Raw genomic sequence first — 57,671 nt, 5'->3', positions numbered from 1 at the left:
CCAAATAAATATATGTTGTTATTATTTGGGCCTGGTACCTTGGTAATTAAGCCGTAATCCGTATGGTGTCCATTTGGATCGCCATAAGGACGGTAAACTGTTTCGGTTCCTTCAGGGTTCTCACGATAAACAATGCTTTGGTCTTGGATACGATATAATAATTTGGAACTTTTTAAATAGTCCTTGAATAGTCCAAATGTTTTCATCATCCCTACGACCATAAAGTTGTTATCCGGGAGTTCTTTGGGGTTAAAGCGTCCCATATTTCGAATCGTAAAATCACTTTGGTTGTACGAAAATATTTCACTTAAATCTTTGATCCAAAGGGCGCTGTTGTATATAAGAAGACTGTAGCCTAATGGTTCATATTTTAAATTGGTTCGGGTGGGCTCAAGGGCAAATTGATCGTATTCCTCCATGGAATTTATGAACGGATCCCTTATTATTTTTTGAGTACCTTTTGTGGTATCCTCCTCTTGGAATATGAAAAGGTCTCCTAGGATTACCATTAGTGGTTTTTTATCCCCCAATAGGTCCTTCCATAGGCCGTCTTTGTTTATGGGCCTGGTGTTGTAGTTGGTGGGATACAAGAAGGCATTATAGGCCAAGGAAAGAATTAATAATAGGGATAGTGTAATCGTAAATTTTCTGCTGAAAAAATTGGAATCCTTTTTTTTAACTAATTTCTTTTCAACAAATCTTACCTCGTAACTTCCTTTTGGGATTTGAACGATTATCTTATCATGTTTTCCTTCTATAGAATAGTAAGTCCCTAGCTTTTTGCGAAGGTTATATATATAAACCCTTACCAAAGTGCTCTGCGATGGGTCAAAGTCCGTTTTTCCCAGTATTTCAGATGCAATTGTGGTTTCTTTTGGAATGTTCTTTTGTAAGGTACTGTTGACTAAATATTGCAGTAAGTTGGAATAGGTGTTGGAGTAGCCAAAGGATTTGCTGGCAATTATTTTGGTAATAATTTGGCTGTATTTATGGTTATTTTTCATTAGATATTACCAAAGTTTAAATATAATCAATATTTATTAACAGTTAACGAAACAGTTTATTTGGGTATTAACAGTTAAAAACCTTGTGTATATTTGAATTGGTCAGGTATAAGGGGTAAATTAAAACGTAATTTAATTAAAGGGCCTATAGGTGTTCCTTTGTTTGTTTAATTATTAAAATATATGTTCAAAAAAATAGCTTATTATTTTATTTAGAGTGGTCTTGGCTAGAATACATTGGGATAAACAATTATGATTTAAATCCATGAAGCATTATATAATATATTTTATTGTCGGTCTGGCACTCTTATTTAATAGCTGTGGTTGGAACGCCCCTGCTGAAGTAGAAGTGGCGCTGAAGCAAACTCCAGATGTAATAGACTTTAACTATCACGTTAAACCAATTCTTTCCGATAAATGTTTTGCATGTCATGGTCCGGATACGAATAATCAGAAATCAGACTTACGATTGGATCTCGCTGAAAGTGCACTTTCAGCTCATGGGGAATCCGAGACATTGGCCATTATTCCTGGAAGGCCCGGGGCAAGTAATTTAATTAAACGTATTCTATCAGAGAATCCCTCTGAGAAAATGCCGCCACCGGAATCTAATTTGTCCTTGAGCATAAAGGAAATTGCGATCCTTGCCAAATGGATAGAACAGGGAGCGGAATATAAACCCCATTGGTCTTTTATTAAACCTAAAAAAGAGAAACTACCTCAGATAGGTAAGACTGAATGGGTAAATAATGGAATAGATTATTTTGTTTATAATAAACTTCAAATGGAAAAATTGAAGCCATCCGTAATGGCTTCCAAAGAGACTTTGATCAGACGATTGAGCTTTGATTTAACAGGCCTTCCTCCCGGGCTGGAAGAGATAAGTAATTTTGTGTCGGATACTTCAGCTAATGCTTATGAAAATTTGGTGGATAGGCTTTTGCAAAGCCCGGCTTATGGAGAGCGAATGGCCGCAGACTGGATGGACGTAGCGCGTTATTCTGAAAGTGATGGGTATTTGGATGATAAACATAGGGATTTTAGTGCTTATCGGGATTGGGTGATCAAGGCCTTCAACAATAATATGAGCTATAAAGAATTTGCCACCTTGCAACTGGCGGGAGATCTTATGCCTAATCCAACCAAAGAAAGTGTTTTGGCAACTACCTTTAATAGATTGCACAAGAAAAATTCTGAAGCAGGAATTATTTTTGAGGAATTTAGAGTGGAATATGTTGCCGATAGGGTGCTAAGTGTAGGCAAGGCCTTTATGGGACTCAGTATGGAATGCGCAAAATGCCATGATCATAAATACGATCCCATAAGTCAGAAAAATTATTATGAGATGTCAGCATTCTTCAATAGCACCAATGAATTTGGTTCTGCTGTCTATGGACCTGGTCAAGTTGCGGGACCATCACTTCTTTTGACTGATGAGGAATCGGATAAGGTATTGGCATTTGTAGATAGTAATATTAATAAAGCGGAGGCACAACTAAAATCTTTGAATAGTTTGGTACCTAAGGATTTTGAAAGGTGGTCGTTAAACCCAGCTATAATAAGAAAATCCGTAGAGAAGGGTTATTCAAGTAGTCTTAGTGCTTATTATCCTTTTGATTCGTTTGTGGAAAAGGGCAATAAGAAATATGTCAGTCCCAATAAGGTTGTTAATTCCCAAGCTGCGGTGATTAATGAACCTGTTATAAAGAAAGGAGACAAGAACAATGGTGTTTTCTTAAATGATTTTACTTCCATAAGCTTACCGACGAAAATGGGTTGGTTTGACCAAACGGATCCTTTTACGGTTTCGCTGAGCGTTTATCCAGACACTCAGTATGATGACGCTGCCTTGTTTTACCATTGTGAAGACTTGCGATTAGGGCTTAAAGGATATTCCATGTTCTTAGAAAACAACAGACCTAAATTTATTATGGCATTCTCTTGGCCAACAAATGCAATTCAGATCAAGGCCAAGCAGGATATACCGGAAAAAGAATGGACAAATATTGCTGTTACCTATGATGGTTTAGGAAAAGGAAGTGGACTTCATATGTATTTAAATGGGAAGGAAATCGCCGTAGAAATTGAAATAGACCATCTTTATAAGTCCATTTTGTTCCAGCCCGATTTGCATACCTATGGTTTTAATGGTTTTGGAATGGGAATTAGGAATCATATGAAGACTTTCATAAAGGGAGGGATTGATGAACTTAAGATTCACAATACTGAATTGTCGGCATTGGAGGTCGGCTATAGTTATGATTCAATTCTTCCTGAAGAAATTATTAAGAACACTACGGGCTCTAAGCATCGAGCCCAATTATTATCACATTTTATGATGCGGGAAAGCCATGAGCTCAATAGCGTAAAGGAGCGTATTCGGGAATTGAACAGAGAGAAGAATCAAATTTTAGATACTATTCAGGAAATTATGGTCATGGGTGATTTACCGAAACCACGACCCACTTACATTTTGGAAAGAGGAGTATATGATGCTCAAGGTGAAGAAGTGTTTCCGGATGTGCCGGAAGCGGTACTTCCTTTTGGTGACAACCTTCCTAGAAATAGGCTGGGACTTGCAACATGGTTATTTGATAAGAATAATCCGCTAACTGCCAGAGTCTTTGTGAATAGGTTATGGCAGATGCATTTTGGTTCAGGTTTGGTGCCGTCTTCCGATGATTTTGGAAATCAGGGCAATTTGCCGTCCCATCCTAAATTGTTAGATTGGTTGGCGATTGAATTTGTTGCATCGGGCTGGGATATAAAGGCAATGAACAAATTGATAGTAATGTCCGCTACTTATCAGCAAAGTTCCATGTTAACCCCCAAACTTGAAGAAAGGGATAAGGAAAATATGCTGTTGGCAAGGGGACCAAGTTTTCGCATGACAGCCGAAATGATTAGAGACAATGCGCTGACCATAAGTGGTCTATTGTCGTCTAAGATTGGAGGTCCAAGTGTCTACCCCTATCAGCCAGATGGGCTTTGGGATGAAATTAGTAATAAGTCCTGGCGCTATAAATACTTACAAGAACCAGGTGAAGGCCTCTATAGGAGGAGTTTGTATACCATTTGGAAAAGAACGTCGGCTCCGCCGTCCATGATGATTTTTGACGTGGGGGAAAGAGGGGTCTGTACGGTAAAGCGCAGACAGACCAGTACTCCATTGCAGGCCTTGGTGCTTCTGAATGACCCCCAATTTCTGGAAGCCTCCCGAGTGGTGGCCGAAAACTTGATTTCGGATTATGGAGGAGATGTGGACCTTCAATTGCAAAAGGCATACGTGTTATGTACTGGCAGAAATCCAAATAGAACAGAATTGGGAGTCTTAACTAAATTTCATAATGAGGAATTGGAGCGATTTTCCGGGGCTTCCGAGGATGCCTTAGCTTATGTTAGTATAGGAAGTTCTAAGGTTAAGGCTGGTTTGGATCCGGTTAGACTGGCTGCCTTGGCAACCGTTGTAAACAGCGTGATGAATACATTTGAAGGATATACGATCAGATAATAAGGCATATGGAAGATTTTAAAAAACACATGGAGTTTATGGATACCCGTAGGGGATTTTTGAAAAAATCGGCCTTAGGATTTGGTTCTATTGCCCTGAGCAGTTTGTTGGGCCCTACTTCATCCCTTTATGGGAATGATTTGTTGGGTGGAGCCCCACATAACAATTTGGGAGGTGTTTTAGGGACTACCCATTTTCCGGCAAAGGCCAAAAGGGTAATCTATCTTTTTCAAAGTGGCGGACCTTCACAATTGGAAACCTTTGATTATAAACCGGAATTGGCAAAATGGCACGGAAAGGAAATACCCCCATCGGTTCAGGGAACCCAACGAAATTCTGGTATGGTATCCAGTCAATCTACGTTCCCATTGGTTAAGTCTATTTACGATTTTCAACAATATGGGCAATCAGGTGCCTGGGTTAGTGAGATTTTTCCTTATACGGCCCAAGTGGTGGATGATTTGTGTATCATTAACTCCATGCGTACCGATGCCATTAACCATGAACCTGCAGTAATGTTTATGCAAACTGGTAGTCAGCAAAGTGGGCGCCCCTCCATAGGTTCTTGGCTTAGTTATGGACTGGCTAGTGATAATAAAAACTTACCCAATTTTGTAGTATTATTGTCTAAAGGAGGCGGAGCCCAGCCCTTAAGTTCGGCGGCATGGGGCAATGGTTTTTTACCATCACATCATCAAGGAGTGCAATTTAGGTCGGGCAAGGATCCTGTGCTTTATTTGAACAACCCCCATGGAGTCCATGATGAAGATCGAAGACGGGCTTTGAATTATATATCGGAGCTAAATGGTCATCAATATGATATTTGGAAGGATACCGAGATACAATCAAAAATTAATCAATACGAAATGGCGTACAAGATGCAAAATTCTGTACCAGAGGCTGTGGATACTAAAGAGGAGCCAGACCATATCTATAAATTATATGGGGACGATGCCAGAATACCAGGCACTTACGCGGCCAATTGTTTGCAAGCCAGGCGGTTGGCAGAAAGGGATGTAAAATTTATTCAGTTGTATCATATGGGCTGGGATCAACACGGTGGTCTACCTGATGGTATAAAGAAGCAGGCTCTAGGTACCGACCAAGCGACCGCTGGCCTGATCAAAGATCTTAAACAACGAGGTTTGTTGGAAGATACACTTGTGGTATGGGGAGGTGAATTTGGACGAACTAGTTTTTCACAAGGTAGGCTAACAGCCAATAACTATGGTAGGGATCATCATCCGGGTTGCTTCACTATGTGGATGGCCGGGGCAGGGGTAAAGGCCGGAATGGTTTATGGGAAAACGGATGAATTTAGTTATAACGTAATAGAAAATGAAGTGCATGTACACGATTTTCAGGCTACACTTCTACATTTGTTGGGTATGGATCATGAGAAACTCACCTTTAAACACCAAGGTAGACGCTATAGATTAACCGACGTTCATGGACATGTAGTTAAGGACATCCTTTCCTAATTGGTTGCTACAATGGCAAGTGTAAAATTTGTCTGGGCAACCACATGGGGCGGTAGAATTATGTTGGCTGCTGCTAAGACCTGTTAACCAAATACTCTGGATAAGATTAATATTGGCGAAGTTGCTTCCTGGATTGGTTAAAGTGAATTTTGATTGGTCCCTTAATTATTTTGAAAGTGATAGGGATATGCCCAGTGTATTACAAATAGATTTTGCTTTATAAATAAAGAAATCCAACCCATTTTAATAGGTTGGATTTAGCAGTAAATAGGAGTAATTACAAAAGGTGTTAAACCCTAGGTAAATCTCCTTCCCCTTTTAGGGGTAAATATGATGTTCCCATTAGATAGGTATCTGCATGGTATGCGGCTTGTCTACCTTCAGAAATGGCCCAAACTATTAAGGATTGTCCTCTTCTTTGGTCTCCGGCAGCAAAAATACCTGGTACATTGGTTTTATAATCTGCTTCACTAGCTTTAATATTGGTACGGGAATCTGCCTCAAGGCCCAATTGCTCAGCGATAGTCATTTCGGATCCTGTAAAGCCCATTGCCAATAGTGCTAATTCGCATGGCCATTCTTTTTCCGTATTCGGAACTTCCTTAAGAGTAGGGCGTTGTCCAGGTACGGTTATCCACTCTACTTCCGAAGTAATAAGTCCTTTTAGATTCCCATTTTTATCGCCGATAAATTTTTTGGTGGAAATGCTGAAGAATCTCTCAACTCCTTCTTTGTGGGAAGAACTTGTTCTGAGGCGCATGGGCCAAAATGGCCAAGGTTGGTCTTCAGGTCTGCCTACCGGAGGTTTTCCTAAAATTTCGAAATTGGTTACAGAAGTAGCTCCGTGTCTGATGGAAGTTCCAATACAGTCAGATCCGGTATCTCCCCCTCCAATAACCACAACGTGTTTCCCAGTGGCCTTAATTTCTTCGCCTAGATCTTTTATGCCATCTACACGCTTATTATTCTGTTTTAAGAAATCCATGGCTTGTGTAACTCCTTTAAGGTCGGACCCTTCTATGGGTAATCCTCTTCGAACGGTAGCTCCTCCGGTAAGAACAATGGCATCAAACTGATCCTTAAGTTCTGTAGCTGAAATATCCATACCCACATTAACACCGGTCTTAATTATAATACCTTCTTCGACCAATACTTTTACCCTTCTATCAATGATACTCTTTTCCATCTTAAAATCTGGAATACCATAGCGTAGAAGACCTCCAACTTTTTCATCCCTTTCATAAAGCGTAACCAAATGTCCGGCTCTATTTAATTGTTGGGCTGCTGCCAGACCTGCAGGTCCCGATCCAATAACAGCAACAGTTTTCCCAGTTCGGTTGGCAGGGGGTTCTGCAACGACCCATCCTTTGTTGAAAGCTGTTTCAACAATATTTTTTTCAATGTTCTCTATACTTACCGGGTCTTCATTAATACCTAAAACACAAGCCTCTTCACAAGGTGCCGGGCATAATCTTCCAGTGAATTCCGGGAAATTATTAGTGGAGTGTAATATCTTTGCGGCCTTTTCCCATTTCCCAAGGTAAACTGCATCATTGAAATCAGGGATTAAATTTCCCAAAGGACACCCACTATGACAAAATGGAATACCACAGTCCATACATCTCGCACCTTGATCCTTAAGCTCCTTTTCTTTCATCGGAATTGTAAATTCCTTGTAATTCTGAACTCTTTTATCTACTGGAGCGTACTCCTCTACTTTTCTATCGAATTCCAAAAATCCTGTAATCTTTCCCATATTTCGATTATATCGTTTCTAATTTTTCTTTTTCTAAACGTATCAGTGCCTGCTTGTATTCCTCAGGGAAAATCTTGATGAATTTTGGTAAATAATCTTCCCAATTCTCCAATATCCTCTGGGCAATTGGACTAAGTGTGGCATTGTAATGATTTTCTATAAGCCCTTTTAATTCTGCAATATCATTATCATCCTCTACCTTTAAAAGATTTAAAGATTCTGTATTGCAATTTTTTGTGAAGGTATTTTTCTCATCAAAGATATAGGCAATACCACCACTCATTCCAGCTCCAAAGTTTCTGCCTACTTCACCAAGGATAATGGCGATACCTCCGGTCATGTACTCACAACCATGATCTCCAATACCTTCTACGACAGCCTTTGCTCCGGAATTTCTTACGCAAAAACGCTCACCAGCTTTTCCATTAATATAGGCTTCACCCGAAGTTGCTCCATATAGTGTAACGTTTCCTGTAATTACGTTTTCCTCTGGTTTTAAGGTGGATTTATAAGGTACCTTTATAATTAGTTTAGCTCCGGATAAGCCCTTACCTAAATAATCGTTGGTATTTCCATTGACGATCATGGTAAGGCCTTTTGTTGCAAAAGCCCCAAAACTTTGTCCGGCAGAACCCGTGAAGTTTAGCTTCAAGGTGTTTTCAGGGAGTCCTTCTGCTCCGTAGATTTTGGAAATTTCGTTACTTGTAATAGCTCCAACGGCTCTATCTGTATTATGGATTGGGAAATCCAATGAAATTTTTTCTTTTCTAAATAGGGAAGGATGGGCTTTTTCTATAATTTCAAACTCAATGGATTTGTCAATATCGTGTTGTTGTTTTTGGGTATTATAGAATTTGGTCCCCTTGGGCACATCTACCTGATATAAAATTGGTGTTAGGTCTATACCGGCGGCCTTGTAATGTTCCAAAGCTTTTTTACGGTCCAATTTTTGTACTTGTCCAACCATTTCTTCAATGGTTCTAAAGCCTAATTGTGCCATTATTTCCCGAAGCTCCTCGGCTACAAAGTACATATAGTTGACAACGTGCTCTGGCTTGCCTTCAAATTTCTTACGCAATTCAGGATTTTGTGTTGCAATTCCGACAGGACAGGTATTTAGATGACAAACACGCATCATAATACATCCTGAGGCTACCAATGGTGCTGTAGCAAATCCAAATTCTTCGGCGCCCAATAAACAGGCTATTGCTACATCCCTTCCAGTTTTTAGCTGACCGTCACATTCCAGAACTACCCTGTTCCTTAGATCGTTCAATACTAAGGTTTGTTGTGCCTCGGCGATTCCTAATTCCCATGGGAGTCCAGCGTGCTTTAATGAGGTTAAGGGAGATGCTCCTGTACCACCATCATGGCCTGAAATTAAAATAACATCTGCCTTGGCTTTGGAAACACCTGCTGCTACGGTGCCAACACCTACTTCAGAAACCAATTTCACATTGATTCTTGCCTTACGGTTCGCAGATTTTAAATCGAATATTAATTGCGATAAATCCTCAATAGAATATATATCATGATGTGGCGGGGGTGAAATTAAACCCACATACGGCGTAGAACTTCTGGTTTTTGCAATGGAAGGATTTACTTTTGGTCCAGGTAATTGGCCTCCTTCACCAGGTTTTGCACCTTGTGCCATTTTGATCTGGATTTCTTTGGCATTGGTCAAATAATTGGAGGTTACCCCAAATCTTCCGGAAGCAACTTGCTTTATGGCACTGTTTTTCCAGTCCCCAGTTTGATTCTTATAAAAACGATCGGCATCCTCACCACCTTCGCCGGAATTACTCTTCCCGCCAATTCTATTCATGGCTATAGCCAAATTTTCATGTGCTTCCTTACTGATGGAGCCATAGGACATGGCGCCAGTTTTAAAGCGTTTTACTATTTCTGTCCATGGTTCAACTTCCTCCAACGGAATAGGGTCGTAATTGGAGAATTCGAACAACCCACGAATAGTCATCAGATCCTTGGTTTGTTCATTTACCATTTGGGCAAATTCCTTATAGGATTCTGGTTCGTTGTTTCGAACTGCTTTTTGAAGTTTGGCAATACTTAATGGATTGAAAAGGTGTTTTTCTCCATCCCTTCTCCAACGATATTGTCCGCCAATTTCTAAATCTAAATTGGCAGCAATTTCTTTATCCAAATATGCTTTACCATGACGTTTTGCAATTTCTTTCTCTATTTCATAAAGTCCAATCCCCTGTATCCTAGTTGGAGTGTTAGGGAAGTATTTGTCTACTACCTTGGTATTGATTCCAATACATTCGAATAATTGGGAACCTCGGTATGAGTTGAGGGTAGAAATTCCAATTTTGTTCATTACCTTGAGAACACCCTTGCCAACAGCTTTATTGTAGTTGTTGATGGCTTCTTCAAAAGTGTATTCGGTAATATCGTGTTCTTTAATTTGCTCTGCAATTATTTCGTTTACCAAATAAGGGTTTATTGCACTTGCCCCGAAGCCAAATAATAAAGCAAAATGATGTACTTCTCTTGGCTCGGCAGATTCAATAATAACGCTCAATTTGGAACGTTTCCCCAATCGTTGTAACCCGCTGTTAACAAATGAACAGGCCAAAACAGCAGGAATAGGCGCTTTTTCCTTACTTACATTTCTATCTGATAGTATAATAATATTTGCGCCATCATCAATAGCCTGTTCTGCTTGGTTTAATATAGATTCCAATGCATCTTCCAGACCGTTGTGTCCTTTTTCTATATCATAAAGCATGGAAATGGAAACTACTTTGTAGTCCGGGCTGGAATCATAATTTTTTATCTTATCCAAATCCTCTTTGGATATGACGGGATTTTGAATCTTCAATTTTCTACAGTGAAGTTCGGAGAATTCAAAAATATTTTGATCGCTACCTAGGGTTAAGCTGATATCTGTAATAAGTTCTTCGCGGATACCATCCAAGGGAGGATTGGTAACTTGTGCGAATAATTGCTTAAAATAATTGTAAATTAATTGTGGGCGTTCGGAAAGAACAGCTATTGGCGTATCGGATCCCATAGATCCAAGTGGCTCTTTTGCCGTTTTTCCCATGGGAAGAATAATAGTGTTTATATCTTCTAGGGTATATCCAAATATGGCCTTTCTTTTTTGTACAGAAGCTTCGTTTAAGAAGAGTGGGCAATCATTATAAGGAATGTCCTTAAGGTGGACCAAATTTTTGTCCAACCATTTTTTATAGGGATACTTTAGCGCAATTTTTTCTTTAATTTCCTCATCGTTAATAATACGGCCCTCTTCCATGTTTACCAAGAACATTTTTCCCGGTTCCAATCGTCCGTGCAATTCAATGTTTTCTGGTTCAAGATCCACAACCCCAACTTCTGAGGACATAATAACATAACCGTCTTTAGTTACCGAATATCTTGATGGGCGTAAACCGTTTCTGTCCAATACAGCACCAATGTAGTTTCCGTCGGTGAAAGGTATGGAGGCAGGTCCGTCCCAAGGTTCCATTAAACAAGAGTGATATTCATAGAAGGCTTTTTTGGCTTCGGACATTTCATTGTTTTTCTCCCAAGCTTCAGGTACCAGTACCATCATTACCTCTGGTAACGACCTTCCTGTCATTAACAATAGTTCTACAACCATATCCATGGTGGCCGAATCCGACTTTCCAGGTAATATGATCGGGATGATATTTTTTATTTCATCCCCAAACCAATCGCTCTTCATTAACTCTTCCCTAGAGAGCATTCTTGATACGTTGCCTCTAAGGGTATTTATTTCCCCATTGTGGCACATATAGCGGAATGGCTGGGCCAAATCCCAAGTTGGGAAAGTGTTGGTGGAAAATCTTTGATGAACCAGGGCTAAACGGGTTACTACCCTTGGGTCCATAAGGTCTTTGTAGTATAAACTGATATCTTCTGGCATAAGGAGCCCTTTGAAGATGATGATTTTGGTTGAAAGACTTGGAACATAGAAAAATTTGCTTTCGGATAGTTTAGAAGCATTGATGGTATGTTCTGTAACCTTCCTAGCTATGAACAATTTTAAATTAAAGTGGAAGAAGTCCTGTTCGTCGTTTTCCCGTGCTACAAATAATTGTTTCAGGAATGGTTCGGTTTCCGCTGCTATTCTTCCTGGAATGGATCTATTGACAGGAACATCTCTCCATCCTAATAATTTTAAACCTTGTTTTTTAATATTGGATTCGAAAACCTCAATGCAGTAGTCCCTTTGGTTTTCTTTTTGGGGTAAAAACACATTTCCTACGGCGTAACTGCCAGGTTGGGGAAGCTCAAAGCTGCACACGTCTTGGAAAAAGTCGTGTGGGATATCTATAAGAATCCCTGCACCATCACCGGTTTTACCATCGGAACTTACTGCTCCCCTGTGCTCTAATTTTTCTAATATTTCTAGAGCCTTATGAATAATATCATTCGACTTTTTTCCTTTAAGACTACAAATAAATCCTGCGCCACAGTTATCATGTTCAAATTCCGGTAGGTACAATCCTTGTTTTCTCAGCTTCATAAATTATCATATTTATTCAAAAATATCAAAATATTTGCATTTAATGCAGTGCAATGTCAAATAGTGTGTAAGAAATTCAACGTTTATAATTCAACGTTAAAAAAAATGCATATTCTGATATTTGAGCCTATTAAATTGGGATTTCCTCAATATTAAGGTTTTAATACTGATGTTTTTCCTATTAATAGGGGGTTAATAATGTAAATTAGGTTTTTTTTACCAAACACCCTATTAAGTGAAGGGGGTCTTGTTATATTATTTAAATTTATTTGGTTATTACCCCTTAAAAAACAGGGGATACTATGGTTATTTTTTTAAAATACTTCTTGAAATTACTATTTTTTGTATTTCAGATGTGCCTTCATAAATCTGCGTTATTTTGGCATCCCGCATCATTCTTTCCACATGGTAGTCCTTTACAAAGCCATTGCCACCGTGAATTTGTACTGCCTCTATGGTGGTGTCCATGGCTACCTGGGAGGCATAGAGCTTGGCCATAGCACTCGATAGATCATAGTTATTTCCTTGGTCCTTATCCCAGGCAGCTTTGTATACCAAATGCCTTGCCGCTTCAATTTGGACGTGCATATCCGCTAGTTTAAAGGCGATGGCCTGGTGATTGCTGATCTCGGTACCAAAGGCTTTTCGTTCTTTAGAGTATTTAAGGGCCAGTTCATAAGCGCCTGCGGCAATACCTAATGCCTGTGCCGCTATTCCTATTCGTCCTCCAGCGAGTGTTTTCATGGCAAATTTAAATCCAAATCCATCTTCGCCAATTCTATTTTCTTTCGGGACCTTAACATCGTTAAAGATTAGGGAGTGGGTGTCGCTGCCTCGTATGCCCAGTTTATTTTCTTTGGGGCCAATCTCAAAACCAGGGGCGTTTTTTTCTACTATTAATGCGTTTATTCCCTTGTGTCCTTTTGAAATATCCGTTTGTGCAATCACTAAATAGATGTCGGCGGAGTTTCCATTGGTAATCCAGTTTTTGGTTCCGTTTAAGATGTAATGATCGCCCTTGTCCAGAGCTGTTGTTTTTTGGGAAGTGGCATCGCTACCTGCCTCTGGTTCGGATAGACAAAATGCCCCTAGACTCTGTCCAGTAGATAATCGGCTTAAATATTTTTCTTTTTGCTCTTCGTTGCCAAAAGTTTCCAGCCCCCAACATACCAAAGAATTGTTGACAGATACAATTACGGAAGCTGAGGCATCAATTTTGGAAAGTTCTTCCATAACAAGTACATATGAAATAGTGTCCAAACCACTTCCCCCGTATTTAGGGTCCACCATCATTCCCAAGAAACCTAATTCCGCCATTTGTTTTACCTGTTCGCCAGGGAATTTTTGGGCATCGTCTCTTTCTATAACTCCGGGCAGTAATTCATTTTGAGCAAAATCCCTTGCCGCCTGCTGTATCATTATCTGTTCTTCCGAAAGCGTAAAATCCATGTGTTTTAATAAAATAGTGAGAATATTACAAATATACGAGTATACGATGGAATAATAATGGAGAATAAAAACATTAAAACCTAATCTATATTTTTATATTTGTTCGGTTGAATACTTTTTTATCTGTATAGGAACTTAACAATTATGAGACAACATTAGTTACGGTGGTAATATATACCCAAGGATTTGAAAAGTCCGGATTAATACTAGTGGATTCTAATAGTTTAATTGTAAAGTATAATGAAAGAGTTGTTAAAAATATATGAAAACAAAGCCCCTGAAATTGTTTTTAACTGGAAAGATCCAGAGACAGAAGCAGAAGGGTGGACAGTTATTAATTCACTGCGTGGTGGGGCTGCAGGTGGCGGTACTCGAATGAGGGAAGGATTGGATTTAAACGAGGTCCTGTCTTTGGCAAAAACAATGGAGGTAAAGTTTACGGTTTCTGGGCCTCCAATTGGAGGGGCAAAATCCGGTATTAATTTTGACCCTAACGACCCAAGGAAATTGGGGGTGCTTAAAAGATGGTACCATGCCGTGGCACCTTTGTTAAAAAGTTATTACGGTACTGGAGGGGATTTAAATGTTGATGAGATCCATGAAGTAATCCCCATAACGGAGGACGCTGGGGTCTGGCATCCTCAGGAGGGTGTTTTTAATGGTCATTTTAAACCAACAGAAGCGGATAAAATAAATAGGATAGGCCAATTGCGATTGGGTGTGATCAAGGTCTTGGAGAGTAGTCAATATTCACCACAATTATCACGTAAGTTTACCGTAGCTGATATGATAACCGGTTATGGAGTTGCGGAAGCGGTGAAACATTTTTATGACATCCACGGTGGTAAGATAGAAGGAAAAAGGGCTATTGTGCAAGGGTTTGGTAATGTAGGTTCCGCAGCGGCATTCTATTTGTCCCAAATGGGAGCAAAGGTGGTGGGGATTATTGATAGGGCTGGTGGAGTGATTAATGAAAAGGGATATTCGGTCGAGGAAATTCGGTCATTTTTTTTGAATAAAAAGGGGAATACTCTTTTTGCGGACAATATTATGCCATTTTCTGAAATCAATGAAAGAATTTGGAATTTGCCGGCAGAGATTTTTGTTCCCTGTGCCGCTTCCAGATTGGTAACCAAAGATCAGATATCACGAATGATCAATACTGGCTTGGAGGTTATAAGTTGTGGAGCCAATGTGCCCTTTGCGGATAAGGAAATATTTTTTGGTTCTATTATGGAATATACGGACGAGAGGGTAAGTTTAATTCCCGATTTTATTTCCAATTGTGGCATGGCCAGAGTTTTTGCCTATTTTATGGAAGGTCGGGTGGCTATGGATGACGAACTTATTTTTAATGATACCTCGAATACCATTAGAAGCGCAATTTTAAATATATTTAACCAAAATAATTCAAAAGTCAATCTCAGTAAAACCGGATTTGAGATTGCATTAAAACAATTAATTTAACTTAACCATTAATAGTATGGAGACCATTATTATTATTTTATTCGTTGCCGGTTACTTGGCAATAACCCTGGAGCACAACCTTAAGATAGATAAATTAATCCCCGCATTGGCTATGATGGCTCTTTTATGGGCAGTTATAGCTTTGGCTCATATGCCGGTTTTTGAGGTTAATGCTGAGCTCAGGGAGTTGGAGCCTACGCATATAGATGAAATTTTATTACATCATCTTGGTAAAACTGCAGAAATATTGGTGTTCCTTCTGGGGGCGATGACTATTGTGGAAATAATAGATTATTTTGATGGTTTTGCCACGATTAAAGGATTTATAAAAACGAAGAGTAAAAGGAAATTACTTTGGTTGTTCGCTATTTTGGCATTTATATTGTCTGCGATTATTGATAATCTTACCGCAACAATTGTATTGATTACAATTCTGCAAAAGGTAATTAAGGTTAGGGAAACCAGACTTTGGTTTGCAGGTATGATAATCATTGCGGCCAATGCGGGAGGTGCCTGGTCACCAATTGGTGATGTTACTACTACCATGTTGTGGATTGCCAATAAAGTCTCTGCAGCACAATTAATAGAACATGTACTTGTACCTTCCATTATATGCATGGTAGTGCCAACTTTTATTGCCAGCAGGTATAAGGCATTTTCGGGAAATATAGAAAGTGATCTGGAAGAAATTGAGCCCAGTAAAACTAAATATGGGGCTACAATGCTTTATTTGGGATTAGGGTCTATTATTTTTGTTCCCTTTTTTAAGACAATAACCCATTTGCCTCCATACGTAGGGATGATGCTTTCTTTGGCATTGGTAGCTACATTTGCAGAAATTTATAGTAGTTCTAAATTCAGTATTTCCAATATAGATGGTGAAAGTGAGGCAGAAGCACATCACAGTCCGGTGCACAAATCGCTTTCCAAAATTGAATTACCCAGTATTCTTTTTTTCTTGGGCATTTTAATGGCGGTAGCAGCTTTGGAATCTCTGGGCATGCTGTTCCATTTTGCAGGAACTTTGGATGAGGTAATGCCTATGTTGGGAACCGAGTCTGGGGGAGAATTGGTATCGGATTTGGTGGTCCTTTTCCTTGGTGTTGGTTCTGCTGTGATAGATAATGTGCCGCTGGTAGCGGCTAGTATTGGAATGTTCTCCGTAGGAATGGATGATCCAGTTTGGCATTTCATAGCTTATTCGGCAGGAACAGGAGGAAGTATGTTGATAATTGGTTCTGCAGCTGGTGTTGTAGCCATGGGAATGGAAAAAATAGATTTCTTTTGGTATTTCAAGAAAATAGCATGGTTGGCTTTCCTAGGATTTGCTGCAGGTGCCATTGGATTTATTTTAATTAGAAATTTAGTGTTAAACGCATAATTTAATAGACAAAAGACCGTTATTAAGGCAACTTAAATAAAGATATATATATGTTATTGATACAAGACCTTGCTCAAGAGGCAGGATTAGAGGGAGTTGTGTCTGAGGAAAAGACACTTTCTGTTATAGATTTAATAGTAAATGGCGGTACAGGGAGTATCTTGATTATTAGTGTTTTGTTTGTAATGCTATTTGTGGCATTGTATATTTATTTTGAACGCATTTTTGCTATAAAAGCAGCTTCTAAAATAGATAGCAATTTTATGAACCAGATACGGGATCACATTACCAATGGAAAATTGGAGGCGGCCAAAATATTGTGTGCACAAACAGATTCACCAGTGGCCAGGTTAACAGAAAAGGGAATATCCAGAATAGGAAAACCTTTGGACGATATTAATACAGCTATTGAAAATGCGGGTACCCTTGAAGTTTATAAATTGGAAAAAAATGTTAGTGTTCTGGCTACTGTGGCGGGAGCAGCACCAATGATCGGATTTTTAGGAACAGTAATTGGTATGATTTTGGCATTCCATCAAATGGCATCCAGTGGCGGGCAAGCAGAAATGGGTTCCTTGGCCTCAGGTATTTATACGGCCATGACCACGACTGTAGCTGGGCTTATCGTAGGTATTATTGCTTATATAGGTTATAATCATTTGGTGAACAGAACGGATAAGGTGGTTCATAAAATGGAGGCAAATGCGGTAGAATTTTTAGATTTATTGAACGAACCTCTTTAGAACATAACAAATGAAACTAAAAGGTAGAAATAAAGTTAGTCCAGATTTTAGCATGTCCTCCATGACGGACATAGTATTCTTATTGCTTATTTTCTTTATGCTGACTGCTAATTCGCCCAATGCGTTGGATCTGTTGTTGCCCAAAGCAAAAGGTAAATCTACCAATACCCAAAACGTATCGGTAAGCATTAATAAGAATTTGGAATATTTTGTAAACAGCGAGAAGATTAACGGACAATATATAGAAATTGAATTAAAAAAGGCACTAAAAGGACAAGAGAAGCCTACTATTATTCTTAGGGCAGAAGAGAGCGTTGCCATAAAAGAGGCAGTAAACGTTATGGATATTGCCAATAGAAATAATTATAAGGTTATTTTGGCAGTGCGACCAAATTAATGTCATTACTTAACACGAGACACGAGAAAAAATCTTTTACACTTACCACAATTCTGCTAAGTGTGCTATTGCTATTGCTTTTTTACATTGGACTCACTTATTTAGATCCTCCAATAGAAAATGGCATTTCTGTCAATTTTGGTACAACCGATTTTGGTAGTGGTAGGGTGCAGCCTAAAGAAAAAATTAAATCAGAACCCCTTAATACCCCTATCAAAGAGCCAAAGGTTCAAGAGGAGAAGGTGGAAGAAGTGGTAGAAGAGGTGCCTGAGGAAAAGGTAGCTAAGGAGAAACCTGCCGAAAAATTACTTACCCAGGAAAGTGAGGAATCCATAAAAATAAAGCAACAGCAAGAAGTCAAGCGCAAGGCAGATGAGGCCGTCAAAAAGGCACAGGCCGAAGCGGAACGGGTTGCTCGCGAGAAGAAGGAAGCTGAAGAAAAGGTTCGTAAGGAACAACAGGCAAAAAAGAATAAGCTCGATGAGTTGATCGGGGGTATTAATAAGTCCGAAGGAACGGCTTCTGGTGGCGAGGGCGATGATAATAAGGCAGGAGATAAGGGTCAGCCGGACGGAGACCCCTATGCAACCAGTTATTACGGTAGTCCTGGGTCTGGTAGTGGTACTGGTACTGGAGGTTATGGACTTAATGGACGATCCTTGGTGAACAAAGGGAAGGTTCAGCAGGAATGTAATGAAGAAGGAAGGGTAGTTGTTAAAATTATAGTGGACCGAAATGGAAAGGTGATTAGTGCTGAACCTGGGCAAAAAGGATCTACCAATACGCATCCCTGCCTAATGGAACCCGCAAAGAAAACGGCTTTTATGCACCAATGGAATTTGGATTCCAATGCTCCTAGCCAACAAGTTGGTTTTGTAGTAGTGAATTTTAAATTGGGCGAATAAATTTTTTCTACAATGCCCTAGATTTATTTCCTAAACTAATTTTTACGTTTTTCAATTGCTATTAAAGTGCAGTGATGGTATTGTTTCAACACTTTGTTCTAACTTCAACAGACAATAATAAATGACCTATCAGGAAACTTTGGAATGGATGTTTGCACAACTACCCATGTACCAACAAAAGGGAATTTCTGCATTTAAGGGTAAATTGGATAATATACTTGCTCTGTCGGCCTATTTGGGCCATCCTGAACGAAAATTTAAAAGTATACATGTGGCGGGGACCAACGGCAAAGGTTCCAGTAGTCATATGCTGGCTTCTATTTTACAGGAAGCTGGGTATAAGGTAGGATTGTATACCTCACCCCATTTAAAGGATTTTAGAGAGCGGATCAGAATTAATGGTAAGCCTGTAAGTAAAAAATTTGTTGTTGATTTTATTAGGGAAAACAACCTTTTTTTAAAAGCCCATGACCTTTCGTTTTTTGAAATGACTGTTGGAATGGCGTTTCAATACTTTGAAAAAGATAAAATAGATATTGCCATTGTTGAAGTCGGGCTTGGTGGACGTTTGGATTCAACCAATATAATTACTCCCGAGGTCTCGTTGATTACAAATATAGGCTACGATCATGTAGAATTGTTGGGGGATACCATAGCCAAAATAGCTTACGAAAAGGCTGGAATAATTAAGCCTGGGGTACCCGTGGTGATAAGTGAACTTCAAGAAGAGACTGCAGTTGTTTTTACTACTGTGGCCAACGAAAGAAGGGCGAAAATAATTTTTGCAGGCGAAGTAATTCCAGGAAACTTTAAAACTTCTTTGTTGGGGAGTTACCAGAACAAAAATGTTAAGGGGGTGGTGGCTAGTATTAAGGAATTAAAAGGTTTTAATATTAGTGAAAAACATATTTCCGATGGCTTAATGAAGGTTTCAGAAAATACGGGATTGTTGGGTAGATGGCAATTTCTGGGCAAGAATCCAACAGTTGTTTGTGATACGGCCCACAATACAGAAGGATTGACCATTGTAGTAGATCAAATTAAGGAACAGGAATTTACGGATCTACATTTGGTAATTGGATTTGTTAAGGACAAGAATTTGGAGCAGATTTTACCCCTTTTTCCTAAAAAAGCCCATTATTATTTTTGCAAACCTAATATTCAAAGAGGTTTGGATGAGGTTGTGCTTAAAACTCGGGCAATGGAATATGGCTTGAACGGATTGGCTTATTCATCTGTAAATGAAGCGCTTAAATCGGCATTAAGTGTTGCTAAAAGTACTGATTTTGTGTTTGTAGGAGGGAGTACTTTTGTTGTAGCAGAAATTGTCTAAATTTTTCTATTTTTTCCTTTGGGAAAATTAAAAACTATACTATATTTGCACTCGCTTCTGGAGAAATCAAGAATCGAATTTACATACTGATTAATGGGGCTCTTAGCTCAGCTGGTTCAGAGCACCTGCCTTACAAGCAGGGGGTCACTGGTTCGAACCCAGTAGGGCCCACGGTAACAAAGACAAGGCTTCCAAGAAATTGGGAGCCTTTTTTGTTTTTGAGCTTATAAACTATTTATAAACAATTTTATAGGATCAGGATCAATTGTTGTGTTTATGCAAATATTGTTGTCAATCTATAAAGGAAGAATTCTACATTTTTCACGGCCTCTTTTAATTTTTTTGCGGCATTTAGTAACAAATTTAAAGCTGCATCGGTATAGGGTTCGTTATCAAGTTTCTGGTATTCATAATAGTTTAAAGAATATATCATCAACTCTGCAGAGTTAAGTCCACCAAGTTTTTGATTGATACCTTCATTAATATATTTATAATAATCTAATGTTGAGGTCCAGCTTATGCCTCCAACGATGTCTATTTTCTTCATATCTAGTTTATTCTAATTGATAAAAATTATCAGCGCCAATATATCTGTTTACATTAAATCCTTCTGCATATCGGGCGTTTATGGGTCGACCATAAATACTATTCATGCTTAGTATCTGGTCTTGCAAACCTATTATAGAATTAGGATTCATATCTTTTGGTAATACAAATTGTGATTTATAAGCTTTGATGGATTGTAACTTCATCTCTATATGCTCACTTATGTCAATGACAAAGTCCGGTGCTATAAACTGATCTTGAATATAATGATAGACAACCTTAGGTCGCCATTTCGATTGGTTCTTGCCAAAATCTTGCGTTTTTATTTTTTTTAAACCAGATAGAAAAGAAGCATCTGCAACTAACTTTGCTGCGGCGGCATGATCTGGATGGTTGTCATATAAAGCATTTGCTAAAACAATATCTGGTTGATATCGCCGAATAGCCTCAATTAATAACAGCCGGTTTTCTTCATTGTTTGCAATGGCACCATCTTTTATTCCAAGCTGTTCTCTTATGGAGATCCCTAATATTTTGGATGCCTCATTGGATTCTGTCAACCTTATTTCTGCACCGCCATAGCTTCCTAATTCTCCTGCAGTTAAATCAATGATTGCTACCTTTCTTCCCGTTGCTATGTGCTTCAATAAAGTTCCTGAAGCCGCACATTCTACATCGTCTGGGTGTGCTCCAAAAGCTAATATATCTACCTTTTTAAGATTCATCTTTATATTTTTTAAAAATAGTTGAAGCTATATGTCCACCAAAACCAAATGTATTATTCAAAGCATATTTCACCTCTTTCTTTTCAGAATTTTGTAATGTGAGATTGAATTTTCCAACAAAATCTGGTTCTATTTCTTTTGTATTTATTGTAGGTGGTATTAAACTGTCTTGTATTGTTTTTATACAAATAATAGCTTCTATTGCTCCAGCTGCACCTAATAGATGTCCTGTCATTGATTTAGTTGCACTTATACTTAACTCTTTTCTTGTACCGAAAACACGCTCAACTGCTTTTAATTCACTTTCATCTCCCATGGCTGTAGAAGTAGCATGGGCGTTTACATAATCAATTTCATCAGGACCTATATTTGCATCTTCTAATGCGTCAAGCATCCCTAAATAGGCGCCTTCACCATCAGGATGTGTCCCCGTTAAATGATAGGCATCACCTGCCATACCGGTACCAACTACTTCTGCAATAATAGTAGCACCTCTATTTATGGCAGACTCTAGGCTCTCAAGGACTAAAGCTCCAGCACCTTCTCCCATAACAAACCCATCTCTGTTCACATCAAATGGACGGGAGGCTAATTGTGGGTTTTCATTAAATGTAGAAAGTGCTCTAGAGGCATTAAAACCTCCCATTCCGCTTTCATTGATTGGTGCTTCAGAACCTCCAGTAATAATGATATTGGCTTTACCCAAACGAATATAATTACAAGCGTCTATTATGGCATTATTAGAAGAAGCACATGCTGATATAGTTGAAAAATTCAAGCCTCTTAATTCGTTTCGAATAGAGATTACTCCTGAAGGAATATCTGCAATTATTTTCGGAATAAAATAAGGGTTGAATCTTGGTTTTCTATCATTATTTACAAAATCTTCCACTTGTTCCTGAAAAGTTAAAATGCCACCATTTCCTGATCCCCATATGACACCAATTTTATTTCTATTAAGTTTATCAAAGTCTAAAGCAGCGTGTTGAATTGCTTCGTCTGAAGCGGCTATAGCATATTGAGTAAACAAATCGTATTTCCTGGCTTCATTTCTTTCAAAATAGTTATTTGGGTCAAAACCCTTTACCTCTGCAGCAAACTTTGTTTTAAAATGGGTCGTATCAAATTTAGTGATGGAATCTACACCGCTTTTACCTGCAAGTAGATTATCCCAAAACTCATTTAAAGAATTACCAATAGGTGTAATTGCACCCATTCCAGTAACAACAACTCTATTTAGTTGCTTTATCATATGTTTTCGTAATTATCTATTGTTAAGTGAGATTTAACATCTCCTGTATGTTCGATGTTTTTTGGCTCAATGAGCATCATCCAAACTTCATCTTCAGCAACGGGTTTGTGCTTTACATCTTTAGGAACCATAATCATTTCACCTTCTTTGACTATCTCTGTGCGATCCCTAAACATCATTTTCAAAGAACCTTTTAGGATTATGAATAATTCATCTTCGTTTTTATGATCATGCCAAACAAATTCACCTTTTACTTTAGATATTTTGACTTGCTGCCCGTTTAATTCTGTTAGAACTCTTGGCGTCCATAAGTCATTAATTAGCTCAAATTTGCTATTTATGTTTATTGTATTCATAGTTTGCTTTACTTTTTTTAATTAATATAATTATTCTATCCACAATTGTTTTTGCGGTTGTGATATTTTTTAAATCTGTATACAAATCGCCATTTTTGCCCGAATGATGACCGTGTCCAATCAAAGTCATGACATAGTGAGGAGTTGTCTTAAATTCATCGGAATTAATTTCAGCCTTATAAATCAAGGACGGTTGTCCTACTTGCCCAGTCCCAGAGTAAATTAAATCATTAGGAAACCTATTTTCACTATAATATTCATTCCAATCATAGGATTGATTTACCTCTACAAAAATCTTATATTTACTGTTTTTATTTAAATTACCTTTTGATTTTACTATGAAATTACTTGTTGCGGTGGCTCCAGAGACCGCGTCTAAATCAAATGCGTTATTGAGCGGCACAAAAAGGCCATCTGAAGCTTTTATACCTCTTTTATGTGACCAATAGGGCAGTGCCTCTGGACGTCTTACAATTGCAGACTTCCATTTATCATCAACTTTTTTTCCAAAATCAAAAGTACTCGACGAAATTACTCTAGAGATATATAAGGTTTCTATATAGTTACCTATCGAGTCTTCAGCCCAAACAGCAAACAAAGGATATTGAAATCCTTTTCCTTTTTTTAATTCAATGGCAATTTCATGACTTCCTAATTTTTTTTCTAATTCTATTATTTGATAGTCAAAAGTTTCTTCAGTTTTACCTATTTGATTGTTTCTCATTTCGTTTCCCCAATTGTAAACTGAATTTAATATTGGAGTATCAAAATAAACACCTAGAGATAGCAAAATAATAATTGAAAAGATAAATGGACTTTGAAACTTTTTAAACCTTTTTTGGTTTTTACCACTTATATAATTAGACAAAGGTCTTTTGTTATTTATAATGTGAAACACCATTCCTAATATAAATAGTAAAGCAAAAAAAGTGTGCAGTGATGCTGTACTTTTCTCAAAAGGAAGAAAGTACATTAACAACCCAGAGAATGTGAGAATTATAAATGTTATAATTAATATGCTGCCTAATAATTTCCTATTCATGATTATTAAGGTTTAATTTCTACCTGCCATTACACCTCCATCTACATCCCAAATAACTCCGGTTACCCAAGAAGTTTGGTCAGATAGTAAGTGTATTATCGTGTTTGCTATATCTTGCGCTGTTCCGTTTCTTCCAATAGGATGAAACCCATGGAATCCTTCAAGGGCCTCTTCTGCTTCATTCTCACCTCCAAAAACGCTATGATAAACAGGAGTATTTACAACTGCTGGAGAAACCGCATTGACTCTAATATTATAATCTGCTAACTCCATAGCTAAATGTTGCGTTAATGCATGTAATCCTGCTTTTTGCATAGCATATGCCGAAGAAGGTGTCGCTTTTATGGCCTGTTTTGCCCACATAGAGCCAATATTTACAATAGATCCGCCATCACATTCTTTCATTTTATTTGCGACAGCTTGTGTTATAAGGAAGAATCCTCTGTTTAAGTTCAGATAAGCATCGTAATCTTTGACTGTGTGTTCGAGAAATGGTTTTGGCGAAAAGATACCAGAAGCATTTATTAAGTAATCTATGTTATGTAAGTCTTCTATTTTTTCTATAAATTTATCAACATCCTCTTTTTGAGAAATATCGATTTGGTGTTTAAATAAATTATTTGCTTCTCCAATTTTATTGATATCTCTGCCTACAATGTGAACTGTTGCATCTTGATCTAATAAGGCTTTAGCGGTTACATAGCCTATACCACTTGTGCCGCCAATTATTATGGCTATCTTGTTTTTGAATTCTTTCATTTTTGTTTGATTTTTTTATTTGATTCTATTTCAATTGAAAAAAATTATTCACTCCCAAATATCTATTCACAGTAAAACCTTCGGCATATATAGCGTTGATTGGTCTTCCATAAATACTATTGGTACTTTTTATTTGATCTAACAATCCCAATATTGAATTTGGTTCATTCTCTTTTGGTTTTACAAACTGCGACTCATAGGCTTTAATCGCTTCTATTTTTTTATCCATCTCAGATGAAATATCAATGACAAAATCTGGGTCAATAAAATAATCTTGTATGTAATGATAAACCGATTTAGGCCTCCAAGATTCTTGAATTTCTCCGTTAAAAAAGGTTTCCTTCTTTTTAAGTCCCGATATAAATGAAGTATCTGCTACAAGTTTAGCCGCATTTGCATGATCTGGATGACGATCATTAATACCATTAGCTAATACTATTCCTGGTTGGTATTTTCTAATTGCTTGAATGACTAATAATCTGCTTTTTTCATTGTTTTCTATAGCTCCATCAACTAATCCTAATTGTTCTCTATATTTGATTTTTAAATTTCAGAAGCTTCTTTAGCTTCTTTCGCTCTTGTTTCTGGTGTGCCAAACGTGCCCATTTCTCCAGCAGTTATATCTACAATAGCAACTGTTTTTCCTAAGGCTATATGTTTTAGTATTACACCTGAAGCTGCACATTCTACATCATCTGGATGTGCTCCAAAGGCTAAAATAGCTACTTTAAATTTGTTCATTTTCCGAATAATTTGTTTAGATTTTTATAGCATAATTGATTTATTCTGTGTACTGCTGTTTATATTTTGAGCCTAGAATAATATTGTATAAATTTGACGAAGAAAAGGTTTGTTTTTTAGCTCAGTTCTTTGTTAGCAGTAGGCTTTATTTGATTATAGCTTGCATAAACTGTTTTAATTACCATAGTTTTTAGATGTGAAGGATTTATGGATTATTTTCCATTCTCCTTTAATTTTTAAAAGCAACATATAATCAATAGCTATTCTATCTCTATCCGGCATTAGTACCTCTATTTTGGCAATGGCAGCATCTCCTTCATAGTCAATAGAAAGTACTTTGCCAATGCGGTTGTTTTTTTTGCCTAGTTTGAAGTTGTTTATGTATTTTTCACCGTCTATGGCGCTCAAAGAGTCTTTCTTTATGTAGTATAAATTGAAATCTTTATGAAAAGCTTTTTTTAATCTATTGGGTTCGCCATTTGAAGTCCCTTCAATGTAGTTAATGAGGGTTTCATTAATTAGATTAATTTCATTTGGAGCATTATTTTTTTTATTCTGATTTTTATCAAGTGTTTTAAGGTTAATAATCTTATGCATTATTTTCCATTTACCATTAATTTTTAGAAGTAGTAGATAGTCCGTAGCCACTCTATTCCTTTCAGGAAAGTAAACTTCAATCTTTGCTGTGGCAGCATCATTTTCATAATCAATAGAGATTACTTTCCCAACTCGATTATACTTTTTCCCCTTTTCTACTCTTTTTATATAACCTTTGCCATCAATTATTCTTAAAGTATCACTGTTAATAACAAACAAATTGAAATCTGATTGAAATGCGCTTTTCAGCCTTTCTGGTTCTCCATTTGCCGTTCCCTCTATATAGTTTTGAAGTGTTGTATTGATTGACTCAAACTCTGTTTGTGCACTCAACTCTAATCCTAAGATGTAGTTAAGTGCCAATAGTAATATCCATGTTTTTTTCATATTTCGATTATTTTTCGCTTACTGCTAGCGGTTTGTATACATCTTAAGCTTGTCTTTTAATAAATTTGTTAGAATTATTTTCAGATACCTTTTTGGCTTTTTTATAATATACAGAAGCCTTTTTTTCTTTTTTCAATTCCTTGTAAGTGTCTCCCAATCCGTTCAGAGGTCTTCCAGAGTTCGGATATTTTTCTGCCAAAAACAAGAACAAGTTAATTGCTTTATCATATTCTTTGTGTTTTAAATAAAATTCTGCAATTGAACAGGCTCTGGTTAGCCTTAATCTGCTGATGAATTCTGTCGATTTAAATGCATTTATTAATTTTTCAAATACCTTAAAATCATCTGCTCTTATGGCATTTCTCGTTATACTAAACATAGTCCAGTCGGACAAATCAGTTGGGAATTCAAATTGAGTTGCTCTTTTCTGATAATATTTATATTTCGGGTTTCACAATTTGCTTTTTCAAATTCTTTTTAGATGAACTTATAAGCAAAAATTCAAGAAAGAAACCGCAAATAAGTATAAGACTAATCTGCTTATTTGTATCACCCAATACTTGATAGCAAACGATAAGTACAATAGCCCAGACAATGCTACTTATGATTTGAATTCGAGTTAAAATTTGAATTAATTTTTTTGTGTTTTCCATTTTATTAAATTGTTTCATTATTTCTAATTATTTTTTATTTCTAAAATTTGTCTAATCATTTGATTGGTAAATCCCCATTCATTATCATACCAAGTCATCACTTTTAATAAATCTCCATCCACGACTCGGGTCATACTTAGGTCGACCGTTGACGCAAAAGGACTTTTTACAATATCGGAGGATACGATAGGTTCGGAAGTCGTGTCCAAAACATCTGCGTAACGTGCAGTAAGTGCTTCTTCTTTAAGGATTCCATTCACTTCTTGAACCGTAACTGGTCTTTTCGTCACAAAAGTTAAATCTGAAATAGATCCCACAGGAATCGGAACACGAAGTGCGATGCCGTCAAATTTCCCCGCATATTCAGGTAAAGCTTTGGTCGTGGCAATTGCTGCACCTGTTGATGTAGGTATAATATTAGCCGCTCCAGCACGTCCCATTCTAAAGTTCTTTTTTGAAGGTCCATCTACAATACCTTGAGATGCTGTATAAGCGTGAACTGTGGTCATGATTGCCTTTTTTATCCCAAGTCGTCGTCCTAAAACTTCTACGATAGGACTAATATTGTTGGTTGTACAACTTGCACATGAAAAAATACTGGTATTTCCTTGTTCTGAATTAACACCATAAACCACAGTTGGTACATTAATACTACTTGTTGGTGCAGAAATCATAACAGTTTTTGCACCAGCATGGATATGCTTTTCGGCATTTTCCATGGTTGTAAATAATCCTGTACTTTCAATAACCAAATCAATTTTATTCTCTTTCCAAGGTAATTCTTCAGGATTCCTCATAGATGTATGGTTAATTTTTTTGCCATCAACTACTAAACTATTATCATCAAATGAAACTGTTTTTTCATAGATGCCATAGACCGAATCATATTTTAGTAAATACGCAATGTTTTCCGCTGAAACAATATCGTTTACAGCTACTAACTCTAATTCTGGAGTCTCTAATATTACTTTTAGGGCAGCTCTTCCGATACGGCCCATTCCGTTTATTGCTATTTTCATCTTATATGATTTTTAAAATTTGATTTTTCCTTTTAGTACTTTAATTTCTTCTTCTAATGAGGTAATATATTCTTGTTGAGGTAAAAAAGCTTCGTTTATCTCATCAACGGTATATCTAGGCGTTATATGCTGCGGACAATTCCAATCATAGGCTTCTATATGAAACAATATCATACGTTCTGGACGGAATTTATAATCATCTAAATCTAGTAACTCGTATAATTCTGGCTTATCCTTAAGCTCGACGACTTCAGCTTTAGCGAATATTTTTAGCCGTGTTCTTGAAGGATAATCTATCATTATAAGTGAAACATTATTGTTGGTTGATATGTTTCCAACCGAAACGTATTGTCTATTTCCAATAAAATCAATAAAGCCAATGCGTTTTGTATCTAGTACTTTTAAAAATCCCTTTGGACCTCCGCGATGTTGTACGTATGGAAATTCTTTGACTCCTATGGAGGCCAAATAAAAACTGTCCCGGTTTTCAATGAATGTCATCTCATTATTAGTCAATCCATCAATCACGCTAAATTTTTCCATGCGTTCATAGCTATTACGACTACCATACTTCTTCTGTAATTTTTTTACCGCATCTGTGAATGCTATTTCTGCAAAATTTTTAGCCATGACTATATTTATTAGTTGATTAATTTTTTTAATGACTTTTTTTACTTTATCACTCTGCCTTCGTTAAGAGCTTTGGCGTCTTTAGATTTACCAATAAATAACCCTATTATCATTCCAACACCTATTCCTAGGGCAATTCCTAAAGACTTCTCAAAACGCTCTCCGATGATAATTCCTGAAATGATACCAAAACTAGCTCCTAGTGTTATGTATAAATTGGTGTAGTAATTCTTTGAAACTAAAGAGAATGTTTTATTCAAAAACCTCTTAAATTCATTGAGTGTTTTACTAAAGAATTTTCTTTTGTTTTGAGGGTTTGATTTTAAATTCAAACTATTTAGTTTCATTTCTATTATTTCTAATTCTTCTTTAGAAAAATCTCTATTTTCAAGGTTGCTAAGAATAAGAGTGAAGTCGTTATAAATTTTTATTTCAGACTTATTATTCGTTTCATATATTAAACTTTTAAAAAAGTTAGATGCTTTATTTAGTGTCATGATTTATTGTGTTTTCTTTGTTCAAAGTTGATTGGTCACATCCGTTCAATCCTATGATTAAACTGGGTGTAGTTAATTTTCTCATTTGGGTCTCTTTCAAATCTATTTTTTAGTTTGATTGTAATTTTGAAAGCGCTAAGCATTCATTCTCTAATATACCTTCAATTATTTCTGGTATTTCTTTCCAACTTGGTACACTTTCTGTTTCAAGGATTTTAAATTCTGAACTGGCACCACCAACATATTTTGATTTTATTCCAAATACTATTGTTTTTATTTGATGGTGTCTAATAACGTAAGAACACATTATACAAGGTTCATGAGTGGTATAAAGAAAAGAGTTTTCTAATGATTGATTCTCTATCAATGCGTCTCTAATGGCTTCAATTTCTGCGTGCTTAGTAATATCATTTCCTGATTTTCCAGCTTCAATACCTGTACCTATAATTGTATCATCTTTTACAAGTATAGATCCAACTGGAGGATTACCATTTAACATTGCGTTATTACCTAATTCTATGCATTTGTTTATGTAATGTATATGTGTTCTCATGTTATAGACTGCTATTAATTGATGTTATTTTTTAACAGGTTTTACTGTTGGCATAATATCGTAGTTAATTAAAAAGATTAAAGGGATAGCATATGCTATATGACGAAGTAAAGTAATTATAGGCATCATTGGATCCATGTCTACTCCTGCAACTCCTGCACCTAATAATGGTAACATAAATAACCATACTAGTGCTATTGTCTCACCAACTACAAATGTGATTGCTCTTGCCCATTTTGGTCCCCAAATCGAAGGTGCTATTCCTGCAAATAATATGGCTAGTAATATTCCATTGCTGTAATGTCCTATGACTCCATATGCTAATCCAAGACCAGTTTTAGCGCCTAAAATTGCGGGTAAATCCCACCAGTTGCCTGTAATTAACAATCCGACTAAATCAAATAGGATAGTTCCTAAAAACCCAGCAAGAATTGCTTTTTTCCAATTAATTGTTTTCATGATTTTGTTGTTTTATATTAATATTTAATAATGATGTTGCTCGTGAATTAAAATTCCAACGCACTCTTCTACTTGCATTAGCAATTTCGAGTTTGCTGCAGTGAAATTCACTTATTTTTTTAATTGTTAAATTTGTTATAGTTCTTTATTTATTGATGATAAATATGATTTTATAGTCGTTTACTCCTATTCTTTTCATAACGTTCGTTCTGAATTGAATTGATTAAATTATGAATTCAAATAATTCAATTTCATGACTATTGATGATTTAAGTGATTGTCAGTTCGAGAAGAGTTAACTCTTTTTATCTATAACACTATGAAAAATGAAACTCGAACTGACTGCTGTTAACTAACTAACAATCACTATTTATTTAATATTATTCTTATTTAAGAAATTCAAAATATGGTGAGCAATGACATCTCCTTTTTCTTCAAGAGCAAAGTGTCCTGTATCCAATAAATGAAATTCTAAATTTTTTAAATCTCTCTTATATGGATGTGCTCCGTCTGCAGGAAAGATGTAATCGTTCTTACCCCAAACAATTAATGTTGGTGGTTGGTGCTTTCTAAAATATTCTTGCCATTCTGGATACAATGGTACGTTGGTTCTGTAATCATAAAACATAGCTAATTGAATCTCGTTATTTTCCTCTCTTGTTAAATGCTGTAGGTCTATATTCCAGTTATCTGGACTTATTTTTATAGTGTCTTGCACGCCATGTGTATATTGCCATTTTAAGCCATCTGGTGAGTGAAAACCTTCTAATGGCTTACCGTTTTCAATTGTATAATCGTTCCAATATTTTTTAATAGGAATCCAGAAGTCTTTCAGCCCCTCCTCATATGCATTACCATTTTGAATAATTAGCGATTGTACTCTTTCAGGATATTTTGCAGCAATTCTAAACCCAATTGGTGCACCATAATCCATTAAATAAATGCTATATTTTTTAACTTTTAATTCTTTTAAAAAACCTTCCACTATGGCTGACATATTGTCAAAAGTATAATCGAAGTCTTTCATTAAAGGCTGTTCACTTCTACCAAATCCAGGATAATCTGGAGCTAATACATAATAATGAACAGACAAGTCTGTTATTAAATTGCGAAACATATGAGACGATGTTGGGTAACCATGTAATAATAAAATAGTTGGTTTATTTGCGTCACCAGCTTCACGATAAAAAACATTTACTCCTTTGACTGTTACAGATTTATAAGATGTTTTTGAACTTTCAATAGTCATCACATGCTTTTCTGTAGTTGTTGGTTCAGTAGATTTATAGGAATATAATCCTAAAGCCAATACTCCCAGTAAGGCTGTTCCAATTAATGATTTAATAGTTGTTTTCATTTTATTTAAATTTAATAGTTAATAATTAATTTTTAAATTCTTTTTCTAATTCTTCAGTAGTGTAAACATGACTAGCAATGAAGCGAAAATTAGTTTGAGCAGCAGCGTTTCCATCATAACCTGGAATAATAGCTGAGGCAGTTGCATCTCCAACGACAGCAACTTCAAATCCATCCTCTAAAAGTTCCCTCATATGTGATTCAACACAAAGGTTTCCAGACATTCCTGCTAAAATCACTTTGTCTATTTTTTGCTTTCTTAGTTGCAAGCTTAAATCGTTTTGTTCTGGACCATAAACTTTATGAGGTCCTACAACAGTCACAAAATCTTTGTCTATGTATTTCTTATATCGTTCTAAAAAGTCTGCTCCAGATCCTTCAAACCCCTCTTTATTCAACTGATCTCCTCTATCAAACATGTTTATATTGTGCATTAGTTTTTCCAAGGCGCCTTCAAATTTCCATGAATGGTCATGTTTGTAATAATAATGAGGAGAGATAAATACTTTAATGCCATTAGCCTCTGCTAATTTGAATATGGTCTCTAAGTTTTGAACAGTGTTATTTTTTGTAACACTTTCGCCTACAACTCCCCATGTCACTCCATCGGGGCTTAAGAAATCATTTTGTGGATCAGTTATTACAATGGCTGTTGTTCCGTCAATTGTGAATCCCGGATCAGGTAATTGTGCATAAGCACTGTTTGTTGCAAGTACCATTCCTAACAGTACTAATGCAGATTTGAATAATTGTGTTTTCATTTTGATTTATTTAAGTGTTAATTAATTATGCTAATTGCAGTTGTTCAATATTTTTAGCTTTTGAAAAATCGATTTCAAAGCCACCATTATGATATATATTGTTCGTAATAGTAGTTAGTGCAACAATTGCAATTAACTCAGCAAATGCAGCTCTATTGTAACCGGCTTCTAAGAAATTGTCTACTGTTGTTTCTGTGGGATGCCCTTTTAAGTTGACCAATTCGCTTGCTAATGTTACCAAAGCATTCAATTTTGAGTCTGCGATTGACTTGTCTCTAATATCAAGGGTATCTTGTTCGGTAAACCCACTCATTTTTCCAATTGCTGTATGAGCTGATAAACAATATGCACAGCCATTTGCTTGCGATGTGGCCAAAGCAATGGCTTCATATTCCTTGCCAGTAAATTCTCCGCTTTTAAGGGTTTCGGTAAAGGCTAAAAAACCTCCTAATAATTTATCTGATACGCCCATAGTTGCGTACAGATTTGGTACCATACCGATCTTACTTTTAACTGCCTTAAAAATTGCTTGTGAATTTTCGTTTGCTTCTTCTATTGTTAAAGGTTTCAATGTTTTCATATTGTTTTGTTTTTTTATTATTAATTAATTGTAATTCAATAAGGCCTTCTTATTTGTGTCGTCTTTTACTATTCCAAAAGAAACTTTTTGTGCTTCTAGATTGACTTGAAATTCGATTGCTGTTCAATGTTTTCATGATTTTTGCTTTTTAGTAATTATTGTTGAAATAATTTTTAGTTAATTAATACTTCCACAGTATATGTTTCTTTTTAGAGGAGATAGTATCTTAATCTCTTACTTTATGTTTCATTTACCAATTCGGTATGCTTATAATGTTTCCTTTTAAGATTTTACTTTGGTTTTTGTTTCTATTTAAATTTACGTTCTGATTCTTTGATGTTTATATCATTGGCACTCATGTCTCTTATTTCCATAAGTCCTTCATTGTCGAATTGCCAATGCTCGTTTCCATGGGTTCTGTACCATTGTCCGGTTGTGGCTTGCTGCCATTCGTACTCGAACCGAACGGATATTCTATTGTAGGTAAAGGACCAAAGATGCTTTCTGAGCTTGTAGTGCAGTTCTTTGTTCCATTTATCTGATAGGAAGTCAACTATAGCTTGTCTACCGGCAAAGAATTTATCTCTATTTCTCCACTGTGAGTCGATACTATAGCCCATAGAGACATTTTCCGGGTTTTTGCTGTTCCAGGCATCTTCTGCTAGTTGAACTTTTTGTGCTGCGGTTTCCAATGTAAAAGGAGGGACTATTTTTTTCATTACTTATTGTTTAAAATACTTGTCTATATGCCGTATGATTACAAATGTTATTTTTTGATTGTTAAACATACAGACAAGTCTGTTTATAATTTGATACTCTAATAGTTTTTAGTATGGTTTCTTATCATATTTTTAATGTTTGGAAATTAGACGAGTAATTTTATACAGGCCTTTTTTGCAACTTGAATAGGCCAATCATCCTTTTGTATTTGAGATAAGATTATGGCACCTTCAATTAAAACCAATACCTCATCACCCAGTTCCTCGGCCTGTTGATCACTATATTCACTCACTTGTTTAAGTAAATCATGAATCCATTTACGAACATCATTTTTGTGAAGCACTGCCTGATTTCTAATCTTGTCGTGTCCTTCTGGTAAGTCCGTTATGATATTCTGCCACCCACACCCTCTAAAATTGTTATCTGTGAGCCATTCCATAAGATAATCAAAACACGCTATTACTTTACTTTTTGATGGTTTTTGTGAAGAAACACAATCATTTAATTTACCCATCCACATGGTGTGCCTACCAACCAGATATGCTACAGCAATGTCTTCTTTCGACCTAAAATGCTGATACATGCTAGCTTTGGCTACGCCTGCCTCGTCTATAATCTGGTTTATACCTGTCTGGTTATAACCTTGATTATAGAACAAATCTGAAGCTGTCTCAATGATACGTTCTTTTACACCTAACTTTCTCATAGGACAAATATAGGGTACATTTTTAATAAACAGACAAGTCTGTTTATATTTAACTTTATTTTAACTTTTATAGAAATTTAAATTTTGAGTTAAGGAGTGTATATGGGTTACATTTTAATATGTTATTCTAGAAGGGATTCACAAAACGAACGTGGCTGTTGCAGAACTCCGATAAACATCAATTTTTGCCTCTATAAATGTGCGGAAATCCGTAAATTAAAGACCTGCAAGGCAGGAAGAATTATACCGAAAAACTCTTCCTCAGCTTCCGGTTATCGGACCGGATTCCAAAGGAAAACCTTTACAGAAGACTCCGCGAAACGCTTGACCTAAGTTTTCTTTATAAGGAAACGAAGGAACTTTATGGTAAGACGGGCAACCCCTCTATCGACCCCGTGGTCTTTTTTAAGTTACTGATTACGGGATACCTTGAGAACATCACCTCCGACCGAAAACTGGTGGAACATTGCTTCATGCGAATGGACGTGCCCTACTTTCTGGGTTATGACATAGACGAGGATCTGCCATGGCATTCAACAATCTGCAGGACGGGGCAACTTTACCCAACATCCCTGTTCGGGACATTGTTCAACAAGGTATTTGCCCTGTGTGTCGACAGCGGAATGGTATCAGGCCATACCCAGGCGGTGGATTCGGCCCCGATAAAAGCAAATGCGTCCATGGAAAGCGTAGTGGTAAAAGTGCCGGCCACCTCCATAGGCGACCACTTGAAAAAAGTGTCGGAAGAAAATCGGGAAACTATCGAAAAACATGAGGGAACTGTACCCCCCGCATTTATCTCCGCTCCTGCGCACGAGCTGAAGCGCGTAGAGAAACACCAGCGAAACTTAAGGGACAGTCCGGTACGCCCCTGCCGGGGCATCCCACAAAAAAAGCACGCCTGCCTGGCAACAAGATGCACTTTAACCCCAATGATCCGGATGCCCGAATATCGGTAAAGCCGGGCAAGGCCAGAAAGCTAAACTACCATTAAAGTATGGAGGTGGATACCGCGGAAGGGGTCATCTCGCATATCCAGGCGGAGTTTGCCGACGACAGGGACAGCCAGTACCTGACCGATATCAGCCTGCGGGTCCAGAACCGTTTAAGGAAGAACGAGCTCATAATGACGGATCTCCTGGCGGACGCAGGTTATTCCAATGGTGCCAACTACGATTTTCTCGAACAAAGGAAGGTTACTGGATGGATACCCGTTTTCGGGAAATACAAACCTAAGATAGAAGGTTTTCCCTATGATAAGGAAAAGGACGAATATAGTTGCCCGATGAACAGGCCCTTACCTTTCAAAGGATTCCATACAAACCGGGATGGTACCGTACTGAAAAGCTACCGGGCATCATCGAAGGCTTGCAAGGTCTGCCCCATGAAATCTCAATGTGAAGCAAATACATCATGCAAAAAAATCACCAGAACGGTTTATGACGAACAATATTTAAGGGCTTACGGCCGACAACATAGTAAAAGGGGCAAACAAATGAAAAAACCAAGTCAAAGTACAGTGGAGCCCGTATTCGGTAGTTTGACCCAGTTCTACGGTCTAAGAAAAATAGGCGAACTGGGCAAGGCCGGTGCACATAAGGTCATGCTCATGGCGGCAATTGCCTTCAACCTGAAAAAGTACCTTAAGAAAGGAGCAAGGAAACCCTCCCTTGGCATTTTCAGGACGAATATAGATGCCTACCAAAGCTACCTGACCATTTTTTGTTAGCAAATCCAATCAAAACCAGTTCTTCTAAAGGCTCCTTAAGCAGTCTGCTTAAGTCGATTTCTTGCGCGTAAACCACTCCTGTAACAGTTACGAACGTTTTATGGGACTATATTCTTAAAACTAGAATGTATTTAAACCTGCATTTAAATATACTTTCTAAAAAACCAATTAGTACTCTTTACAGAATGCACCTTTTGTTAAGAGTTTAGGTCAGAATGTACTATGACTTTTCTGATGTTAATTTGAATGATTCTTCTTCGACTTTTTAATTTCCCAAGCCCCTGCGGAAGTCGCACAAACCTTCCACTACAATCCTCCCCATGCGGACACGCTTCGCCGGTATGTTTGTGAAGTCTTTCCGTTCCAGTTTTAAACGACAACCTCGGTGCCGCACAAAAGAACAAGCGGTAAAAAAACCGCTTGAACTTTTCTCTCCCTACCCACAAAAAACTTAAACATTTTCATGCCTCTTTTCTATTTTTTCAACAGCATATTGGACCAGATAATTTCCTCGATTGGTTCCAAATAATCTTATTTGGTCTTGTATGATTATACAAGTTAAATATCTGATTATTAGATAGTTATATTAAAAATTGATTACCTATATTTATCCGTGAAACGGATAGCAAGTTATGTTTTGCGCAACGCAAAATGCCTACTTCTAACGAAGTGAAAACCCTGCTTGACGCAGGTAAGAAATGAATAATAAGCTTAAAAATGGCAATCAATAAAGGGGGAAGAAAACGTTTGGGGGACAGGAAGCGGGAACATACCATAACGCTTCGGTTCAATGGTACCGAACTGGAAAAGGTAAAGACTATCCTGTAGTCCTATAATCTTGATTTTCGGAAAAGAGGAACGGTCGGACCATTTTTGAGAAAACTTATCCTGAACAGAGAAACAAATAAAAAGAAGCGGTTCCCAGTTGGTAGGTCGAACCTCAGTTACCAATTGAACAGAATAGGCACCAACATCAACCGACTGGTGAAGGTGGCCAACTACAAAAACATGAGAAGCCCGAACGCCAACCTAGAAAGGGAGATGCAAATGGCCAGCGAACTGATGCTCGAACTGATAGAAACGATCAACACCAAAGATTAAAAATGATAGCAAGGATACTTTATCGAAACAATGTACAAGGGGTATTGAAATATGTACTTGGGAAACCTGAGTCTTCCATCCTCGACTTCCAGAACACCTATTCCGATACCGATACCAACACAAAGTTTTTTGGAAGGGTACTCGACTATTTGGGAAATCGGCACGATTCGGAAAGAAGGTATGTGCACGCCACCCTTAATCTTCCCCGTGGCGAACAATTGGAGGACACGGATTTTTTTGAACTCTCCAAAGCGTACATGGAACATATGGGCTATGGGGAACAGCCCTATATGGTGGTGCGCCACCACGATACCAAGCACGAGCATGTCCATATCGTCTCGACCACCATCAAGGAGGATTGTCTGCAAATAAACCTTTCCAATGACTTTAAAAGATCCGTAGCCACCCAAAAACACCTAGAAAAGCAGTTTGGGCTCTCCTTGTCTCCCGGAATACGACAGGACAAGGAGCTCCCAATACATCAGAATCCACAATTTAAGAACGAAGACATTAGCGGAGTCAGGTTCTATATCCAGGATATCATAAACAACACCATGCAGAAATACAATGTTCGAAGCTTTAAGGAGTTGTCCGAACTGCTAAAAGCGCACCATATTGAGGTAAGGAAGGTAAACTACAATAACAGAGTAGGGGTGGCCTACGGAATTTCCATAAAGGATGGCTATAGGTCAAGGTTCATCAATGGTTATACCGTCCATCCACAGCTGAGCGGACCCAAACTTCAAAAGGTCTTTGACCGTAACAAAAGCTCAAAACTATTGCCGATGGTCAAGAAACGGCTGGAAAAACAACTGCGTACCACTTACAAACTTTTCAGGACTATAAATCCCGGACACCTTCCAGAGATCTTAAAAGCCCATCAAAAATTGGATTGTAAGCTAGACTACGATGCGAAAGGGAAACTCGTGGATTTTACCATTTATGACAAATCGGGCTATGTTCTCAAGAGCGGGGAAATAGGGGGTGATATTGGAATCCTTCAAAGCCCCACATTGTTTGAAAGTGAATATACCCAGATGTATGCGGAAAGCGAACAACTGCAACTGGAGCTTCAAAGATGTATCAGGGAAGCCTACAAAAACACCCATAAAGCTTCGGGGAGCAAGACACTTTATTCGGAGCATATCGATAGAATGCCCATAAAACCCCTAGTAACGGAAATGGTCAAATCGGAACGTTTCAAATTTCTAAAAAAGTATCTTCAGACGGACAACCGCCACCTGGGCGATTTGATACAGGCGCAATTCGATATTACAAAAGACTTGCTTTATAGGGCGGAATCGACAAGGAAAGAACGGGAATTGCAGGTAAAGGCAGGACTTATAATACAGGCCATCGACAAACAGCTTTTTGATATACCAGAGCAAAGGGAAGTCCTTTTCGAGCTTCTGCACAGTCTCGGAGCCAAATATGACAATGACCTACTGACCTATGTGAATTCCTACCGACACAAAGTCAAGCTGGATATTGGTGCTATACTGTTACCAAAGCAAAACGATTTATATGTCTCCAGAGGCTTTATCAAAGAAAATGAAAAAGTATTGGGCGGACTTCTGAACAAGAAAAAGACAAAAGAAATCGACCTACGCCCAACGGCGATATTCTTGCCATTGATGTTCCCGAACTTTACGCTGCTATGAACCCAAAATACAGGCAACAATTTGAAAGCCTAAGCCTGAAGGCCTATTATAAATATGCCGAGCGTCTACAGGTATCCTTTGAAAAATCCCCGGACGACTATATGGAGTTTTTCAATGCCAAAGGCTTTTATTTTGAGAAACAGGAAGGGAAACTTTGTATCGGTTCGATATATTCCAAGTATCAAGTCAGTGTTCCTCTTCCGAAGAAAACGCAGGCTTATCTGGAGTCATTGAGCAACCTGAACAAGACCTTGGATAATCAAGTTAAAATCTTAGATGATATTAGGACCGATGGACGGGACAATTTGAAAAATCTATGGTCGGGATATTTATTGGATAGAGGACAATATAAAAAGGCCGCTTATTTGTTCGTTTTGGACGGGGTTAGGCCCAATCTGCCTTTGGAGATATTGGAACACCATATGGAGAACGGATTCAAGGAAACTCTGCTGGCCGTTTCTAAAAAACGGATTGATGCCGAAAAGGCCCGTCTCCTAAGACAAGGTATCTATGCCCTGGGCAATTTATTGGGAAGCAATAAAAACAAAGAGGAAGAAGTTTTCAACGGCTTCAAGGACGAACTTACGGATTACTCGAAGTACAAGGGCAGGGGACTTTCAATATAGGTTTTCTTTGCGAAAACTCGACATACCACCTGGAAATTTCACGGAATATATGTACAACGCATAGTCCAAGACAACTAAATCACTTCTATGCAAAAGGTGTTGCTCTCGGATTTCAAAAAATCCATCAAGGGCAACCAAAAGATATTCGAACTGAAATTTGATAAGGACGAGAAGCTGGAACTGGTTCAAAAGAGACGTTTAGAAATCAATACAGATTCGGATGAGAAATACGATACAGACCCTGAAGAGATTGAATAAGTAGTTTCGTAAACTAAATCATTTCAAAAAATATCGAGTGTCTCAGGAGTTTTCTTTTAGGTTTTTAGGCGTTAGCCGGGCTATCCACTGTATCGCCCTCGCAGGCCATAAGGTTTCGTAAGTCTTGGAAGAGCTCCGCTGTCGCTTTCCAAGGTAACGAACACTATAGCCCTGCTCCGTACAATGCCGTTCCTATCCCTAACGCTTGCGTACTATCGTGCGGTTTTTTGTGGATAGGGGGAAGAAGAAAAAAGGGCGCCTTATTTTGCAAAGATTTTGTGCCAATAGTGGAAAGCTTCCAAGTTGTGTTTCTTGAGTTTGTTCAATCCTGAATAATAATGTTCGCCGATGACCCATTCCGTCATATCGGCCCCTTGATCATAATGTTCGATTTCAGTGCTATTTTTTTCGATCTGCTTAACGATATATGAGGCCTTGGCCACAGCAATTTGGGCCTGTGCCTCTCGAAACTTTGGCCCGTAGATATAAGATGATAGTTTGCTTACTCCGGACTGCATGGTGACATAGGAGGTTTTGTCAACTTTTCCGTAGGTGCAAAAATTGAATGAACTATTAACGATGTCATCAATGATCGGCTGAAAATTATCTGGATTCAATCCCTTATAAGCCAACTCTCCTTTCGCTACCTTGATGAAATTCTCCCGGACCCCGTCAAGAACAGTCAATCTATCGGTAATACCGGCAATATCATAAACTTGTTTAAGAACGTCCATTGGTTTGGTCATTGGGACCCCAGTCGTATTCGGCCCAAAAGCGGTCAGTTTATCCCCGAGAATAGCCGGAAGAGTTGGAGTTAAGACCGTAACGGGGCTACCTTCTTCCGATAATAGGAAGTGGGACACATTGGTTTCCTGTGTCGAAACATAGGGATTTTCAGCAAAGACTATGTCCAAAAGAATATAATTGGTATCTCCCCTCATTTTTACTTGAGGCCGGTAAAATATTTTGAAATGTCTTTTTTCAATAGCGGAAGCCGTATGTCTTTTTTGTTCTTCCCAAGAAATGAAGTCGGTCACTGCCACAACTCTTTCCAGAACACCTTCAATGTCCTGTCCTTTATCAGTTATAATGATATCGATATCGATCGAAAATCGTCTGGGTTCCTGGATCATCAACATTAGGGCAGTGCCGCCTTTAAAAATAAAATCCAAATCGGCGGATTTAAGGCCTTCCAATAGGGCCAATGCCCGGATTACTTTTTCGATTATTATGGGATCCGCATGAAATTCGGATGTCTTGGAGCTTATCCAATCGATATGTAGGCTTTTAGATGAGATCATTATTCCAATATATCCTTGATTTTTTGTTCTACGAAATCTTTTTTCCCCCTTCTTCCTGCATAGCGGAGGAGTTTGTCCATATTGATGGTGTTATATCTGAAGGCATTTTCAAAGATGCTTTCCAGATCGCGTCCATGGTAAGCAGAAAGCAATTCGATATCCACGAGCAGATCGACCAATATTTTTTCAAGGGTAGGGATCTGGACGTTGTCCATATTTTGTAATGGGGATCCTGTCACTAAATTCTTGATGATAATTATATCTGTTGCGTGCTTGGCGTATTTTTCCAAAATATCCTTTTTGGGATTTAAAAAGACATTTTCCCTTTCAGAACTTAAAAAGTAAAAGACACTCTCCTCAGCACCTTTTTCGACCTCAATGATCGTCTCATGTATAAAGGGAATATGTAACATCCATGAAACGAGCCACTGTGTAGACCAAATACAAACGTCCAGGAATGGAAACTTTTCTTTGAGATTCCCATATATGGATTTGAGGTCTTCGGACAACAATGGAGCAAATTCCTTTTGTTGGCCAAGTTTGTATGTTCCCCTACCTATCCGTTGCATTACACCCTTTTCCACCAATTGATGTATGCGCCAGTTTACTGTGGGTTTTTTTAAGGTTTCGTCCTGTTTCAAATAAAACATGAAAATATCGTTCACCGAAATGGAAGCAGCGTTCTTAAAATTCTTTTTTAATGTATCGATATGTAAACTTGGTATGGTGATAGCTGGAATTTTGGTGTAAATATAGTAAAACTATATATTGGCAACAAATCGAATATAGTGACAATATATAGTAGAAAGTTCTCATAAGAGCTGTCCAATTTGATATGTAGTGAATTTCAGGAGTATTGCAGGGTAGATGGTGGTCACTATTTTATGGTTAGAGATGGTAAAAGTGGGGACTTGGTTGCCGGATCCCTGGTTAATCCCTTTACCTATTTTTCGCTACATTATTTTGGCATCAAAATCGTCAATGATATTCGTTTCGAACGAGTTGAGGTAGACCTGGGTCATGGCTTCTGTGGTATGGCCTAGGCTGTCCTGGATTACACTGCTAGGTGCGCCGCTTCTTTTCAGAATATTGGCATAGGTGTGCCGTGAAGTATAAATAGTAAACGGCGGGAGCTCCAATTTTTCTGCCAATTGTTTAAGATAATGGTTCAGTCTTTTGCGTTTATTCTTAATTGTCTCATGGACCTGGCTTCCATGATTACCTTTGGGGACGATGGGGAAAACGTAATCGTTGGTGCCGATTATCCCATCGTTAAATGTAATTAGGATCTCCTTAAGCGCTGGGGTTATTTTTATAGAAAATAGCTTATTCTTTGTTTTGGACCTTATATAGATTATACGCTCAAAATCACCTTGGATACTGTTGCCTTTTAGGAGTGACATATCCATCCAGTTCATGCCCCGTAAATAGAATGAGGCCATATAGAGATCTCTAGCTTTGGCCAAGTGTGATCCCACAATTTTGGCGGTTTTCAGTGTTTCCAATTGTTCCCCATTTAGAAACTTTCTTTTTGGCACCCCGCTCTTAATGGAATAGTCGTTAAAGGGATTGTTCTCTTCCTTAGCGGTTCCGGTTTTAATAGCCCTTTTGTATACCGCTCTTAATGTTCTAAGATATACGCTAAGTCCTCCCGCACCATAACCTGCTCCATAATGTTCGGTTTCCATACGTTTTACAAAGGAATAATCGATTTTGGTAAAGGGAAGGAATTCTTTACTGTGGATTTTTTTTATTTTGTTCCTCATGTTCTTATATATCTGAGCGTTTCCATATTTTCTGGCATTTTCAAGCTCCTCGATAATCTCGTCCGTAAGTTCAAAAAAGTCCTTTCCACCGACTAATTTTCCTTCGATCGCTTTTTTGAGGCTGGGCATGGAAAGGTTTTCTGTTTTTCCTTCTTCCTCCAATTGTATGATAGTATCGTATACTTTTTTTAGTTTTTCCTGGATATGGTTATTTAGCCTGGTCGTATTCAAGACAATCCTGTTCGAGGATTTAACACGTTGATTTTTGGCATCGAAATCTTTTTCATGTAAATTAAATCCTAGGGGCAGGTATATAGTTTTTCTGTTATAGGTTATTCTTATTGCAAGAGGATAGGTGCCATCTTTTTTCTGGCGCACTTTATTGAGAAGGACTTTGGTCGTTAGCATTTGTTTATAAATTTATAAACTATTTATAAACAAATATAGGGTTTATTTGGTTTAATATGAATTTATATATTACTAATATGCTCTATATCAGTACATTTAAAACAATATGGATATATATAAAACCACTGTTGTCGTGCCTTACAAGCAGGGGGTCACTGGTTCGAACCCAGTAGGGCCCACAGTAACAAAGACAAGGCTTCCAAGAAATTGGGAGCCTTTTTTGTTTGGTCAAAAATTCGAAAAAGGAAAACAAAAAAATTTACTCCTTTCCATCAACATTGTTAATCGAGAGTACCGCTAACGCCATTATGTCCCACTCTTGTGCTGAGATTAGTTATACAGGCATTGTCAATGGCGATGATGTTAAACTGTCCAGCCAATCCATTTCTGGTACCAAAAATCTAGCTTATGATTTTTTTAATTCTTTTGATCGGAACGATGATAGAAAAGAGCAGATCATATACTAATAAATTAATCTGGAAGATGAGATTATATTACAAGCACCAGATAAAATTCCTATCTTTAAATACTGGCCGGATTACCATATGTTGGAGTGGAAAAGTGGTCATGACTTCAGGATAATAAGATATGCCGATCTTTTGTTGTCCAAGGCGGAGGCTTAAACGAAATTGATGTTAATTAAAAATTATCCAACCCTCGTCAAGATTTTTATTTAGATGATAATAACATAAAAGGGAGCAGGACAAGAGTGGTGAAGCAAGGGTAATCATAGATTAAATAGGACTATATTAATTAATAGAATTAATCATATGAAAAGCATAATTATCCATTTTGTTATTCTTCATTTAACATTAGTTGCATCTTCCCAAGATTCGAAGAAGTCATTTACCTTATCGGGTAACCAAGTAACTATTACCTATGAGGCAAATAATTATGAAATTGAAGTTTTAACATCCACAGAGCGGGAAGGGATTGATATAGCCACTATCAACCTAAAAGGGGATAAAAAATTTACTCCCGAGAACATATCTATAAAGTGGTCTGCCCCTGCAACCAATATTGCCGGTTATTGGAGTAGTAAAGCGTTTTTGGACAAGACCATCACACCTGATTGGGGACCAGCGAAAGTTACGTCTATGTTGGCTAGGGATGCTCCTGTGATAACACTTTATGGTTATGACGATATAAATCGTCAGACTTTTGCCGTTTCTGAAGCCCTGAATACAGTTATTACCAGCACTTCGGTAAAAGAAGAGAATGGTGTGATCTATAATGAGATCAAACTTTTTTCCGAGCCACATAAAGAAATATCGGAATACGCTATAAAGTTATATTTAGATACTCGTGCTGTTCATTTTTCAGAATCTTTAAAAGAGGTAAGTGGCTGGTGGGAGAATTTTGATCTATATAAACCTGCCCCGGTCCCAGAAGCTGCCAATCTGCCGGTATATTCAACCTGGTATAGTTATCACCAAAATATAAGTAGCGATGCTATTCTAAAAGAATGTCGACAGGCCAAAGAAATGGGTTATGAGACTGTGATCGTTGATGACGGGTGGCAAACATTGGATAGTAAAAGAGGATATGCCTTTACAGGTGATTGGCAACCGGAACGGATTCCTGAAATAAAGCAACTTGTAAAGGATGTGCACGACATAGGTATGAAATTTATGCTGTGGTATGCCGTACCATTTGTTGGGGAGAAGTCCAACGCCTATGCACAAATGAAAGGCAAGTTTCTGGATTATTGGGAGGGCCAAGGAACCTATGTCCTTGACCCAAGATATCCGGAGGTAAGGAAGTTTATCATAAATACATATGTTAAGGCAATTGAAGAATGGGATCTGGATGGTTTTAAATTAGATTTTATAGGAAGGTTTCGTGCTAATGAAAACACAGTTCTTACCGCTGAGGATGGTAGGGATTATGCTTCTGTAAATTTGGCTACCGATAAATTAATGACCGACTTAATGAGATCCCTACGGGATATTAAACCTAATATTTTGATTGAGTTTAGACAGCCATATACCGGACCATTAATGCGAAAATATGGCAATATGCTTAGAGCTTCGGATTGCCCGAATGCCGCAATGGTCAATAGGGTAGAAACAACCGACCTTAGGCTTATAAGTGGCAGTACGTCTGTACATGCGGACATGCTTATGTGGCATTACGAGGATCCAGTTGAAACAGCTGCATTACAATTTCTTAATGTTTTGTTTTCTGTACCACAGATTTCCGTTCGTTTGGCAGACATTCCTAAAGACCATAATAAAATGATCGAGTTCTACACGGCCTATTGGTTAAAGAATAGAGATGTTCTGCTTCAAGGCGAATTCTATGCCGAAAGTCCTTTAATGAATTATCCGTTGATCCGTGGAAAAAACAGCAGGAAAATGATTACCACTATTTTTTCTGAGAGAGTTGTAAATATTGATTCGACATTAGGATTGGACTTCGATGTTGTAAATGCAAAGTCTTCACAAAAAATTATAATCGATAATACGGGCCAAACTCGACAGTATAAATGTATTATTTCGGATTGTATGGGGAATACCGTAAGTAACAAACAGATTAAATTGAATCAGGGAATATCAGTTTTTGAGGTACCACCTTCTGGTCTTGTTCAATTTGTGGCACTTTGAAAACAGTTGAAAAATAATTTTGAATAATTACTAATTAAAAAGGGTAAATCCTTAAAGCATAATTATATAATGAAAAAAATCATCTTGCTAATTTCTTTTTCAGCGACATTACTCGTATCCTGTAAGGATAATAGTGCAGAAAAAATAGACGGGGATCAGCATACCGTTAAACCCAATATCCTTTGGATATATTTAGAGGATACCGCTCCACTTATGGGGAGTTATGGCGAGACTCTTGTTGCTACCCCCCATATAGACAGTCTTGCTTTACAAGGTGTTCTTTACACTAATGTGTATATGCCTGCTCCCGTTTGTTCGGCCAGTCGCTCAAGCATCATTACCGGGACTATGTCTACCACTATTGGTGCCCAGAACCATCATAGTTCCAGGACTGTTGAATCGGCAATATATTTGCCAGAGAATTTGAAGACCATTCCCGAGCTGTTTAAGAAGGAAGGATACTTTACATTTAATAATGGTAAGGATGACTATAATTTCATTTATGATAGAAGGGAACTTTATGATCAAGATTATACATATCATCCTTTGTATGGTAAAGGAGGAGTAAGATTGGATCTTGCAACGCTATCAGGAAAGGAACCATTTTTTGGACAAATACAGATGTATGGGGGGAAGGAGATTTTTAATTCCAAATTCAAGGAAAATGTAACTTCCCCGGTAGATCGATCTAAAATTCAAATGCCGTCCTATTTACCGAATCACCCTGCAATTGTAGAAGAATATGCCAATCACTTGGACGCAATTCAGATTACCGATGAAAAAGTAGGTGAGATTATGGATAAATTAAAAGAAAACAATCTGCTTAAAAACACCATTGTTTTCTTCTTCTCAGATCATGGTATGCGCTTGACCAGGAACAAACAATTTCTTTATGATGGCGGACTACATGTACCCTTGATTATTGCAGATTTTAGAGACGGTAATAAAAAACTTAAACCGGGCAGTGTTAATAATGATCTGGTAGGTGGCTTGGACCTTGGTACCAGCTCACTGGCTTTGGCGGGTATTCCCGTACCTGAATATATGGAAGGCAGGAACATTTTTAATGATTCAATGGCGCCAAGGGAATATGTAATTTCAACCAGGGATCGCTGCGATTTCACTGTAGACCGCATTAGGTCTGTACGATCAAAGGATCATAAGTATATTCTGAATTTTATGACGGATAGGCCTTATTCCCAGCCTACTTATATGGATTTTGACAAGGTGGAGTTCGTAGGGGTGATGAAGCAATTGCATGCCGAAGGAAAGCTAAATGAGGCACAGGATCGATTTATGTCCGATGAACGCCCTTCGGAAGAATTATACGATTTAAAAGCAGACCCCTTTGAATTGAACAATTTGGCAGAGAATCCGGAATATTCAGAAGTATTGACAAAATACCGATCCGTGTTGGATAAATGGATTGTTGAAACGGACGATAAAGGGCAATATGGGGAAAAGGAAGCTGGTTTGAAATTTATGTTGGGGATTTGGGGCAAGGAATGTGTAAATCCAGAGTATAATGCCCTCAGGGAAAAATATCCCAATTTTGAGGGGTCATTGATTTATTTAAAAAGTGAACCCTCTATAACGATCGATCCAGATTTCGTAGGTACACCACTTTTTGATGTAGAGGCCAATCAGCCAGTCAATATAAAAACTGAGCACCCTGTGAAAAGTTGATTAATCAACAATGGATTATGGGAGTATGGGTGTTTAAATTTGGGAAATAAAATTTACCAAATTTCAGGTTTATTTAGAAATCTTATTTACTTTCTCGAGAGAAGTGCTGGAACCTGGCTTTCTAACAAATTCTGAAGAAACCAGTCATACTAAGAAAAGTCTAGTATTTCCGGATTTGCAATGGTTTTACTTCAAAGGTTAAATCAGGAATAGTTGCAATAAATGATTAAAATACTTTTTAGATTACTATAATAATTATGTAACGAAGATTAGGGTCCAAAGTAACAAAGACAAGGCTTCCAAGAAATTAGGTGCTTTTTTGTTTGGTCTCAGTGCTTATTTAGGGTTCGATTTTATTTTTTCATAAATTTTAAGCTACATCAACATAATGTTGTTTTTCAATTGAATGGGCAACTATAGGGAAGCCGGACTTGCTTCCTATGTATATTCCGGAGATAAAATAAAATGGCGTATTTTTCCAAAAAATTGGTATTTGTTGACGTACAGCCGAACGGACTTAAATATAATATTTACCTTCCCTCTGTTGTAACAACACTAGTGGTATTGGCCAGTATTGTTCAACCTACATACATGACGATTACCACATAAAAAAAGAGTACTAAAGCTTTGTAACAATCATGGAGCTACAAAAAAAATTTATAAGTTGTGATTGGGGAACGTCCAATTTTAGACTCCGTTTGGTGGATTTCAATTCATTAAAGGTGCTTTCCGAAATCAGGACCGATTTAGGGATTAAAAAATGCTATCAGTTATATTCACAGCAAAAGGTACGGTCCCAACAGGATTTTTTTGCAGAATATTTGATGTCGCAGCTGGAAAAGTTGGATTTAAACGGGGTCGAAAACAACTATTTAGTTGCTTCTGGAATGCTGTCTTCTTCCATTGGGATGCAGGAATTGGAGTATTGCAAATTGCCCATGGCCTTTAGTGGAGAAGAACTGATAAGCAGTTGGCTTTCACTTGGGGGCAAATTTGACCTTCTTTTAATTTCTGGGGCTAGAACTAATAACGATGTAATGCGAGGGGAAGAAATTCAGGCCATTGGACTAACCGATTATCTACCTAGGGATGAAAAGGGTATTCTGGTATTACCTGGCACCCACAGTAAACATATTCTTTTTGATGCCGGGAGATTTATAGATTTTACTACCTATATGACGGGCGAATTATTTGAAGTTATAAGGAAGCACACTATTTTGTCAGCTTCAGTGGAAGAAGTAGGATGGAGCCCTTCATTTAAGGATATTTTTGCGGAAGGTGTTAAAAAAGGAATTGCGAACCAACAGATGGCCTCGCTATTTTCCATTAGGGCAAATAGTTTAATACATAAAACCTCAAGTAAGGAAAACTATTATTATTTATCGGGATTGTTGATAGGGGCGGAGTTGAGCCATTTGAAAGAAAAGAGCGAAACCGTGTACCTTGCAGTCACTGGAATCCAGAACGAATTGTACCAATTGGCTTTGAAATCGTTCCTGCCTTTGGAGCGAATTGTTTGTTTTGATCCACAATATATAGAAAAGGCCTTATTGGTTGGACAACGAAAAATTTTAGAACAACATGTCAAATAATGAATCATTTTCTTGGGAACTTTATAATAGGGCCCCTATAGTTGGTATTGTAAGAGGAGTTTCCATTGATGTTATGCGGGATATAGTCAAGGCCTATCTCAAGGCAGGTCTGCACACCATTGAAATTACCATGAATACCGCTGGGGCAACAGAGATGATTTCCAAACTAAGGAGCGAATTTCAGGATCTCAATGTCGGGGCAGGAACGGTCTGTAATATGGAAGATTACGATAGGGCCGTAGCGGCAGGTGCCCAGTTTATTGTAACTCCGATCTTGGATGAAGCGGTTATCAATACTGCTGTAGCCCAAGAGATACCAATTTTCCCGGGGGCCTATTCTCCAACCGAAATCTATAAAGCTTGGCGCTTAGGGGCATCTGCAGTAAAGATATTTCCTGCTACTCAGCTTGGAGTTCAATTTATTAAGGACATCTCTGCCCCACTTAACAATATAAAGCTTTTACCAACGGGTGGAGTTACTTTGGAGAACGTCAAATCTTTTTTTGAGGCTGGAGCCGTTGGGGTGGGAATGGGAAGTTCCCTCTTTAACAAAAAGTTGATCGAGGAAAGAAATTTTGAAGGCCTTGGCCAGCATTTTGCGAAGATAAAGGCTGAAGTAAAGGGGTTTTAAATTCAATTGAATATATTTAACAACATCAATTCCATTTTCATCATGAAACGACCTTCAAATTATCTAGCATTTATTATTCTTTTGGTGGTAATGGTCGGGTGTAAAGATCAATCCAAAAAGGACAATTTGGCAAGCGCTGAACTATACATTCAAAAAGGGGATGTAAAACTCCTTGTGGGGACCCTTGCCGAAGGGGACGAACAAGGCATTTACCAGCTCGACTTTAATACTAAAACCGGCAAACTATCTAACAGTCAACATGTGGCTAAAGAGGAGAAACCTGGTTATTTATACCTTTCAAAGGATGGCGGGATGGTCTATTCTTCAAACGGAACAAAACCGGGGAGTGTATCGGCATTCCAATGGAACGAAGATAAAACAGCCCTGACCAGAGTAGGCAACTTGACCAGTAAAGGTGATGGCGCATGTTATATAGAATTAAGTCCCAATGAAAATCTTCTTGCTGCGGCAAATTATAGTTCTGGCAGTATTGTGCTATATCCCATGGATCAAAAGGGGGTAATGCTAAATGATCCACAAGGGATACAACATACGGGTAGTGGCCCGCATGCCAATCAGAAATTCGCACACGCCCACTGCGTAAAATTTTCCCAAAACGAAAATTTTTTATATGCAGTAGATTTGGGGATAGATCAGATTTTGACCTATCCAATAAATTCTGAGAAAAAACTGGATAAAGCGCAAGTCGGGTTACAATTGGATCCTGGGGATGGTCCCAGACATCTTATTTTCCACCCAACGAAAAACATGGCCTTTATTATCAATGAGCTGTCGAGTTCAGTTGTTTCTGCAGAGGTGGATCACAACACGGGAGTATATACAAAAATTGATAAAAAAAGTACGCTCCCTAATGACTACCAAGGACCAAACGCCTGTGCCGATATTCACATAAGTGCCGATGGAAAATTTCTGTACGCTTCCAATAGGGGTCACAATACTATAGCCGTATTCTCAGTATCCAATAATGGGGATTTAAAACTGAAAGAAAACGTACAGGTTCAAGGGGATTGGCCTAGGAATTTCACCTTATCGCCCGATGGAAAATTTTTATTGGTGGCCAATCAAAAATCGAATAACATAACTGTTTTTAAAGTTGATAAAAAGACGGGTCTCCTTAAATTTACTGGAAATGAGATATCTCTTTCACAACCTGTATGTTTAAAGTTCTAGATAAAATAAGCTGTCCGTTATGACCAATATCAAGCCAAAATCGATTGATTTAATAACGTTTCGTTTATCGGGAAATAAAATATGTGGAAAGGTGCGATCAAATATATATGGGTTATACCTTATTAGCTTCTAAAACCAAAATCATTAAAATTACCTAAATTGAAAAAATGAGAATTATTAAAAGGAATTTAATCCAGACCGTATTGGTTGTCCTGCTTTTGATAGGATGTAAATCTAAGGAAGAGAAAGTGGTGACTGCCGATGATAATGCCAAAAAGCCCAATATTGTATTTATTTACATGGACGATTTGGGTTATGGTGATATGAGTGCCTATGGTGCTACGGAGATCAGCACTCCTAATATGGATGCTTTGGCCAATGGCGGAGTACAGTTTACCAACGGTTATGCCTCTTCTGCTACATGTACACCTAGTAGATATGCTGTATTAACGGGCAGGTATCCCTGGCGCAACAAAGATGCTAAAATATTACCGGGAACTGCTCCTTTGATAATTGATACGGCTCAAATGACTGTGCCTAGAATGTTGCAAGAGGAAGGTTATGCCACTGGTATTGTGGGTAAATGGCATTTGGGACTTGGCAGTGGGAATGTGAATTGGAATGGAAGAGTGTCACCTGGTCCCAATGAAGTTGGTTTTGATTATTCCTATATTCTTGCAGCAACCCAGGATAGGGTGCCAACAGTGTATATTGCCGACGGTCACGTAGATGGATTAGATCCCAATGATCCCATAGAAGTGAGCTATGACAATAATTTTGAAGGTGAGCCAACAGGCTTGAAAAATCCAGAATTAACTACCATGAAATGGCATCATGGTCATAACAACAGTATTGTTAACGGTGTACCGAGAATTGGATTTATGAAAGGTGGGGAGGCTGCCAAATGGAGCGATGTTGATATGGCCGACCATTTTCTGGCCAAGGCCCAACAGTACGTGAAAGATCACAAAAAGGAACCTTTCTTTCTTTATTATGCTTTACAACAGCCACATGTACCCAGAACTCCGCACCCGCGTTTTGAAGGAAAATCAGGAATGGGTCCAAGAGGGGATGTTATTTTGGAGGCTGATTGGATGATAGGTGAGTTTATGAAAACCTTGAAGGAGGAAGGGATCCTTGAAAATACATTAATCGTCTTTTCAAGCGATAATGGTCCTGTAGTCAACGATGGTTATTACGACGACTCCGTAGATAAATTGGGTAATCATACCCCTTCAGGTATTTTACGAGGTGGCAAATACAGTTTATACGATGCGGGTACCAGGGTGCCATTTATCACCTATTGGAAAGGTACCATAACTCCTAGTAAATCTGACGCCTTGGTATGTCAGTTAGACTTGCTTACCTCCATGGCTACATTGGTTGGAAGTGATAAGATAGGTGAGGATAGTGAAAATCTTTTGGATGCATTTATGGGTAAATCCAAGGACGGAAGGGAAGAGTTGGTATTGGAAGCAACTTCAAGAACCGCCTTTAGAAAAGGTAATTGGGCAATGATTCCACCATATAAGGGGGCGCCAATTAACAAAATGGTAAACATTGAGTTGGGCAATGCAAAGGATTATCAACTGTTCGACCTGGAAAAAGATCCTAGTCAAAAGGGGAATTTGGCACTTTCCAATCCTGAAAAACTTAAGGAATTAATTAGGGATTTTGAAAAGATTAGAGGTAGTAGCGTTGAGGGTATCCAAGACTTGGAACTCAAATAAGGTGTGCCAAAAACACATGACTAGGAGGAAAGAATAGAAATTTGATAGATACAAAGATCAGCATTGTATCAATAGCTTGCCAGATCTTCCCGAGTATACGGTACAAATAAAAACCTTTGCACTCAAATGGAAAAGGGCTTATTGCTCAGGGAGATCCTGGATCACTGGAAAAGGGCTATGTCTTTGATATTTATTTTATTAAAGGAAGCGGTTGGATTACAATACCGGAGAGCGAATAAATGCACTTAAATGTATCAGGAGGGAACCGAGTAAGAAGAGGGTTAGCGTCTATTGTTTTTTTTCTGATCTACCAGAATAAAGAAAAGGGCTATTTTAAATACTAATTGAATGAACTATTTAAGTATAAAACTAAGTTTATTTCTGTTGATCGGCTACTACTCTTTTGGTCAAAAAGGGGAAATGGAGAAACCTAATATTGTGATCATTTATGCCGATGATATGGGATATGGAGATCTCAATTGTCAGAATGAAAATTCAAAAATACCAACTCCAAATCTGGATCAGTTGGCCTCTGAAGGTATGCGCTTTACTGATGCTCACAGTTCTTCAGGCATTTGTTCCCCAAGTAGGTATGCACTGCTCACAGGAACTTATCATTGGAGGAGACAATTCGGTATTGTGGGAGCCTTCGGAACACCTTTTTTTGACAAAAGTGATGTTACACTTCCGCAAGTATTAAAGGAAAACGGTTATAAAACGGCCTGTATTGGAAAATGGCATTTGGGGTGGAACTGGGAATTTAAAAATGATCCTAGCGGAAGGGTAATGCAATGGGGGAAAATACGGGAATTCTACCAGCCAGAAGATATAGATTGGGGTCAGCCTATTGGAGGTGGGCCTTTGGATCGAGGATTTGATTATTATTTTGGGGATGGGACCATTAATTTCCCACCCTATGCCTGGGTAGAGAATGATCGGATTGTTGAGCCGCCTACGGAAGTCATGGATGTCCATAATGTAGGTTATGATATTGAGGAAGGGGAATGGGAGTTTCGACCAGGACCCAAAGTAAAAGATTGGAACCCTTACAAGGTGTTGCCGACGCTGACTGAAAAAACGGTTCAATGGATAAACGAACAGGATCCTGGTAAACCCTTCTTTTTATATTTTGCGTTACCATCTCCCCATGCTCCTATAATTCCAAATGACGAATTTAAGGGCAAATCTTCGGCAGGACCCTACGGTGATTATGTTTATCAAACAGACTGGGTAGCTGGTCAAGTGTTAAAGGCCTTGAAAGAGAATGGGCTGGAAGAGAATACAATAGTTATTTTTTCTTCCGATAACGGACCGGAACACTACGCATTTGCAAGGGCTGAAAAATACGACCATTTTAGTATGGGAGAGTTTAGGGGATTAAAACGCGATGTATGGGAAGGTGGCCACCATGTGCCCTTTATTGTAAAATGGCCAGATCACATTGCGCCGGGGTCCGTTTCCAAAGAAGTCATATCCCAAGTAGATATTATGGCAACACTGGCATCGATTACCAATACAAGCCTACCTGAAAATTCTGCACCGGACAGTTATAATTTAACACCACTATTAAAAGGTAAAGTATATGGCTCTCCTTTACGAGAGGCTACGGTACATAATACCAATGAGAAAATCTGGGGACTTCGAAAGGGGAAATGGCTTTATATTAATGGCCCTTCCGGAGAACATTCCAAAATGCCCGATAGTTTTAAGGAACTTAGAAAGTATAAAGATTTTGAAACAGCAGGATTACTTTTCGATATGGACAAGGATGCCGAACAGCAAAATAACCTTTACGGTCAATATCCAGAAATTATTAAGGGAATGCAGGGCATATTACAAACCTATCAACAACAGGGGTATTCCATTAAATCTCCTAGAAAGTAAATAAGAAAATTACAGATAGCTGGGGTCACTGTGTGTTTTTTGTTCGGTAAAATTATAGCTGAATATAACGTTATAATGAATTTTAGGCCAGCCATTAATATCATCATTATGGGATTGTTGTTTCAGGACTGTGCTGATAAAAGTGAAACTACAGAGACCAAAAAGACGGCGATATCCAGGCCTAATATTATTCTTTTTGTAGCCGATGATTATGGAACGGATGACCTAGGGGTATATGGGAATAGGGTGATCTTGGGGTCACGATAACTCCTTACAAGGAACAGGTGTTAATTTATAATCCCTCAATTTTATTGCTGAATAATATTGATTTTTTTGGGAAGTATAGTCAAGAATTAATAAGGATGATTTACTGCTAAAACTAAAATTTAAATAACCTCAACATAATATACATTAAATAATGTCAAATTTTAAAATAAGTAATCTTTACTCCTCATGTTTTTCACCTCTATTGCTCTTACTTGGTTGTCTTTGTTGGAACAATCCATACGCCCAAGTAGCGCCACCGACCGTGGATGGTGAACGGCCCAATATTATTTATATACTAACAGATGATTTGGGTTACGGTGATGTGGGCTCGTTTTTTCAAAATCAAAGGCAGAAGGTCAACAACCGTAGTGAGCCTTGGGTGTTAACCCCACACTTGGACAAAATGGCTTCTGAAGGTGCCTTAATGCCCCATCATTATGCCGCTGCACCCGTTTGTGCACCTTCAAGGGCTTCACTTCTGTCTGGCTTAAGTCAAGGTCATGCCAATGTTAGGAATAATCAATTCGACAAGGCCTTGGCAGATAACCACACAACGGGCAACGTACTTCAGAAATTGGGCTATACCACTGCCGCCATTGGAAAATGGGGATTGATGGGGTCCAGTAAATGGTCAGAGGATGGAGATAGCTGGCCTGCGCATCCCGTAAACCGTGGGTTCGATTATTATTATGGCTATATGCGTCACAGGGATGGTCATGAGCATTATCCCAAAGAAGGCCTTTATAGGGGTGCAAAGGAAGTCTATGAGAATAAGATAGAAGTAAGTAAGGATTTGGATAAATGTTACACCGGAGATCTATGGACTGCCGTAGCCAAGAAATGGATTGTGGACCAAACAAAGGAACAAGGACCTAAGCAACCCTTCTTTATGTATTTGGCCTTTGATACCCCACATGCCGTTTTGGAACTGCCTACCCAAGCCTATCCCGATGGGGGAGGATTAAATGGAGGTGTACAGTGGACCGGGAAACCTGGTCAAATGATAAATACAGCATCTGGAACCATAGATTCCTGGGTACATCCAGACTATAGCAAGGCTACCTATGATCATGATAATAATGAAGCTACACCTGAAGTGGCTTGGCCTAATGTCTATAAGCGATTTGCCACGACTACCCGGAGAATCGATGATCAAGTAGGTGATATTTTAAAGCTATTATCCGATCTAAATATCGATCAAAACACCTTGGTGGTATTTAGTTCTGACAATGGGCCATCCATTGAATCCTATCTAGAAAAAGAGCCTTATGAAGCTAATTTTTTTAACAGTTTTGGGCCCTTTGACGGAATTAAAAGAGATCTTCTGGAAGGAGGCGAACGAATACCTACTATAGCCAAATGGCCCGCCCAAATTAAGGCTGGCCACGTGGTTAAATCACCTTCTATATCTTATGACTGGTTGCCAACGTTTACTGCTGCTGCCGGTACTCCAGCACCTGCAAATACTGATGGGGTTTCCTTGTTGCCTGCCTTGACAGGTAAAGGTGAACAACAGGAAAGTTCAATTTACGTGGAATATTTTCAAGGACAGAAAACCCCTAATTACGACGAATTTGCACCCAGTAACCGCGAAAGACTAAGGAAAGAAATGCAAATGATGAGGATAGGTGACTTGGTCGGACTCCGTTATGATATTAAAAATGCCGATGATGATTTTGAAATATACAATGTTATCAGCGATACCCAACAGACTAATAATTTAGCAGGTAATGTTTATATGAAGGAGTTGCAGCAAACTTTTAAAGATAGAGTACTGCAGGTACGCATGCCCAATGCAACTGCCCAAAGACCATATGACAATGCAGCCATTACCGCAAGTTCCGTGGACGGATTAACCAACGGACTCAGTTGGAAGGCCTACGAAAACCCAGCTCCTTGGTTACCGCAATTAAATTCATTACCGGCTACTGCAATGGGTAAGGTTACTTCCCTTGATTTTTCAGGAATAAAGTTGAATAAAGAGGAGTTGTTGCTTTTTGAGGGATATATTAATATTCCCGAGGATGGGGAATATACTTTTTCTATGAAGTCCGGAACTAAAGGCTTTTTAAAAATTCACGAGGCAAGTGTGATTGATGCCGATTATGGATATGAGGCTGGTACAACCAGAGAAGGGAGAATTACCCTAAAAGCAGGTTATCATCCTATTAAAATTTATTGCGGTAGTGATTCCAAGGGTGATGACTCTTTGGAATTGAGCTGGGAGGGTCCATCTTTTTCGAAATCCAAAGTCCCGGAAAATGTATATTTCACCAAGTAAAAAACAAATAGGTAATAATTAACCTAAAAGTCTTTTCCTATGAAAAATAGATTACCATTATCTTCCTTATTGTTGTTTGCCTTTTCCTTGGTAGCACAGGAAAGCCCGAATATTTACCAAGCAAAGGATAAACAAGTTTATTAATCCTTAAAGTTTTTGTGTCATATCAATTAATGGATCACTGGAGAAATCTAACAAGCAATTACATTAACCGATTCTAAGTACTTCTAGTATTTCTATGTCCATAGTGCCATGGTATGTAGGTATTTTGGACGGTACATACAGAATAGCAAAAAGTTGGTTTAATATGATGTACGTATATAAACCTAAGTTTAAAAAACGGACCTAATATATTTATTGTTCAGAACATAACTATCATACATATCAGCATTTTCCGGAACGGCACCTTCAATCTGTATCCATCCTTCATAGTTTATATCATCTATGGCTTTTTTCACTTCTTTAAAATCTACCTTGCCTTGTCCCAATAAATACCCATTCTCCTTGGCGTGGAATTCACAGATATTTTTTTTGCCCAACCATCGGATTTCCTCATAGATATTGTATCCCATTTTGTTGGAATTGGCCACGTCGTAATATACTTGTACGTTGGGAGAACCAACTGCGTCAATAATTTCCATATGTTCTTCCGCGCTTAGCCAGGATTCAATG

At 38.0% G+C, this 57,671-nt stretch carries 49 protein-coding genes, 1 tRNA gene and 2 pseudogenes (2 of these 52 only partly in view); 24 read left to right on the top strand and 28 right to left on the bottom strand.

Annotation, left to right across the window (positions count from 1 at the left end; translation table 11 throughout):
* On the bottom strand, positions 1-1,004 hold the 5' portion of the coding sequence (locus CWD90_RS03645; RefSeq protein ID WP_103474556.1) for a hypothetical protein. The gene continues 199 nt to the left of window position 1, outside the view; the window shows 1,004 of its 1,203 coding nt (coding positions 1-1,004); it begins with the start codon at positions 1,002-1,004; its stop codon lies off the left edge, out of view.
* A gap of 265 nt (positions 1,005-1,269) precedes the next feature.
* Between CWD90_RS03645 and CWD90_RS03640 the strand changes: the two genes are divergently transcribed.
* Positions 1,270-4,515 (top strand): DUF1553 domain-containing protein, encoded by a 3,246-nt coding sequence (locus tag CWD90_RS03640; protein WP_103474555.1) that lies wholly within the window; start codon positions 1,270-1,272, stop codon positions 4,513-4,515.
* 8 nt (positions 4,516-4,523) lie between these two features.
* On the top strand, positions 4,524-5,996 hold the full coding sequence (locus CWD90_RS03635; RefSeq protein WP_103474554.1) for a DUF1501 domain-containing protein: 1,473 nt from the start codon (positions 4,524-4,526) through the stop codon (positions 5,994-5,996).
* 289 nt (positions 5,997-6,285) lie between these two features.
* On the opposite strand, the gene CWD90_RS03625 is transcribed toward CWD90_RS03635, so the two are convergent.
* From CWD90_RS03625 to CWD90_RS03615, 3 genes are all read right to left on the bottom strand, one after another.
* Positions 6,286-7,752, bottom strand: a complete 1,467-nt coding sequence (locus CWD90_RS03625; RefSeq protein ID WP_103474552.1) for a glutamate synthase subunit beta — start codon at positions 7,750-7,752, stop codon at positions 6,286-6,288.
* Between the two features lie 7 nt (positions 7,753-7,759).
* Complete coding sequence (gene gltB, locus CWD90_RS03620) at positions 7,760-12,268, bottom strand: glutamate synthase large subunit (protein ID WP_103474551.1); 4,509 nt, start codon at positions 12,266-12,268, stop codon at positions 7,760-7,762.
* 306 nt (positions 12,269-12,574) lie between these two features.
* Positions 12,575-13,717 (bottom strand): acyl-CoA dehydrogenase, encoded by a 1,143-nt coding sequence (locus CWD90_RS03615; protein ID WP_103474550.1) that lies wholly within the window; start codon positions 13,715-13,717, stop codon positions 12,575-12,577.
* Positions 13,718-13,957: 240 nt separating this feature from the next.
* On the opposite strand from CWD90_RS03615, the gene CWD90_RS03610 reads away from it, so the two are divergent.
* The 7 genes from CWD90_RS03610 to CWD90_RS03580 all read left to right on the top strand — a co-directional run bounded on the left by CWD90_RS03610 (position 13,958) and on the right by CWD90_RS03580 (position 20,114).
* Positions 13,958-15,184 carry a Glu/Leu/Phe/Val dehydrogenase dimerization domain-containing protein gene (locus tag CWD90_RS03610; RefSeq protein WP_103474549.1) on the top strand — a complete coding sequence of 409 codons (1,227 nt, stop codon included), beginning with the start codon at positions 13,958-13,960 and terminating at the stop codon, positions 15,182-15,184.
* A gap of 16 nt (positions 15,185-15,200) precedes the next feature.
* Positions 15,201-16,565 carry a sodium:proton antiporter NhaD gene (gene nhaD / locus CWD90_RS03605; RefSeq protein WP_103474548.1) on the top strand — a complete coding sequence of 455 codons (1,365 nt, stop codon included), beginning with the start codon at positions 15,201-15,203 and terminating at the stop codon, positions 16,563-16,565.
* A 50-nt stretch (positions 16,566-16,615) separates the two neighbouring features.
* On the top strand, positions 16,616-17,308 hold the full coding sequence (locus CWD90_RS03600; protein ID WP_103474547.1) for a MotA/TolQ/ExbB proton channel family protein: 693 nt from the start codon (positions 16,616-16,618) through the stop codon (positions 17,306-17,308).
* A gap of 10 nt (positions 17,309-17,318) precedes the next feature.
* Positions 17,319-17,705, top strand: a complete 387-nt coding sequence (locus CWD90_RS03595) for an ExbD/TolR family protein (protein ID WP_103440935.1) — start codon at positions 17,319-17,321, stop codon at positions 17,703-17,705.
* Positions 17,705-18,610, top strand: coding sequence for an energy transducer TonB (locus CWD90_RS03590; RefSeq protein ID WP_103474546.1), 906 nt, complete (start codon positions 17,705-17,707; stop codon positions 18,608-18,610). The genes CWD90_RS03595 and CWD90_RS03590 overlap by 1 nt, the downstream gene beginning before the upstream one ends.
* A gap of 121 nt (positions 18,611-18,731) precedes the next feature.
* Entirely contained in the window at positions 18,732-19,943 is a 1,212-nt protein-coding gene (locus CWD90_RS03585) for a bifunctional folylpolyglutamate synthase/dihydrofolate synthase (RefSeq protein ID WP_103474545.1), read from the top strand.
* A gap of 96 nt (positions 19,944-20,039) precedes the next feature.
* Positions 20,040-20,114: transfer RNA gene (locus tag CWD90_RS03580), tRNA-Val, on the top strand.
* Between the two features lie 103 nt (positions 20,115-20,217).
* Here CWD90_RS03580 and CWD90_RS22970 read toward each other — a convergent pair.
* The 19 genes and pseudogenes from CWD90_RS22970 to CWD90_RS03480 form a co-directional block, all read right to left on the bottom strand.
* Positions 20,218-20,490 (bottom strand): aspartate/glutamate racemase family protein, encoded by a 273-nt coding sequence (locus tag CWD90_RS22970; RefSeq protein ID WP_157941153.1) that lies wholly within the window; start codon positions 20,488-20,490, stop codon positions 20,218-20,220.
* A 7-nt stretch (positions 20,491-20,497) separates the two neighbouring features.
* The gene (gene bshB1, locus CWD90_RS03570) at positions 20,498-21,214 is read right to left on the bottom strand and encodes a bacillithiol biosynthesis deacetylase BshB1 (RefSeq protein ID WP_103474544.1); all 717 of its coding nucleotides are present in this window, start codon (positions 21,212-21,214) and stop codon (positions 20,498-20,500) included.
* A complete protein-coding gene (gene fabF, locus CWD90_RS03565) occupies positions 21,204-22,466 on the bottom strand; it encodes a beta-ketoacyl-ACP synthase II (protein WP_103474543.1) in 1,263 nt (420 codons plus the stop codon). The genes bshB1 (CWD90_RS03570) and fabF overlap by 11 nt, the downstream gene beginning before the upstream one ends.
* Positions 22,463-22,822, bottom strand: coding sequence for a cupin domain-containing protein (locus tag CWD90_RS03560; RefSeq protein WP_103474542.1), 360 nt, complete (start codon positions 22,820-22,822; stop codon positions 22,463-22,465). The genes fabF and CWD90_RS03560 overlap by 4 nt, the downstream gene beginning before the upstream one ends.
* Positions 22,800-23,864, bottom strand: a complete 1,065-nt coding sequence (locus CWD90_RS03555) for a DUF4405 domain-containing protein (RefSeq protein ID WP_157941152.1) — start codon at positions 23,862-23,864, stop codon at positions 22,800-22,802. Before CWD90_RS03555 ends, CWD90_RS03560 begins: the two co-directional genes overlap by 23 nt.
* Before the next feature lie 12 nt (positions 23,865-23,876).
* Positions 23,877-24,623 carry an SDR family NAD(P)-dependent oxidoreductase gene (locus CWD90_RS03550; RefSeq protein WP_103474540.1) on the bottom strand — a complete coding sequence of 249 codons (747 nt, stop codon included), beginning with the start codon at positions 24,621-24,623 and terminating at the stop codon, positions 23,877-23,879.
* 25 nt (positions 24,624-24,648) lie between these two features.
* Positions 24,649-25,364: pseudogene (gene bshB1 / locus CWD90_RS23690) on the bottom strand (bacillithiol biosynthesis deacetylase BshB1).
* A 174-nt stretch (positions 25,365-25,538) separates the two neighbouring features.
* A complete protein-coding gene (locus CWD90_RS23395; RefSeq protein ID WP_239986444.1) occupies positions 25,539-26,348 on the bottom strand; it encodes a nuclear transport factor 2 family protein in 810 nt (269 codons plus the stop codon).
* Between the two features lie 43 nt (positions 26,349-26,391).
* Positions 26,392-26,727, bottom strand: a complete 336-nt coding sequence (locus CWD90_RS03535; RefSeq protein WP_103474539.1) for a tetratricopeptide repeat protein — start codon at positions 26,725-26,727, stop codon at positions 26,392-26,394.
* Positions 26,728-27,024: 297 nt separating this feature from the next.
* Complete coding sequence (gap, locus tag CWD90_RS03525; protein WP_103474538.1) at positions 27,025-28,020, bottom strand: type I glyceraldehyde-3-phosphate dehydrogenase; 996 nt, start codon at positions 28,018-28,020, stop codon at positions 27,025-27,027.
* A 12-nt stretch (positions 28,021-28,032) separates the two neighbouring features.
* Positions 28,033-28,650, bottom strand: a complete 618-nt coding sequence (locus CWD90_RS03520; protein ID WP_103474537.1) for a pyridoxamine 5'-phosphate oxidase family protein — start codon at positions 28,648-28,650, stop codon at positions 28,033-28,035.
* 41 nt (positions 28,651-28,691) lie between these two features.
* On the bottom strand, positions 28,692-29,147 hold the full coding sequence (locus CWD90_RS03515; RefSeq protein WP_103474536.1) for a hypothetical protein: 456 nt from the start codon (positions 29,145-29,147) through the stop codon (positions 28,692-28,694).
* Positions 29,148-29,256: 109 nt separating this feature from the next.
* Positions 29,257-29,700, bottom strand: a complete 444-nt coding sequence (locus tag CWD90_RS03510; protein WP_103474535.1) for a nucleoside deaminase — start codon at positions 29,698-29,700, stop codon at positions 29,257-29,259.
* A 24-nt stretch (positions 29,701-29,724) separates the two neighbouring features.
* Positions 29,725-30,159, bottom strand: coding sequence for a hypothetical protein (locus CWD90_RS03505; protein ID WP_103474534.1), 435 nt, complete (start codon positions 30,157-30,159; stop codon positions 29,725-29,727).
* A gap of 369 nt (positions 30,160-30,528) precedes the next feature.
* Complete coding sequence (locus tag CWD90_RS03500; RefSeq protein ID WP_103474533.1) at positions 30,529-31,515, bottom strand: alpha/beta fold hydrolase; 987 nt, start codon at positions 31,513-31,515, stop codon at positions 30,529-30,531.
* Between the two features lie 25 nt (positions 31,516-31,540).
* A complete protein-coding gene (locus tag CWD90_RS03495; protein WP_103474532.1) occupies positions 31,541-32,275 on the bottom strand; it encodes an isochorismatase family protein in 735 nt (244 codons plus the stop codon).
* A 25-nt stretch (positions 32,276-32,300) separates the two neighbouring features.
* Positions 32,301-32,855, bottom strand: coding sequence for a carboxymuconolactone decarboxylase family protein (locus CWD90_RS03490; protein ID WP_103474531.1), 555 nt, complete (start codon positions 32,853-32,855; stop codon positions 32,301-32,303).
* 308 nt (positions 32,856-33,163) lie between these two features.
* Positions 33,164-33,574 (bottom strand): nuclear transport factor 2 family protein, encoded by a 411-nt coding sequence (locus CWD90_RS03485; protein WP_103474530.1) that lies wholly within the window; start codon positions 33,572-33,574, stop codon positions 33,164-33,166.
* A gap of 146 nt (positions 33,575-33,720) precedes the next feature.
* On the bottom strand, positions 33,721-34,281 hold the full coding sequence (locus tag CWD90_RS03480) for a TetR/AcrR family transcriptional regulator (RefSeq protein WP_103474529.1): 561 nt from the start codon (positions 34,279-34,281) through the stop codon (positions 33,721-33,723).
* 395 nt (positions 34,282-34,676) lie between these two features.
* Here CWD90_RS03480 and CWD90_RS23390 point away from each other — a divergent pair.
* Positions 34,677-34,817: pseudogene (locus tag CWD90_RS23390) on the top strand (transposase); the annotation flags it as partial.
* Between the two features lie 23 nt (positions 34,818-34,840).
* Here the strand turns inward: CWD90_RS23390 and CWD90_RS23385 are convergent.
* Positions 34,841-34,999 carry a hypothetical protein gene (locus CWD90_RS23385; protein ID WP_239986446.1) on the bottom strand — a complete coding sequence of 53 codons (159 nt, stop codon included), beginning with the start codon at positions 34,997-34,999 and terminating at the stop codon, positions 34,841-34,843.
* A gap of 279 nt (positions 35,000-35,278) precedes the next feature.
* Between CWD90_RS23385 and CWD90_RS03470 the strand changes: the two genes are divergently transcribed.
* The 5 genes from CWD90_RS03470 to CWD90_RS22965 all read left to right on the top strand — a co-directional run bounded on the left by CWD90_RS03470 (position 35,279) and on the right by CWD90_RS22965 (position 39,656).
* Positions 35,279-36,010 carry a transposase gene (locus CWD90_RS03470; protein WP_103474527.1) on the top strand — a complete coding sequence of 244 codons (732 nt, stop codon included), beginning with the start codon at positions 35,279-35,281 and terminating at the stop codon, positions 36,008-36,010.
* An 873-nt stretch (positions 36,011-36,883) separates the two neighbouring features.
* Positions 36,884-37,111 (top strand): plasmid mobilization relaxosome protein MobC, encoded by a 228-nt coding sequence (gene mobC / locus CWD90_RS23380; RefSeq protein ID WP_103474526.1) that lies wholly within the window; start codon positions 36,884-36,886, stop codon positions 37,109-37,111.
* A gap of 2 nt (positions 37,112-37,113) precedes the next feature.
* A complete protein-coding gene (locus tag CWD90_RS03460) occupies positions 37,114-38,772 on the top strand; it encodes a relaxase/mobilization nuclease domain-containing protein (RefSeq protein ID WP_103474525.1) in 1,659 nt (552 codons plus the stop codon).
* Positions 38,769-39,398, top strand: a complete 630-nt coding sequence (locus CWD90_RS03455; RefSeq protein WP_103474524.1) for a hypothetical protein — start codon at positions 38,769-38,771, stop codon at positions 39,396-39,398. The genes CWD90_RS03460 and CWD90_RS03455 overlap by 4 nt, the downstream gene beginning before the upstream one ends.
* 87 nt (positions 39,399-39,485) lie before the next feature.
* Positions 39,486-39,656 carry a hypothetical protein gene (locus tag CWD90_RS22965; RefSeq protein ID WP_157941150.1) on the top strand — a complete coding sequence of 57 codons (171 nt, stop codon included), beginning with the start codon at positions 39,486-39,488 and terminating at the stop codon, positions 39,654-39,656.
* A gap of 260 nt (positions 39,657-39,916) precedes the next feature.
* On the opposite strand, the gene CWD90_RS03450 is transcribed toward CWD90_RS22965, so the two are convergent.
* From CWD90_RS03450 to CWD90_RS03440, 3 genes are all read right to left on the bottom strand, one after another.
* The gene (locus tag CWD90_RS03450) at positions 39,917-40,957 is read right to left on the bottom strand and encodes a nucleotidyl transferase AbiEii/AbiGii toxin family protein (protein WP_103474523.1); all 1,041 of its coding nucleotides are present in this window, start codon (positions 40,955-40,957) and stop codon (positions 39,917-39,919) included.
* Positions 40,957-41,607, bottom strand: coding sequence for a DUF6577 family protein (locus CWD90_RS03445; protein WP_103474522.1), 651 nt, complete (start codon positions 41,605-41,607; stop codon positions 40,957-40,959). The genes CWD90_RS03450 and CWD90_RS03445 overlap by 1 nt, the downstream gene beginning before the upstream one ends.
* 303 nt (positions 41,608-41,910) lie before the next feature.
* Complete coding sequence (locus tag CWD90_RS03440) at positions 41,911-43,131, bottom strand: phage integrase SAM-like domain-containing protein (RefSeq protein WP_103474521.1); 1,221 nt, start codon at positions 43,129-43,131, stop codon at positions 41,911-41,913.
* A 770-nt stretch (positions 43,132-43,901) separates the two neighbouring features.
* Here CWD90_RS03440 and CWD90_RS03430 point away from each other — a divergent pair.
* The 9 genes from CWD90_RS03430 to CWD90_RS03390 all read left to right on the top strand — a co-directional run bounded on the left by CWD90_RS03430 (position 43,902) and on the right by CWD90_RS03390 (position 56,999).
* Complete coding sequence (locus CWD90_RS03430) at positions 43,902-45,737, top strand: glycoside hydrolase family 36 protein (protein ID WP_103474519.1); 1,836 nt, start codon at positions 43,902-43,904, stop codon at positions 45,735-45,737.
* A gap of 69 nt (positions 45,738-45,806) precedes the next feature.
* On the top strand, positions 45,807-47,423 hold the full coding sequence (locus CWD90_RS03425) for a sulfatase family protein (RefSeq protein WP_103474518.1): 1,617 nt from the start codon (positions 45,807-45,809) through the stop codon (positions 47,421-47,423).
* Positions 47,424-48,061: 638 nt separating this feature from the next.
* A complete protein-coding gene (locus tag CWD90_RS03420) occupies positions 48,062-49,015 on the top strand; it encodes a 2-dehydro-3-deoxygalactonokinase (protein ID WP_103474517.1) in 954 nt (317 codons plus the stop codon).
* Positions 49,005-49,646 (top strand): bifunctional 4-hydroxy-2-oxoglutarate aldolase/2-dehydro-3-deoxy-phosphogluconate aldolase, encoded by a 642-nt coding sequence (locus CWD90_RS03415; RefSeq protein WP_103474516.1) that lies wholly within the window; start codon positions 49,005-49,007, stop codon positions 49,644-49,646. The genes CWD90_RS03420 and CWD90_RS03415 overlap by 11 nt, the downstream gene beginning before the upstream one ends.
* A 42-nt stretch (positions 49,647-49,688) precedes the next feature.
* The gene (locus CWD90_RS03410; protein ID WP_103474515.1) at positions 49,689-50,837 is read left to right on the top strand and encodes a lactonase family protein; all 1,149 of its coding nucleotides are present in this window, start codon (positions 49,689-49,691) and stop codon (positions 50,835-50,837) included.
* Positions 50,838-51,004: 167 nt separating this feature from the next.
* The gene (locus CWD90_RS03405) at positions 51,005-52,567 is read left to right on the top strand and encodes a sulfatase family protein (RefSeq protein WP_103474514.1); all 1,563 of its coding nucleotides are present in this window, start codon (positions 51,005-51,007) and stop codon (positions 52,565-52,567) included.
* Positions 52,568-52,915: 348 nt separating this feature from the next.
* Positions 52,916-54,451: a sulfatase family protein gene (locus CWD90_RS03400; protein WP_103474513.1), complete on the top strand. Its 1,536-nt coding sequence runs from the start codon at positions 52,916-52,918 to the stop codon at positions 54,449-54,451.
* Between the two features lie 75 nt (positions 54,452-54,526).
* Positions 54,527-54,718, top strand: a complete 192-nt coding sequence (locus tag CWD90_RS03395; protein ID WP_103474512.1) for a hypothetical protein — start codon at positions 54,527-54,529, stop codon at positions 54,716-54,718.
* Positions 54,719-54,869: 151 nt separating this feature from the next.
* On the top strand, positions 54,870-56,999 hold the full coding sequence (locus tag CWD90_RS03390) for a sulfatase-like hydrolase/transferase (RefSeq protein ID WP_103474511.1): 2,130 nt from the start codon (positions 54,870-54,872) through the stop codon (positions 56,997-56,999).
* Between the two features lie 332 nt (positions 57,000-57,331).
* Here the strand turns inward: CWD90_RS03390 and CWD90_RS03385 are convergent, their stop codons facing one another.
* Positions 57,332-57,671, bottom strand: the 3' end of a protein-coding gene (locus CWD90_RS03385) for a sugar phosphate isomerase/epimerase family protein (protein ID WP_205161194.1). 527 nt of this gene lie beyond the right edge of the window; only the last 340 of its 867 coding nucleotides appear in the window; the start codon falls outside the window, past its right edge — the gene reads right to left on this strand; the stop codon is at positions 57,332-57,334.

It is taken from the genome of Arenibacter catalasegens, from assembly GCF_002909235.1.
GTDB lineage: Bacteria > Bacteroidota > Bacteroidia > Flavobacteriales > Flavobacteriaceae > Arenibacter > Arenibacter catalasegens.
The sequence above is the reverse complement of the archived record's forward strand: the minus strand, read 5'-3'. Positions and strand labels throughout refer to the sequence as shown.

Bases quoted from the DNA above. Each gene is read 5' to 3' on its own strand.
- CWD90_RS03430 (WP_103474519.1), top strand. From the start codon at position 43,902: ATGAAAAGCATAATTATCCATTTTGTTATTCTTCATTTAACATTAGTT.
- gltB (WP_103474551.1), bottom strand. From the start codon at position 12,268: ATGAAGCTGAGAAAACAAGGATTGTACCTACCGGAATTTGAACATGAT.
- CWD90_RS03445 (WP_103474522.1), bottom strand. From the start codon at position 41,607: ATGTTTTATTTGAAACAGGACGAAACCTTAAAAAAACCCACAGTAAAC.
- CWD90_RS03485 (WP_103474530.1), bottom strand. From the start codon at position 33,574: ATGAAAAAAATAGTCCCTCCTTTTACATTGGAAACCGCAGCACAAAAA.
- CWD90_RS03590 (WP_103474546.1), top strand. From the start codon at position 17,705: ATGTCATTACTTAACACGAGACACGAGAAAAAATCTTTTACACTTACC.
- CWD90_RS22965 (WP_157941150.1), top strand. From the start codon at position 39,486: ATGCAAAAGGTGTTGCTCTCGGATTTCAAAAAATCCATCAAGGGCAAC.
- CWD90_RS22970 (WP_157941153.1), bottom strand. From the start codon at position 20,490: ATGAAGAAAATAGACATCGTTGGAGGCATAAGCTGGACCTCAACATTA.
- CWD90_RS03515 (WP_103474536.1), bottom strand. From the start codon at position 29,147: ATGACACTAAATAAAGCATCTAACTTTTTTAAAAGTTTAATATATGAA.
- CWD90_RS03635 (WP_103474554.1), top strand. From the start codon at position 4,524: ATGGAAGATTTTAAAAAACACATGGAGTTTATGGATACCCGTAGGGGA.
- CWD90_RS23385 (WP_239986446.1), bottom strand. From the start codon at position 34,999: ATGGAGGTGGCCGGCACTTTTACCACTACGCTTTCCATGGACGCATTT.
- CWD90_RS03440 (WP_103474521.1), bottom strand. From the start codon at position 43,131: ATGCTAACGACCAAAGTCCTTCTCAATAAAGTGCGCCAGAAAAAAGAT.
- CWD90_RS03640 (WP_103474555.1), top strand. From the start codon at position 1,270: ATGAAGCATTATATAATATATTTTATTGTCGGTCTGGCACTCTTATTT.
- CWD90_RS03395 (WP_103474512.1), top strand. From the start codon at position 54,527: ATGAATTTTAGGCCAGCCATTAATATCATCATTATGGGATTGTTGTTT.
- CWD90_RS03470 (WP_103474527.1), top strand. From the start codon at position 35,279: ATGGAGGTGGATACCGCGGAAGGGGTCATCTCGCATATCCAGGCGGAG.
- CWD90_RS03555 (WP_157941152.1), bottom strand. From the start codon at position 23,864: ATGAATAGGAAATTATTAGGCAGCATATTAATTATAACATTTATAATT.
- CWD90_RS03460 (WP_103474525.1), top strand. From the start codon at position 37,114: ATGATAGCAAGGATACTTTATCGAAACAATGTACAAGGGGTATTGAAA.
- CWD90_RS03550 (WP_103474540.1), bottom strand. From the start codon at position 24,623: ATGAAAGAATTCAAAAACAAGATAGCCATAATAATTGGCGGCACAAGT.
- CWD90_RS03415 (WP_103474516.1), top strand. From the start codon at position 49,005: ATGTCAAATAATGAATCATTTTCTTGGGAACTTTATAATAGGGCCCCT.
- CWD90_RS03595 (WP_103440935.1), top strand. From the start codon at position 17,319: ATGAAACTAAAAGGTAGAAATAAAGTTAGTCCAGATTTTAGCATGTCC.
- CWD90_RS03450 (WP_103474523.1), bottom strand. From the start codon at position 40,957: ATGATCTCATCTAAAAGCCTACATATCGATTGGATAAGCTCCAAGACA.
- CWD90_RS03585 (WP_103474545.1), top strand. From the start codon at position 18,732: ATGACCTATCAGGAAACTTTGGAATGGATGTTTGCACAACTACCCATG.
- CWD90_RS03625 (WP_103474552.1), bottom strand. From the start codon at position 7,752: ATGGGAAAGATTACAGGATTTTTGGAATTCGATAGAAAAGTAGAGGAG.
- CWD90_RS03600 (WP_103474547.1), top strand. From the start codon at position 16,616: ATGTTATTGATACAAGACCTTGCTCAAGAGGCAGGATTAGAGGGAGTT.
- CWD90_RS03455 (WP_103474524.1), top strand. From the start codon at position 38,769: ATGAACCCAAAATACAGGCAACAATTTGAAAGCCTAAGCCTGAAGGCC.
- CWD90_RS03560 (WP_103474542.1), bottom strand. From the start codon at position 22,822: ATGAATACAATAAACATAAATAGCAAATTTGAGCTAATTAATGACTTA.
- CWD90_RS03495 (WP_103474532.1), bottom strand. From the start codon at position 32,275: ATGAAAACACAATTATTCAAATCTGCATTAGTACTGTTAGGAATGGTA.
- bshB1 (WP_103474544.1), bottom strand. From the start codon at position 21,214: ATGAATCTTAAAAAGGTAGATATATTAGCTTTTGGAGCACACCCAGAC.
- CWD90_RS03410 (WP_103474515.1), top strand. From the start codon at position 49,689: ATGAAACGACCTTCAAATTATCTAGCATTTATTATTCTTTTGGTGGTA.
- fabF (WP_103474543.1), bottom strand. From the start codon at position 22,466: ATGATAAAGCAACTAAATAGAGTTGTTGTTACTGGAATGGGTGCAATT.
- CWD90_RS03535 (WP_103474539.1), bottom strand. From the start codon at position 26,727: ATGTTTAGTATAACGAGAAATGCCATAAGAGCAGATGATTTTAAGGTA.
- CWD90_RS03505 (WP_103474534.1), bottom strand. From the start codon at position 30,159: ATGAAAACAATTAATTGGAAAAAAGCAATTCTTGCTGGGTTTTTAGGA.
- gap (WP_103474538.1), bottom strand. From the start codon at position 28,020: ATGAAAATAGCAATAAACGGAATGGGCCGTATCGGAAGAGCTGCCCTA.
- CWD90_RS03405 (WP_103474514.1), top strand. From the start codon at position 51,005: ATGAGAATTATTAAAAGGAATTTAATCCAGACCGTATTGGTTGTCCTG.
- CWD90_RS03510 (WP_103474535.1), bottom strand. From the start codon at position 29,700: ATGAGAACACATATACATTACATAAACAAATGCATAGAATTAGGTAAT.
- CWD90_RS23395 (WP_239986444.1), bottom strand. From the start codon at position 26,348: ATGAAAAAAACATGGATATTACTATTGGCACTTAACTACATCTTAGGA.
- CWD90_RS03400 (WP_103474513.1), top strand. From the start codon at position 52,916: ATGAACTATTTAAGTATAAAACTAAGTTTATTTCTGTTGATCGGCTAC.
- CWD90_RS03500 (WP_103474533.1), bottom strand. From the start codon at position 31,515: ATGAAAACAACTATTAAATCATTAATTGGAACAGCCTTACTGGGAGTA.
- CWD90_RS03420 (WP_103474517.1), top strand. From the start codon at position 48,062: ATGGAGCTACAAAAAAAATTTATAAGTTGTGATTGGGGAACGTCCAAT.
- CWD90_RS03615 (WP_103474550.1), bottom strand. From the start codon at position 13,717: ATGGATTTTACGCTTTCGGAAGAACAGATAATGATACAGCAGGCGGCA.
- CWD90_RS03520 (WP_103474537.1), bottom strand. From the start codon at position 28,650: ATGGCTAAAAATTTTGCAGAAATAGCATTCACAGATGCGGTAAAAAAA.
- CWD90_RS03490 (WP_103474531.1), bottom strand. From the start codon at position 32,855: ATGAAAACATTGAAACCTTTAACAATAGAAGAAGCAAACGAAAATTCA.
- CWD90_RS03390 (WP_103474511.1), top strand. From the start codon at position 54,870: ATGTCAAATTTTAAAATAAGTAATCTTTACTCCTCATGTTTTTCACCT.
- CWD90_RS03480 (WP_103474529.1), bottom strand. From the start codon at position 34,281: ATGAGAAAGTTAGGTGTAAAAGAACGTATCATTGAGACAGCTTCAGAT.
- CWD90_RS03425 (WP_103474518.1), top strand. From the start codon at position 45,807: ATGAAAAAAATCATCTTGCTAATTTCTTTTTCAGCGACATTACTCGTA.
- CWD90_RS03610 (WP_103474549.1), top strand. From the start codon at position 13,958: ATGAAAGAGTTGTTAAAAATATATGAAAACAAAGCCCCTGAAATTGTT.
- nhaD (WP_103474548.1), top strand. From the start codon at position 15,201: ATGGAGACCATTATTATTATTTTATTCGTTGCCGGTTACTTGGCAATA.